Genomic DNA, 57671 nt, shown 5'->3' on the forward strand with positions numbered 1-57671 from the left:
AAGGAGAAGGCGCCTCAGGAACATGACCGATAGGAACTTGAGAAATACTAATAAATGGGAAGTCTATATCCGTATCCAGAGTTGGAACCACAACACCATTGAAGAACAACACTCCAATTCCATTAACTTCTTTAATATAAAGGGTGCTCACTTTACCTGAGTATTTGTCTAGAGCTAAATCTGCTCTCCAAACGTCTTCATCAATCACGCTTTGATTCGTTATTTTTGAGTTATTTATTTCCGAGAGTATCAAAGTGTTTTTATCGCCTTCAATATGTATTGAAAAAGACTTTCTTCTCAAATCATCTCTAACGATATTTGTTTGGGGCCCCACGAAGTTACGAGTAGACCTTACATCATCTGTCAACTTGACAGATTGATGAACTTTTGACTCAAGCGTCCAATTTTCTGCATACATTGGCCTAGGAACTTCAACACCATCCAATAAGGAGTCTATATCCTGCCTGAGAGATTTTTGATAAAGATAGTTAGTCTGAGATTGGTCTGCTCTAGTTTTGTACGTTGGTTTCATGATTACCTCCAGTGTTAAGCACGAATTTTAGTTGAACTACAAAAGACTTTTAATCTAGGTGAAATTTCCCAAATGGTTACGTGATGACTACTGAACACCTCGTAGCATATACAATATCGTGCCAGAACTAGTTCATACATTGAGCATGTATCAAGTAATCACCTAATAAACGGGAGCATACGCACATAGTGTAGTATAGAGCTGACTTTCTAGTTGAAAACACTGCAGGCACGCATTGCTTCCTATTCAAGGCGTTCTATCAATCAAAAATTTCTGTTGAGTTTTCGGTTATTCATTAGCTTAGAAATAGTTGAACAACAATTTGTGCGTAATCATGATTGAAAGTTAGTTTTTGCTCGCCTTCAACCAGTAAGTGAAATGCTTTGTCATTAGTTCAAGTATTGCAAAAACATCATTCTTAAATTTCATAAAGATTGGTGCTGACTTATTTAGGGGCAAAACTGAGTCATTGACTTGCTAATTTTGGCAAGTAATTTATTACCTAATGCATGGTGATTACTATTATGGGGTAAGGTTCTATTTAAAATTTTGGTAAGAAAAGAAGCAGGATACTTCCCTATATGGATTCGAACTATTTAAAGTAAGTGGTTAATGTATTTTCTTTAATACCAATAGCTTATTTATAAATGTAGTACAAGTTTTGTACCAGCTCTTTGCAACTGATCTTTAGAAACTCAAGGAACACTATTAGCAAGTGTGATACCGATTGAGAACACACCATATTAAGTGGAGTCCATTAACGTAGTTGTGCTGTAAAGCAACTGAGGGTAATATTGTGGTCAGGTATTCGTGCAGCCTGTTAGCCGCCCTTGGCGAAGCTCCCCTCTGAGTAGCATTAGTTATTTGATTTGTTTCTTCTGAATACAGACGTTGAAGGCGGCACGACTGACTGTTGATCAGGAGGTTACATATGTCCACTACAAAGCTATTCCCTTCAGGCCGCTCTATTGCACGCTGTAAAGATGATGCAAAGAAAATGGTTCGTGCCAGCAAACAAACTAATAAACCTATCACCCTTAATGTTGCTCTTGACATGGTAGCTAGAAATAATGGCACCCCTTTACCGTGGGCTAAAGCCATACATAGTTTAGAGTGCCCACAAGAACCAAAATCCATACGAAACGCGCAGGGACATTTGCTGGGTCACGCTCTCAACAAACTCTTAGATATGGGATTAGTTAACTTAGACCCATCAGCAAAGTTTGATGACGGCTTTTTAGAATGTGAACTGCTAGGAAGAAACTCTGTGATCTTATGGTGTGATGCTGGTTGCAAAGAGATTCGACTATCTGTGTGGTGGAACTATGATAAGCACAGCCACCCTCAACACTCTGAAGGAGGTTACAAAGGTAGAATTGTTCCTGAGAACATTTCTGATGATGACTACTTACAATTGGTCATGCAGAACAAAGATATTATACATCGCCATTCAAAGTGTATCGAGACGTACACTACATCTAAGCCTCTAGCTAAACCACAGCATTATAAAAAGTTCGTTGGAGCCTTCTGTAGTGTGTGGGTTGAACGAGAGCAAGGCCAATACCTACAACTTTCTGATTCTCATAAAACTCATGATACTTATGTGCGAAACAGTGATCGAAAAGCGTTGTCACTTATACCAGACTGTACGCCAAAAGGCTTTAACTTAACAGGACGCTTTCATTTTTAACTCGCTTTAGCTCTTAATGGAACCGATTTACCAGATATGGTATTTCGGTTCAATATCTTAGAATAACTATCTCTTCACTCAAATAGTCCTATATTTTCATAGTAAACCAAATCACTTTCTTTGAAGCGAGTCCCGATAAGGGTTAGAACATTCAATAGCTTGTCAAGGAAGCGTGGTCGTTAGATATACCTATATAAGTGTGCTCTAATGATGTTTGGACAATACCCAGTAGGGCTAATTTGTATTTATGGGCTCGATAACATTGAACATGTCTAAGAACCAAATGGGTACATTCAGTAGCGCATATCGCCTAACTACGCTAAATACCGCTTAATGTTTGATGGTAATCCATTGAGATACCATAGAGCCCTTCGCCACATCATACTACGAACACTCGCATAACTTTTTAGGGGAAAGTGCTATGAGCAGGTTGCGAATGAATAATTATACTAACTGAAAATGGGGCAAAAGTGGGCTAGATACGTTGCTCTAGCCCACTTAATTTGAATAGAAGAATAATAGTACATATCTACCTTTTGCCTTTTTAGCTAAGTTTTGAAATTAGTAAAAATTGACTAAAGCAGTGCTTGAAATATGCGATAAATCATTATTCGATCACGTTAAGTTGTCCAATTTAGATGATTTGAATGGAAAAGCTCTACACCGGTTCGACGTATGGAGTCAATCCACTGACTTGCGTCATGATCACTAACACCGAAGCTGTTAATCGCACATTCTTTGATCACTCTATGCTCATTTTCAAGAGTTGTAGGCATAAGCCCTGCATCGTCAGTGTTGATACAAACTCGAACAGGACCAGTACGAATTCCAAAACGATTTGATTTTCCTCCAGGCTGCAATTCATCTCTCTTTGGGGGAGACCATCTAAAGATCGGATGCTCATCATAAGTCTCTAATCTACCAATATAGAGATTTGAGGTTGGGCAAGCTTCTAATACCCATTGTGACTGACTGAAGCGTTCGAGCATAAGGTCTTGGATTCCATGTATGAGTTCTAGTTCAGCCGGGGACAACGAATCTTTGAGTTGGCCAGCTTGTAAGACACACGTATCAGTATTCCCCACTCTAGAGCAACTAATAGAAACCACTTGTTCTCGATCTTTATCATGCCTCTTACGTTCTAAATACTTTAGCCAAATGCGATAAAGATCAGTCATATCGCTTACATTCTCAGTGTCTTGACCTTTCCGAATTAAACTAGCATCAGGAACCCAAAGTAGCCACTCAGCATCTAGCTCTGCACCTTTCTTTTCTGCCATTAAAGGACAATTTCTGCGCAATAGCCATGCTTGATATAAAGTTCGTGGGGAGAACTCTTTCCCATATAGTTCGTAGCAAAAATGACTAATTTTCTCTTTAACAATCATCACTGCAGGTTGAAACTGAGGATAATTTGCAATCAACTCCATTCCATGTTGATAACACCATACCAAGTTATCAATATGTTCTTGTAGCGGTAGGTAAATATGCTGCTGCCGTTCAATCCACTTGTCTAAATCTACACCCAAAGCTAAACCGTGACCAACTCGATCACCCGGTTGATAGTCACAAAACGTAACCGCTTCATCAACAGCTCGTAAACCGCTAAGCACGTGGCCATAGTCTTCCCCTGCATGCAAAGTAATAAATGGCTGGCGTAAGCGTTTTTCTAATGGAAACTTATGGCGATGAGTTGCGCTTCTCAATGTTCGTAAGGCTGGCGCAAAGACCTCTATTGGTAATTCGTTTTCATTACCCGCAACATCAAACCCACGTAACATAGCCCTTAAGTCAACGCGCTGGCTGTTACTAAAATTTTCAAAAATAATAGGATAAGAATCAAAAGTCACTGAGCTAAAAAATTTTTGTAGTTTTCTTACTGACTTAGCACTACCCTGACGCGCTTTGGTGTAGCGCCTATTCTTATCTTTTGTCTCGAAACCTCTAGTGAAGTGATAAACAAAGTGAATTTGTGCATCGCTTTTTGCCTCAAGACATACTCGTGCTACATCAGCGAAATATTTATAAGTATTTTTGGCAACTCTGAACTCACGCAAATGGTTATCATAAAGATCATATAGTTGACTATGTCGACCGTAATCCATCCCCACTATCGGTTTTCGATAATTGAACCCAAAGTAGTCGACAAAATCCCCCAAACCAACGCCAGAGACAACCATATAATTGCGTAGAACAGAGGATGTTTGAATAAATGCTTGTACCAATGAGGTCTGATATACAGACTTTGACTGACGTAAGAGCAATAAAATAGCTGTTGTGAGAAGTAACCAACTTGCAGGTCCATTTTCATTAGTCGCTGCCACTAGAAGACGCTGAATTGGACCTGAAGACGTTAACTCTTGCAACTTTGTAGAATAAGGGCTGACTCTATGGTCATCCAATGACTCCCAACTATATGACTCGCATTCTGTACTACCATCGACTAACAAACTAAACAGCCTATGAAACATCACGGGTAGCTTTGTTATATCACATGATCCACTATTAAATAGGCTGTGCTCTTGTCTATAAGGCCAGCGGTCCTGTGTTTGTTCAGGTCGACTATTTAGGTGTAGCGCAAACGCTGCCATAGATAAACTGTAGTGCCCATGTCCACCAAGATGGACATGGTTATCTGCGATTGGTTCTCCGTCAAAACGTTTCGGTAGGGCATTGGGGCATTGAGCTCGTGTCAATTCAATTACCTGTTCCACCGATAGCACACCATTGTCCAACCATTCCGAATAGCCAGTTGAGATCACCCAAGCTGGATCAACCTGAGATAGTAAGGTGAGCCAAGGTTCTAATTGGCGATGTTTAACCTCAAAGCGATCACCTTGCCAGCGGATAAACTCTTGCCTCAGTTTGTCCAGTAATGACAAGAGATCAATTGGCCTAGAGATGTCTATCCATTGACCTAAAGCAAGATCTATATCTTCCTGTCGTAACCTTCCGGGCAAATAGCCTTGATAGTCACGCAGTGCCATACGATAAAGCTGTTCGCGATTGGCGACTTCCGTAACGTTTGAATCGGGAGTATTGAGCGTATGGTTTAATAAGCGATCAGAGTTAAGCAATACAGCCGGAATTAGCCATTGAAGCTGCATACTATACATCTAAGTTTCTTCCCAGCTTGTTAGCTAAAGCGTCAAAGACCTTTAAATGATTTTTTGCAAACTCGCTACGCTCACTTTTTTCCAGTTCTTCCTTAAGCTTATTCCAAAGTTCTTCCATACTTTCAAGCGGCATTTCTCCATCACTGATTTCCTTAGACAAGGCATCAGGGCTCAGATATTGCTTACCTTTGCCAGCTAGGGCTGTTATTGATGCAAATTTTTCACCCGCTTTTTTCCTTTTTTCTTTCGCTTGACTGTCGGTAAGAGACTGCTTTCTTGGAGATCCAGAACTGTTGGTAATCAGAGCTGACTGCTCACTAACACAGCTATTAATATCTACTCCTAGCTGAGTAAACACTGGATGATTCATCACAGCTTTTACAAAGCGAGCTTCAATCACTTCAGTACTCGAGAGTGTAGGGCCTATTTGTTCACTTCCTTCATCTTCACCCAAAGAGTCATCTACTTTTTCAGGCAAATCAACCCAACTGACATTTCTTTTATAAGTGCTAGACGAATTAGCGAAAGTCGCTTTTTCTCGAAGTGTAATATGTGAAGTGGTAAGAGCTAAGTTCGCTGGTACTACCCCTTTTGACTTTATAAAAAAGCCAAACGCATTCGCTACGATATAGCGAAAGCGAAGAATCCCATCAAGTAACTGCTCTTCAGGGTGTTCGCCCTTATGATACAGGTTTCTTAAAAGATTGAGCTGACTGAATGCCTTATTAAATACTGCCGAAAGTAACGCAACAAGTCGCGTTGAGTCTTTTATATAAGCTTGTACATCAAGTTGATTATCTTTAGTCCATTGAAGTAAATGACCCGAAAATTGATCAACAAGTGCACTATCACCTTCTTCGTGATCTGATTCCAAATTTTCTGCAATACTTCCTTCTTTTGAAAGATCTTCTTCAACTGTCTTCGTCGGATTTAGAGCATGAATTGAATAGAATGGAACCGTATTTAGAATCTCTCGAAACTTATTTCTTTTGTCTTTGTCAATAAGCTCTGCTTTTCCGTCTTCATCTACTTCTGATGTGTTTGAGGCTGCCGCCATAAACAACGATGTTGCAAGTAAATCAAAAGCTCGGCTAAAAAAGATTTTACGTTGTTGGTAGCCTTGAGTGCTGTAATACGCCCAATGAGTATAAATAGCTAACGCTATTGGGTTTTTAACATTCTTTGCGTTAGTCTCAGTGACTGACATATTGTCTGTATGCATTTCCAGAGGCGGCATGCTACGTAAAATTTTATCGTTGACGGTACAAGAAAGCAGGAAATTGTTGGTTTTTTTATCAAACGACTCTGCTGAGACTTTTTGTTCAGCAATAAAATCATACTGAGCCCAAGGTAAGCGTTCATTTGCTTGTTCTTGTACATTAAATGCCATCAACTGGTTCAACCGAAATGCTTTAGACTTGTGGACAAGTTGTATGGCTGACCGCGCCAACGCATATCCAGCGCCATGCTGCATTCCTTCTGACCAGATCAGCATACTCTCCCAGTCTTCTAGTGAAGTTTTACAATTAACGCCATCTTTGTGCATTGTCGATGGAGGAAGTAATCTAATTAACTGACCAACTTCACGAGCTGAGGTCGGTAACGGATAATCTGTGCTTTTTTCTTCACCATTGATTGGACCAAAAAAATATTTCTTTGAATCAACTTGATACTTTGTATACGACTTTTCGTTATTTGATGTCGATAGTTCAGGGTCGATGATCGTAAGATATGAGACAAGGTCCTCTATCGGCTTTAAAGCAATGCGGTAATGATTAGGCAACACCTTCGCTAAGTATGCTTCAGCCAATTTACCACTTTTCTGATCACCGTATAAATTCTTTTCTCCAAAGCTCCCACTTAAACTTTGAATTAAGTTCAGTTTTACCAAATGTTGATATAATTCCAAATCACCACTTACAAGCGGGATTATATCTGGACAAGAAAGTCGACGGCGAATCTCTTCTAGAACGGAATAAGCCTTATCTAACGCCATATCTACATCATCAATCGGTAGTACAATGGCATCGCATTTAAGAATGTTTTTTGCTGCTGCAACAAACTCATAGAATAGAGCATCAATTTTAATGCCTGAACTATACTGAATGATTTTATCTAAGCCGGTGTGGTCACTTCTTTCACCTGGTTGTTCTATGGCTTCCGCCAGATTGCGCAATGCCTTATAAAAATCTTGCTTATTCTTCTCCTGGTTCTCAGCTTCCTTTTGAAGAACACAAGAGCTAAGAGCATCAATCACTTGATTATAAATGTGGGCCACGAGGACATTGGTGAAACTGTCATGATCTTGCAGTAAGGTTGGGTCGATCAAAGGAGTAAAATACAATTTCGGTAGAGTTTTACCTTTTTCTGTTTTGACGTAATCCCCCCAGAGAGCTTCAGCGTTTTTCAGAAATACTGACTTACCAGTTCCTCGACCACCGCTGATTAGAATCGCATTATGGATATTCTGACTTCCATACCGACTTGAGTCCGACTTACTCTCGTATGAGAGCATCATAGAGGCTTGTTTACCAAAACATTCGAGGTGTTTAACCAAAGCCGTTGCCGCTTGCCTTTGCCACAGATCTTGAGAAGAAAATTGTTCATCGTATTCAGCTTTGTTGAGGTCCAGCTTGATCGATTTCATGAGTTAGCCTAGTGGTTGGGTGCTTATGTATTTACAGTGTGAAGTATCATATTTTCATCTGAATACTAAATCCATGAAAATCGCATAAACATAGGCCAAGATCATGATATTTGACGATTATCTCTCCAATTTGGATAGCTTCCAAAAACGGCTCTGAAGAAAAACGTATTTTCTAAATCGAGCATTGCTGGAAAGCCAACAACTATCTAAAAGCATACCTGTCATTATTAGTCTATAAAATAAGATTGATTACACCTATAGTTTGGCTTCATGGTGTCGAGAAGATTAAACTAATAAGCAACCATACATTATGCTTTGCTTTATGGTTTAACAAATTTCTAGAAAGAACGAAGGTGCAGGTTGTGAATGAGCAATAGTTTTTACAAACTTTGGGGCGAAAGAGATTCTGACGCGCCACTTAACACGCCATTGATTAACTAGACTACTTGGGGGTAACTTTACCCTCAGCTAAAAGCTCATTGCAACGTAACCTAGCTATAGCTTTTCTTTCCCCCTTTTCTTCTATAGCGGTGAATTGGGAATACAAGGCATCAAGACAACCGTCATATGTTCTCAAACTATCATCAATAAAGAACGACCATGCCATATATCCTATTATCGCGGTAACAATAATGTTCTTAACCATAATTCCAACCTTTAATTAGTTGTGTTTAAGCATTTTCTACTCTTGAAAGGTGCTCCTTCCACAGCCGGTACTAAAAGATTTACTGCTATGGGAAAAGTAATTCAAATAAGGCCCAACTAAACTGAGCGGGCTATCGACCCCAACATTAAAAGGGACGTTTTAAAGTTAAATAAGCACTGCCTTTCGATAGCAAACATTGATAATTTCGAACATGGAGCTCATTAGTTACAAGTGTAACGACATTTCGGATACGTAGAGCAACCATAAAAAGTCATTCCAGATTTAGCTCCTCTCTTAGCTACACGTATAACGAGTTAAGATTGGCAACTCGGGCAAATCTTGTTTTCACAGATCGCGGCTTGTGTAGGCGTAGGTATAGATGGTTTATTCTGAAAGCAGCGCCCATCTTCAATCATATGAACTAATTCACGGCCGTTGACCAACCACAAGCGTTTATCTAGGGAAAAGGCAATGGCTTCAGAAGTGAAGTCTCCCGACGTTACAATAATCATCTTACTGGTATTGTTCGCGATCATGAGACCGTACATTTCTCTTAGAACTTGCACTCCCACTTTGCGAGTCTTCCAATGCTTACATTGAACAAGGCTTAATTCATTATCCTTTGTAAGCCAAATATCAATACCACCGTCAGATTTCTGAGAGAAGGATTGTTTGACCAAATATCCTTGAGACTTAAAGTATTCACCAATATAACTTTCAAACTCTATGCAGTTTAGGTGATTTAGCTAGCGGTGAGGCATTTTTATGCGTTCTAATCTGAGAGCTCGTCGTAAGAAAGCTTCTATTCCTCTGGTACTGCTTGAAAAATGCTATCGGTGCAGGAAGTAAAAATAAGAACGTAAAGTATGGTGCCATCAAGGGTAAGTTTGGAGCTACAGCTTTAAAGATAAAATTATCACTTTCATGGCTAAGTTAGGAAATATATATGAAAGTCCAAAATAAATACATGCGGATAGTAATACGCTTAGCCACCATGGAGCATCCATTAAGGACCATATGATTCCATCACTTTTTCTTGTTATTTAAATTCACCCAGTAGCACATGGGTACATTAAAGCACAAGTCATAAACACTTGAAATAGTGAGGTTGTTGATAATTGCAGTGACACTTATTATGCCTCTTCATCTATCCAAAAGGTCAGAGAGCCACAGTTAATGAGTGATTGGTTGTATTGCTTCCAGTTGGTTTGTAACGAGGTTTAGGAATAGAGCTACGAGAGGTAGTGGACGTAGCTGAATCAGATCGTAGGTTCTTGATTTAGTTCCATTGAATTACGTAACAAAGCCGATGAGTGAATCAGTTAGGTATACCGCGCATAAACCGATATATAGTAAGCTTGTTCTTATGGTTAGGAGCTCTCAGGTTAGCGCCTAACCTGCGGCTTGGTTCTTCACGGTCATTTAAGCTCTATGATTTGGAAGTAAAAAACTGCTTGCGACCGTTTCAACGGCTTGCTTAGTTTGGTTGTTATAAGCCTAGTGATTTCCTCGCTATCAGTTTAACCTAACTTGTATCATCCAATTAATCTTTCTAGAGCAAGGTTTTTTAGAGCTCTAATATTTAAACGTGAGGGAAAACCGCCCGTAGGCGGTTAATTTTTCTGATTTTTCTGTTCGGTTGATTTATCCAAGTAAGTTTAGCTGCTTTGAGCTAGATGGAGAAATAATTGCGTCACTGAGGAAATAAGATGCTTTTTGGTTTTTTATTACCTTGGTGATTTTACCTGTGACATTTACTGTTTTTGTGGAATCGTTACTCATTTCAGCCATAAGTTCTTCAACAACTTTACGCTCTGCAATGACTTCACAGAGGCGCTCGCGTTTCTCAAGCCTAATTCTTAATTCTAAGCTTGAATTTCCTTCTCCTGGTGTTAAGTATCCATCAATATGTGCTTCAAGATTTACAATTGGAAAAGTTGTAGTGCCTGCAAACATTTTTTTGATTTTTTTAAAGGTTTCTCGGTGGCCACGATTGAAGCTTATTAAATTAGTTTCTAACCCCGGCTCTTTGTGTACAGGTGACCAATTGAAGTCATAATCGACGCTATCGACTTCATCTGTAAACGAATCAATTAAGCTTCGACTAATTTTTTCAGTAATACCTAGCTTTATTAAGCTAGTTAATTTTAGACTCTTTGGTTCGATTTTCTGTAAGGCAATTAACATCTCAGCAAGCTTAACATTGATCGAGCGGTTTGCTGGCTCTTGCTCTATTTGATTATTCTTTTCCGGTTTACTATCTTCCTCAGCAGTAAAAGGCGTAAGGTCAATTTCAACTTTATGTATAAATGAGCCGGCTTGAGGGACTAAGAGGTTCACCGATTCGAGATAGTGTTCTTCGAGTTTCTTCTTAAAGCCCTTTTTCGCAACTGAGTTTTTTTCTGCATTAGCTTTGATTAGCGAAGATATTGCACATAGAGCCGTTGTACCTGAAAAGAGACTTATTTTACCATGTGGTACGCCTTCACCACTGGTACGGATGCTGATGACATCAGTTTCTCTATTAGAAGCGTAGAGAGCCTCTATGACACTATCTATCGTTGAGTTTTCGCTGATAGCGATTACTTCGATAGCTTTGTCGTATAACTGAGGAGCAAGCTCATCGTTGATAAACTCTTCGCTAGGTAATTGAATTGATTTATTGTTTTGTTTTTTCCAAACCACCATAGCTCTACCACTTGAAACTTGTTCCCAATTATTTGCTTGGAGTAGAGCCGTAATGGAGTCATGATATTGTTGATTGTTCATCAGTAGACTCCTTTGCAGTTAAATAAAGGTATATCGAGGTTTGTTTGTTTCATCATCCACATCACGGCTTTAGGAGTCAACACTTGGCTGAATGGGATACGTACGGTTTTATTTCCTTTAGTCGTTTTGGGCTGCCCACCTAAATATAGCCAATAAGATGCATGATACATAGTGCAAGAAACCTTATTAAAATGAGCCCACTTTGATTGGTCGTTTGGAGCTACATGAAGAATTAATATTTTAGGGTGCATTCCCTTTGTAACAAGCTTGTTATAGTTCTTTGCTGGGAGTGGATACACTAACTCTTTATTCTTCATATCAAATTTGACAGCAGAACGTTGTACACATTTTAATTGTGTAGCGATATACGTTTCTTCATATAACCCCGGCAGATCCTTTGCTATCAGGGATATATCTATACCGAAATTATCTATTGCTGGTTCTGATGTATTTAAACCAGTTGCAGCAACAATCATTCGAATGACAGCTAAACTCATTTGTTCTTTTGATTGTGATTGTGCTGTTCCACCAGGGCCTTTTATAGAACTCATTTCTTACCTTATAACATCACTGAATACCAGGAGGCTCGACCTAAGTTCGGGAGCTGCTCATACTCGATATCTAATTTTTTGTACTATCTGGGTATTCGATTTAGTTGAAGCTTGAGACATGTAGTGCATCATCGGGTTACTGATAAAGTTTTTATTAATACTTCACAACAGCTATTCATGGTGTAAATTCTTAATCTACTAACTCGATACCATCATTGTTTATGCGGCAGTTGGGTCATCTGATAAAACTGGCGCCATACTGTTGTCAGTAATAGATATGCATCACATTGCGAACTTTAACTTAAACTAACACGATTTGGAAGTTTAAACTCTTAAAAAACAATGGATTACTTGTTTTTATTCTAATGTGTTTGGGTTCGTGCATATCAGCGCAACTAGATGCCAAGTTGTGTCCTAAAGCTACTGAGATAGTTTTTCCCATAGTTGAATTTAGTTAGAAATACGCCTAGTATTTTAATCAAGAAAAACTACTGTATAAGTCCACCTTTCGTCCACCCTTAATCCACCCAAGCAAGATTGGGATAAAGTGGGGGAGAGGAAAGTTTATTAGTTTCAGTGTATTGCGCGAGATTTACGACGTTTTTGAGGGCTCAAAAACGGTGAAACCCCGATGTTGGTAGCATCGGGGTTTCGAATTTCTAGATTTCTCGACTGGTAAGATCGATTATCTTTTCTATGCAGAAGGCTGGATTAATCCAATCTTATTCCTTGGTAGGGAATTAGATACGGATGAAGTCCATGTGCTCAACTTTAGGCTTGAACGCGTGACGTTGAACGTCTTGTGGCTTAACCTTAACTTCAGCGCCGTCAATCACTAGAGTGATTGCTTCGTAGAACTCAGGCTTGTCCATTTGGTTGATCACTTCAGCGTGAACAAGTTCGATAGATACAGCTGCTGCTTCACCACCGTAGATTACAGCTGGGAATTTACCAGCGTGACGTAGGCGGCGGCTCGCACCTTTACCTAGTTCAGTACGTACTACTGCTTCAAATTTCATAGTTTTACTCTCAAATTAGTAAAAATTAACTTCACACCTCAATGCGACCTTGAGTATGTGGTAATGCTTAGGCATAAACGAGTTCATGCTCAAGCGAGCGCGGATACTAACATCACATTCGAATATGAGCAAGTAAGAAGCCCATCACAAAGTGAATTTCCTTCGATAATTGGCTCGTTTGTAGATAAAACACTCGCTAGCCCCAGTTTATCCCTTTTTTGCTGTTCCTGTATCGCTATTTGAGTTCATTGATATTGGTGCGAAATCATTAAGTTAATGAACGGAAAATGAATGTTCACCTAAGGCTTGGTTAATGCTTGGTTGGGTAACCTTAGTGTTAATTAATCAGCAGAATGAACAGGTGAAAACATGGAACCAGTAAGTATTGTCGTTATTACATTGAACGAAGAGAAACGCATTAGCCGCTTGATGGAAGAGTTGAGCGTGCAAACCCATCAAGAGTTTGAAGTGATTGTTGTTGATTCAAACAGCGAAGACAACACAAGAGAAGTTGCTCAGGCTTACGAAAGTGCACTACCAAAACTCACCGTCCATCACATGCAAGAACGTGGCGTAAGCCTTGGTAGAAATACAGGTGCAGCTTTAGCTCAGTACAACAGAATCCTTTTCTTGGATGCAGACGTAAGCTTGCCTCGTAACTTCCTCGCTAAAGCGCTTTATGAGCTAGAAGAGAACAAGCTTGAAGTCGCTGGTGTGTACATGAGTTCAAAAGGGCTGCCATTGGTGCATAAGTTTGGCTACGGGCTATTCAACGCAGGTCTGTTTGCTACTCAGTTCTTTTTCCCTACCGCGATTGGTGCGTGTATTTTCTCTACCAAACGAGCGCATGATGAGATCGGCGGGTTCGATGAGGAAATCGTGTTGTGTGAAGATTGCGACTACGTAAAGCGAGCGAGCAAAACATGGCGATTTAGATTCTTGAACATGACGTTTGGCTTCGATCCACGTCGTTTAGACCAAGATGGTGTCGTGAAAACAGGCACAACTTATCTTAAAGCGAACGTAAGACGCTTCTTTAAAGGCGAAATGCGTAACAACGAGATGAACTACAAGTTTGGTCACTACAAAGAACAGTAAGGGCTGAGGTTGTTATGTTTGATGGACTAGGGCTGTTTTTGGGTGCATTAGGCGATGCACTCATTGGCCCGAACCTATTTGTACCGGGAGAGCCCTTTTTTATTGCTGCAGGCTTTCAACTGTATTCAGGTGCATGGATGGCGTTGGTGTTAGTTATGTTGGGTGGCTTTATTGGCGACCAACTCAGTTACTTCATCGGTTCAAAGTGGGGCGCAACCGCGCAAAAGAAGCTAATCAAATTTCGGCCAAAAACCAAAAGGCTGATCGCTCGGTGTCGTTATCTCATCGCGAAGAAGGGGATGTATATTATTGTCGCAGCGCGCCTGTTAGGGCCGATTGCTTGGGTGGTGCCTTTTATCGCTGGTTCTCACCGTGTTAAATGGAGCAGTTTTACGCTGTTCTCTTCGATAGGTTTGTTGCTTGGTGGCGGTCAATTTATCGCTTGGGGCATGTTGTTAGCACACGGCGTTGAACAGTTTCCGTTACTGGGCGCAGTTAAGGTTTTTCTCACTGAACATCAAAACTTATTGATTGGCTTAGTGGCAGTGTCGATTTTTATTGTTGTCGGCTACAAGCTTAAATGGCGAAAGCTAACGTTGAAAACCAGTGCCTTTTTAGTCGCTTGGTTGTGTTACGCAAACTACGCTCATTTCTTCTGGAAAGCTGATGACTTTCAAGCTCAACAAACATCGGCACAAGTGAGCACGGTCGATTTACAACAAGTGACTTATAAAGCATTTCCTGGGCTGTCGCCTATTTATGACGCGCAAGCAATCAATGTCGTGTATGTCGGGGAATCACCACGTGAGTTAATGAATCAACTGGGTTGGATAGAGAACCAAACTTTCTCTCGAAACGAGATTGAGTGGACTCATTACCTTGAGCTGCTTAAAGATAAGACGCCGCCCGTGTCTGACCTGTATTGGCGTAATCAACCACAAGACATGGCGTTTCAACTGCCGGGAAACTTGATGAAAAGAAGCCACATACGCTGGTGGAACGCTGGGCTAGACAGCAACAGCAATCAACCCAAGTGGTTAGGAGCAATCAGTTACGATGATGGTTTAAAAGTGACACCGTATTCTGGGATTGTGACCATACTTCATAAGATTGATCCGAATGTCGATGAAGAGCGTGATAGGTTGGCTCTGCAAATTAAAGCGGCTTACCCAAGCATCGAACTCGTCAATTTACCGCTCGCCAATGCTGAAGCAATAAATGATCAACATGACTACTATACCGACGGAAAGATTTTGGTCATTGGCGCAAGCTCGTACAGTAATGAGCAACAGACCCTAGATGTTGCGGTGAATGATATCTAGCCTTTAGGTTTTCTGAACTCTTTATAACACCCGTCAAATACGAACCCTGTTTGAATGCTAAATTCAACAGGGTTCGGTCGTTTCTACTTGTTCATCTCTGTTTATTTGTTCATACCGACTGAAGCCAACACTCTCTTTGAGTCATCCCCCAACTCTAACTTCGCCAACTTTGTCTATCCTAATTAAGGGTGAACAAGGGCGAAAGCTAAGGACAAAGTGATGCAAATGAATCCAGTTGGTTGGTTTGAAATCTACGTCGACGACATGGCGAGAGCTAAAACGTTTTACGAAGCTGTGTTTAAAGTGACGTTGGAGAAGCTTGATAACGAAACGGGCATCGATATTGAAATGTGGGTGTTCCCTTGCGAGATGGAAAAATACGGCGCGACAGGAGCCTTGTGTTCCATGTCCGACGTAAAGGCGGGAGGCAACAGCACTATGGTGTATTTCTCTTGTGAGGACTGTGCGACCGAGGCAAGTTTAGCGGCAGCGAACGGTGGTGTTTTGCAAGTACCTAAAATGGCGATTGGGCAGCATGGTTTTATCAGTGTGGTTATTGATACCGAAGGCAATGTCATTGGTCTACATTCGATGAGCTAACCCAGTTTGAGTTGTAACCATATAAAGATAAATCAGAAGTTTGCGTGTGATACGCAAACTTCTGATTTTTTACCAAAGGGCTAATGAGGATATGAGTTTCTTGGTTTAAGAAGCCTGAGATACTTTTAGAACAAGGGAGGCTTTCAAGCCGCCCATTGAGCTTTTACTGAGCGTTAAGCTGCCACGGTAACTGTGCGCCATCTCATTCACAATATTCAGTCCTAGACCGGTTCCGGGAGTGGTTTCATCGAGTCTTACGCCTCGCTTGGTCACTTGTTCGAGTTTCTCTTCGGGAATGCCTTGTCCGTCATCTTCAATGATCAACTCGACATTGCCGTCGGCCAGTTCATTAGCGTGAACGCGAATAATGCTGCCCGCCCACTTGTAACTGTTTTCGAGTAGGTTGCCGACCATTTCATCGAGGTCGGTTTTTTCGACAGCAACCTCAAGTTCAAAGTCCAGCTCATTGATCATTGTGACTTCATTGGCGGAATAAACTTTATCAAACGCCATTGAGATGGCTTCAACACGTTCACAAGGCGACGACTTCACAGAAAGGATGTTCATTGCACCCGCCATACGAGCACGACCAAGGTGATAATCTATCTGGCTTTGGATCTGCTGAATCGGTTGCTGTAATAGTTTCTTCTCGTTGTCAGGCAACGTCTCGATTTCATTTTTCATCACCGATAATGGTGTTTTCAATGCATGAGAGAGGTTACCCGCGTGGTTACGAGCACGTTCTAGTAATTCTTGGTAATGAAAGAGTAGGGCATTGAGGTCCGAAACTAACGGAGAGACCTCTTTTGGGTAGTTATCGCTTAGCCCTTGCTGTTCACCCTTTCTGAGCATCACCAACTCGCGCTGCATCTTACTAAGAGGTAATAGAGACCAGCTGACTTGAATACCAATTAGCATCAGCACGCCCACGAACAACAACATCAGAATCAACCATACTTGGCCCGTTAGTTCGGCAAGCGTCGACTCTAACGGATCTTCATCAATACCAATGGTGATGGTGATTGGGTCGCTCAGTGAAGGTAGGTAGATATCTTGTTCGATGTAAATCAACTTCTCTTTTTCAGGCCCTTTGATAGAGGTGTGAATAGGAGAACGCTTGATGGTGAGGTCTTTGTCCCACAGAGAGCGAGAACGAATGATTTGATCTTGGGTTGAGGCGCGCCAATAGATCCCACTGTAAGGTTGATTAAACCTTGGGTCAGACAAGCGCTCCGCCATGATAAGGTTGCCATTGTCGTTGGTTTCGATATTGGCGGTGAGCTCGTCCATAGTAAGGGAAAGCTGCTGCTTCATATCATCGACTAGGTAGTCGTTCACCAGTTTCGGTATTCCGACACCTGCCGCTAATATCATCGCACCAAGCCAAAAAGCCGCAGCGAGGAGCAAGCGGCTTTTTAGACTGATGTTTTTAAGAGTTCGTTTCTTTAGGTTCATGCATTTCCAGCCTGCCTTTGCCCACCGTTATTTAATTGCATTTCGATGATCAGAACAGGCTGTCCATTTAATTGGCTATTACACTGAGTCTCGTTGACGATTGCCTCTCGTGTAATTAGATAGGGCGCTACTCAGCATTCAGTTGGTAGCCAAGGCCACGCACCGTTTTGATGATCTTAGGTGCGATTTTCTTACGAATACGACCAATAAATACCTCAACCGTGTTCGAGTCGCGGTCAAAGTCTTGTTTGTAGATGTGCTCAACCAGTTCTGTGCGTGAGATAACCTTGTTTTGGTTATGCATGAAGTAAGCAACAACCTTATATTCCAGTGCGGTTAGGCTTACAGCTTGGCCTTGCCACAAAACTTTAGAACTGCGAGTGTCTAGGCTTAAATCACCAATTTGAAGAACTGGCGCCGCGCTGCCTGAAGCTCGGCGCAATTGAGCACGAATACGGGCAATCAACTCAACCATTTCGAATGGTTTAGTCAGGTAATCATCTGCGCCTGCATTCAAACCTTCAACACGCTGGGTTAAGGTGTCACGAGCACTCAAGATAATCACAGGCGTGTTAATGTTTTCGTCTCGAATGCCTTTTAAAACGGTTAAGCCATCAAGCTTAGGCAGTCCTAAATCGAGAACGATCGCGTCCCACTCTTCTGAGGTAGCACGGTAGAGTGCATCAATACCATCTTGAGAAAGTTCTGGAACCCAGTCGGCTCCCTCAAGTGTTTCAATAATTTGTTGGCCCAAACGAGGTTCGTCTTCAACGACTAAAATTTTCATAATTGTTCTTCTTAATTTTTGTAATGGTTGTTCGTCGTACTTAACTATTCGTCATGCTTAATTAGTCGCCGTGTTTAATTGCGTTTTTAAAGTTGCGGCCTTCAATTTTTAACATGTCCAACGTTTCGGCGTTGTATTCAACTTTGATGATGTTGTTTTGGAAGTTAATTTTTAGCTCATACACCCAAATATCATCATCTTCTTCTAGCTCGACTTTAATGATTCGGCCATGAAGATCGTTTTCTACTGCGGCATACATTTCAGAGAAAGGGCGAATATAGCCTTCTCGAACCGCTTCATAGACTTCGTCTTGATCTTCTTCGAATTCGATACGGGTTCCTGCTTTGTGAACGTCTTGTACTAGGTCGTGACCGTTATGATGTGAGTCAGCCCATGCGCCAGCAGAAACAAATAAGCCTAAGCTTATAGAAAACAAAGAAATCATAGCTTTACTAAACATAGCGAATCCTAGAGAAGGTTGATAGCGTTCAGTATAAAAAAGTAATTCTGAACAGAAAGTGAACCTGATTAATAATGAGAATTTGATACCGAAAAACTTAACGCTTAAATGGCGAATGCTTTAATACGCCAGACTAACGGCCAAGTGTTAAGAACGTAATACTTATTCTTAACGCTGCTGTAATTCGTCTTCGAATATCTTGTCTCTCATTTTCCAAAAGCGTCCAACTTTACGTGCAATCACGAATTGTGGTGGGCGGAATCTATGTTGGTGAGCAACCACTTTCGATGGCGACGCTTCCTCAAAGGGCCTGTGTCTATCCGCAAGGTGAGGGCGAACAAACTGGTCTTTGAAGTTTTGCTTCTGCTTCTTAGTAGTTAATGACCAAAACTCATGCACTTGCGCTTGGTTTTCACCACGGTAAGTGACTTTAAGCTGCGACTTGCCTTTATCGTCTTTAAGTACGTTGAGATCCATTTCTAAGCACTCAAACACCAAAGCATCTTTTAGGTTGAGTGCCTCTTTTAGCTTTTTGTCTGGGTCAACCAAGGTGGCGTCGCACTCATGACAAATACGTGCCGCAATGTCGTTGTCGGCGCCACACTCACCACAGTATTTGGCGCGGAAGCGATAGTTACAATGCTCGCGCTCTCCCGTGTCTTCATCGGTAAAGTAGCCTTGGCATTTACGGCCAAAGTGTTCAAGCAAGAAGCCGTTGCTGTCTAGCTTGCCCCAGAAGTTGTTATTGAAGCCGCAAGCCGGGCAAGGGATAGTGATGATTTCACTGTCTGAATCCGGTTTAGGATCACCGACTTCAGGTTGGTAAAGATCATAGCTGTTGCCTGCATAGTCGAGAACCAAACACTCCTTTTTACCTGGAGATAAACGTAAGCCACGGCCAACGATTTGTTGATACAAACTGATGGATTCTGTTGGGCGAAGAATCGCGATTAAATCAACGTGAGGTGCATCAAAGCCAGTGGTTAAAACCGATACGTTGACCAAGAATTTGATTTTACGTTCTTTGAAGTCGTTGATGATTTGGTCACGTTCGAGTGTTGCCGTATCACCAATCACAATCGCAGCTTCGCCTTCGGGTAGTAAGCCAAGGATTTCTTGAGCGTGTCGAACCGTGGCTGCAAACACCATGATGCCAAGCTTGTCTTGGGCGAGATGAATGATCTGGTCGACAATCTGCGGGGTCGCGCGTTTCGACTGCTCGATAACCATATCAAGCTCGGCTTCTTTGTATCGGCCTGTGCTTGCCGGTTTTAATTGTGAGAAGTCATAACTCAATACAGGCGCATCTATCATGCGGGCTGGAGTTAAGAAGCCTTCATCAAGCAAGTAGCGAATTGGTAGTTCAAAAATACAGTCGCGGAAGAAGCGTGGTTCGTCCGAACGAACCTGACCACGGGTGTGATATTGATAAATCCAACCCATGCCAAGACGATAAGGTGTTGCCGTTAAGCCGAGTACCTTGATGCCAGAATTATTCTCGCGTAAGTGAGTGATCACTTTCTGATAGCTACTGGTCTTTTCGTCAGGCACGCGGTGGCATTCGTCGATAACTAAGAGTGAAAATTGGTTAGAGAATGAATCAAGGTTACGAACCACAGATTGAACCGACGCGAATACCACTTGTTGGTCGGTCTCTTTACGGCCTAAGCCAGCCGAGAAAATCGAGCCTTTTAACCCATAACCTTCATATTTTTCATGGTTCTGTTCAACCAGCTCTTTTACGTGAGCAAGCACCAATACTCGACCTTTCGCAAGCCTTGCCAGTTCTGCGATCACAAGGCTTTTTCCTGCCCCTGTCGGTAGCACGAGAACAGCCGGAGTCTGGTGTTTTCTGAAGTAATGAATCACTGATTTTACGGAATCAGCTTGGTACGGGCGGAGTGTATACATATCGCGTCTTGTAAGAAGGAAAACAAATAGTGTGAAATAGCTCAACTAATTGAGCAAAGGTGACTATAATACCCGACTTAGATTAGTTGAGGTATTCATGCGTTTAGATAAATTTCTGTGCGATGCGTTAGGCGTCACTCGAAGAGAAGCAACACATTTATTAAAATCAAAAGCAGTGACAGTCAATGACGTCATTCAAAAAAGCGGTTCACTTAAGGTAACTGAAGAGTGTGTTGTTGAATGGCAGGGCAATGAACTGAATGTTCATGGTCCACGTTACATCATGCTTTATAAGCCAGAAGGCTTTGTTTGTTCGCATGAAGATGGCTCAAATCGCACTGCGTTTGAATTACTTGATGAAATCAAAATGGACAAGCTGCACTTTGCAGGTCGTCTAGATGTTGATACAACAGGTCTTGTTCTGATTACTGATGACGGCAAGTGGTCTCACCGCATCACAGCACCAAAACACAAGTGCGAAAAAATGTACCGTGTGTGGTTGGTTGATCCTGTAGAACCAGACTATGTTGAAAAATTCAAAGAGGGCATCCAGCTTAAGAGCGAAGATGGCCTAACACTTCCTGCACATCTTGAAGTACGTGCAGAACGCGAAGTACTACTAACGATTCACGAAGGCAAATACCACCAAGTAAAACGTATGTTTGCTGCGCTTGGTAACAAGGTAGAAGCACTGCATCGTGAACGTATTGGCGAAATCGAGATGGACGAATCTTTAGAATTAGGTGAATACCGTTACCTAACTCAGGAAGAAGTCGACTCTATCTGGAAGTAACCCTTAGTTAGAAGCTGTTTAAAATCAGCAAAACTGTTGATGGCAGAACATCGCTTTTAGCAGGAAATAGCCCTTTCGTTGTAAAGCCGACCATGGATAGCGTCGGCTGATGATGTTGACTGGTACTAGGAAAGTCTCAGCCAATCTTTTGACTTGCGTGCTCACGTAAGTCCCTAGCTCTATCAGTTGAACATTCGGAGAACCATGCAGACATCTACCACACAGAGCCCAAGCTCCCAACCTGAAACCCCTCAATTAGGCTTAATGCTGTTTTTGATTCTCGGTGCAATTGGCGCACTGACGCCGCTCGCGATCGATATGTACTTGCCTGCGATGCCGACCATTGCCAAAGATCTTGGTGTAACGGCGGGTGAAGTACAAATTACGCTAACAGCTTATACCGCAGGTTTCGCGTTGGGGCAGTTACTGCACGGTCCATTAGCCGACAGTTATGGTCGTAAGCCCGTGCTGTTGATTGGTGTGTTCCTGTTTGCTATTGCTTCTATGGTAAGTGCAACAACGCATGGCATTGAAGCGCTGACTTACATCCGTACCGCGCAAGGTTTTGCTGGTGCTGCCGCCGCCGTTATTATTCAAGCTGTGGTAAGAGACATGTTTGATCGTGAAGATTTCGCGAGAACCATGTCTTTCGTCACCTTGGTGATGACAGTCGCACCGTTAGTCGCTCCTATGATTGGTGGTTACTTGGCATTGTGGTTCGGCTGGCGTTCAATTTTCTGGGTATTGGCTATATTTGCGGTGATCGTAATCTTAGCGGTATCGATGAAGATTCCAGAAACGCTGCCAACGGAAAATCGTCAACCGCTGCGTTTCAAAACCACGATTCGTAACTATGCTCGTTTATGTAAAAACCCGACGGCAATGGGCCTGATTTTCTCAGGTGCATTCTCTTTCTCGGGAATGTTCGCATTCTTAACGGCAGGTTCTTTCGTTTACATCGACATCTATGGTGTTCGCCCTGATTTGTTTGGTTATCTGTTTGGCTTGAACATTGTCGCGATGATCTTGATGACGAGCATTAATGGTCGAATCGTGAAGAAGGTGGGCTCACACGCGATGCTAAAGTTGGGTTTATCCATTCAATTGTTCGCGGGTTTAGGTTTGTTGGTCGGCTGGTCATTAGACATCGGCCTATGGGGTATTGTGCCATTCGTGATGCTGTTTATCGGCACACTGTCTACCATTGGTAGTAACTCAATGGCACTGCTTTTAAGTGGATACCCGAACATGGCTGGTACAGCTTCTTCGCTGGCGGGCACATTAAGGTTTGGTACTGGTTCTGTGGTAGGCGCAATTGTCGCAATGCTACCAAGTGACACTGCAGGGCCAATGGCTATGGTGATGGCAGCATGTGCAATACTGTCAGCATTACTATATTGGACATTAGGAAAGAAGGCATAATGTCAAAATACTATATTGAAATTCAGAAGTTAGTGAACGATGCGCTAGGTGAGTTATACGCTCTGCATAAGTCAGGTAAAGCGATTGACGCACCTATTGCAAACAACCTTTACCTTGTACGTTGGGTAACCAAAGCGATCAAGGCTCAATCTTACGATCGCGTGATTGTGCCGGACTTAGTTCGCTGGCAAAAGCAGGGCCGCTCAAAGGGTAACAACTCTGATTTAACTTTTACCTTCAAACGTATCTCTGCGTTTTACGGTCAGTTTTTCCCTGAAGGCGAAGAGCCTAAAGCGCTAAAAGACAGCGATGTTGAAGCGTTTATGGACAAGATGTACGAGATGGGTTGGAGCGTATCAAGCGAAGACGAACTAACCACTGGCGGCAAAATTCAATTCTTTACCGATGGTGAACACTCATTTGCTTTATGTGGCAAGCAGTGTGACGACTCTTTCGATGGTGAGTTGATGGTTAAGCCAATGAACTGGTTTGTACGTGGTAACCACGCCGAGTTTATCCAAGCGGCGATGGAAGCGGGCTTTATGCTTCACAAAGTGACGGACTACAAGTCTGCAGTGAAGTATCACGGTGAATATATCGTATACCCAGCTAACCAAGGCAACCAACTGGCTGAGATTCCAATTAGCGTTATTGGCTAGTAGCGGATTCGGGATACGAGATGAGAGATACGAAGAGCGGAATTATCCGCTCTTTATCGCCTCTCACAGCGCATGTCGCCAATTTGCTGTTAAGTCTTTTCGTATCCCGTCACTCGAATCCCTCATCTGCTTTTATTTTCATCTCATCTCGTCACTCGAATCTCGCATCTGCTCTTGTGCCTGCTTCTCTATCGCTTTCACCATACCTTTAAAGATAAACAGGTGAGCTGGCATCATTGCGAACCAATACAGTAACCCTAGAAAGCCTTTCGGGTGCCACCAAGCTGATATGTTCAGTTCACGAGAATCTCCGTTGTCAGAAACAGTGATCTCCAGTCGTCCTAAGCCCGGCCCTTTCATGCCAAACAGTAGCGATAGAAATTGGTTCTCTTCACAGCGGATGACTTTCCATGAATCTATTTTGTCGCCCACTTTTAGTTTTGGTCCTTCCGGCATTTGTCGGACAGGTACACCGCCGCCAAATAGAAGATCTAACCATTCTCTTGTGCGCCATAAAGCGTTAGCGAAGAAATAACCTTGTTTCGGGCTACCTATCTGTTGGGCGACGTGCCAAAGCGACTCTAACGAGGCACTAGACGTGATACTTGCGCCAGTCTTCTTGGGGTAGTAACCGTATCCCGCTTGCCAGCGTTTAAAGGCTGTTTTATCAAAGCCCCAAACGTTACTTTTTACGAAGTTACCTTCGGCATGAATGGCTTGTTCTACCATGCTCTCGAACGACACGAGTTTTTGTGGGTACTTTTCTTGGATAGTGGTCGAGTTGGCAATAAAGTCATGCTTTAAGCCCGCAAGTAACGCTCTACCTATGTTGGAAGGGACAGAGGTCACCACGCCAAGCCAATAAGAAGCGATTTTAGGTGTGAGTAGGGAGGTTGCCCACAGCCTAAGTGGACGATCGGCGGTTTTAGCAATATGCGCGAATTGATTTCGATAAGAGACGATATCTGGCCCACCCACCTCAAAGGTTTGGCTTTCACTTGGGGTATCTTGCGCGAGCTTTAATAAGTAGTGGTTTAGGTTTTTCAATGCGATAGGGTTCGCTTTTGAGTCGACCCATTTCGGCGCAATCATGATTGGTAGGTTGTAAACGAAGTCTCGCATTATCTCAAACGCAGCAGAACCCGGGCCGATAATGACGCCAGCTCGAAGCTCAGTAACGGGAACCGAGCCTTTACGAAGCAGCTCACCCGTTTTCTTTCTGGCTTGAAGATGCTCAGAATCGCCGGTTTGAGGTTGAAGTGAACTCAGATAGATAACATGTTGGTTTTTAGGGCCAAGTGCAGAGACAAAGTTGCGGGCTAGGTTTAACTCGTAATCAATGAAGTCGTGGCCTTCAGCCATGCCGTGGACAAGGAAGAAGATAAGGTCAAAGTTGGGAACCAAAGCTTGTGTTGCCGCTTGGTCAGCCAGATCGAGGTATTCGAGTGACAAGTTTTCATGAGGTTCGGTTCGCGCTTTTAAGTAGTCGATATGCCTTGCTGCTGCGGTTACTTGATAACCTTGCTCTAGCAGAAGAGGAAGTAGCTGTGAACCAACATATCCAGAAGCGCCTAAAACCAGTACTTTCTTCATCGTTACTCCATGTATTGCGTATCAAACCATCCTTTGTTCATACTACGCTAACTTTTCTACAAAACCAATTGAGCCACGAGTAATGAAAAAGCCAATAGAAAGAATCTATTGGCTTAAGTCTATCGTCAGAATTTAATTGCTTCGTTTGATGCTACTTAGCTCTGCTGCTGCGCCTTAGGGCTAAGGTTATTTCCCTTGTATTCGCCGGTCAGAGTTTTTAGGAATGCTTTGATGGCATCCACTTCATCATCACTCATTTCGACACCCACTTGATATTTACCCATATCAAAGATCGCTTGTTCTAGTGTCTCTGCATGGCCGTCGTGGAAGTAGGGCGCAGTAAGTTCAATGTTTCTAAGCGTTGGCACTTTGAACTTGTGCTTGTCGGATTCAATCGCCGTGACGTTGTATCTTCCCAGGTCCTCAGGGGTGATGTCGGTTCCTCTGTCTGAGAAGTAGTCCGCTTTCATACCCATGGTTTCAAAGGTTTCACCGCCCATGGCTTCACCCGTGTGGCATGTATCACAGCTGTATTGTTTGAATAGTTTCAGTCCGTGTTTTTCATGAGCGTCCATTGCGTCGGTATCACCCGTCAGGTATTGGTCGAAACGGCTGTTTGGTGTCACTAAGGTTTTCTCAAATTCGGCTATAGCATGAGTGATGGTGTCGCCAGTGATTTCACCGTCATAAGTCTTATTGAACTTAGCGACTAACTCAGGATCATTGCTCAGCTTATCGATGATCTGTTGCCAACCCTCTGATCCCATTTCGATAGGGTTAAAAGGAGGGCCGCCCGCTTGGTCTTGCAAGTCATTTGCCCTGCCGTCCCAAAATTGCAGTTTGTTATACGCCGAGTTGAAAACTGTTGGAGCATTGATGCCGCCAACTTGACCATGAATGCCAACAGAGCCAACTAAGTTGTCGACACCGCCTGTATCCAGGCCATGGCAAGTGGCACAAGAAACCGTGTCATCACCTGATAGGCGCGTGTCATGGTAGAGCGCTTTGCCCAGCTTTACTCTGTCTTCGTCTACTTCAAACTGAGTGTAGATTGGCTGAAGCGTACCTTCTCTGCGGCTGTCATCTACTGGAGAGTCTTGGTGAATGTCTGCTCTTGTTTGGCGTATCCATTTTAATAAGGTGTGCTTTTCTTCATTTGAAATGCCTGCAGACCAGTGCATGGATTTATAGATCTTAGGTGGCATAGAATCGTCGTAGAGCACTTTTTCGATGCGCGCGAGCGCTACTTCGGATACTGGTTCATTATTCTGAATACCGTTGAAGAGTTGCGTAATTTCAAAGTGCTTCATACCTGTTTGTATGTCGGCATTCATGAGGGTTTTCGCGATTGGCCATTCAGAGTAGAAGGGCATTTCACTTTCGTTGGTGTGGCAGTAAGCACACCCTTTATCACTGAGTACTTTCATTGCTTGGTAGTCTAAAGAGGACTTATCCAAAGATGAAAATTGCGCGAGGCTTTCAGCAGCAATGCGTTGATCGTTTTTATCAACCGTATACACCGTACCTAAATAAGCCAAGATACCGACACCTGCCAAACTCATTATTAATTTTTTATTATTCATTTTAACTCCCTATTGAAACTGGGGTGGAAGTTATTGAATTAAAGGTGATTTATGAAATGACAAAAAGGAATGAATATTAATCGAATAATTAGATGGATTAAAATTTAACACAATAAAACCACTCAAATCATATGGTTAAGCCGATGTGTGAAAATTGATAACAAATTCAATGGAATAAGTATCGGGACTAACTTTGATTTCCGTCAATTTAGGCTGATTGGAGATTGAGTTGAGTTTTTTATGTATGGACGATGTTTAATATCTACTTTTTATGGCTAATTTGAGAATTGATTATATTTACCAAACTTATTCTTACCTAGGCTTGGGAGTCTCACCTTATTGCCATCCAATGAATGAAACGTGAAAAGACGTTATACGGAAATTGCTGTCCTCAGTATGATTTATGTATGGTTGAAATTCGAACATTGATATACTGAAAGAATAATCCTTTTGTCATCAACACGTTCCGTTCAGGTATTCCTATGTTGCTCTCTTCAATTATTCATCACACACGCGGCGATTTTGTTCGCAGGTTGATTGCCATTGCTTTGCCAATCACCTTACAGAGCATCATGTTTTCAAGCCGAGGTTTGGTGGATGTATTGATGTTAGGACAACTTGGGGAAGCCGATATTGCCGCAGTCGGCGTTGCAAGCCGTGCGATGTTTGTGACCACTATTATGCTAGTGGGCGTGACCACGGGCGGAGCGTTGCTTACCGCTCAATATTGGGGCGCGGGTAATAAGCAAGGTGTGAGAGAAAGCACAGCACTAACTTGGTTGGTTTCGACGCTGTTTGCGCTATTGACCATCGTGTTCTTTGTCTCTTTCCCGGCACAAATTATGGGTGTGACTACCGACTCTCAAGAAGTCATCAGTTTGGGCGTTCAATACATCGTTATCACCTCATTTAGCATGTTAGCCGTATCGTGTGTCAGCAGCATGGCTGTTGGCTTAAGAGCGATGCATAAGCCAGGGCTGAGTACCTTTTTCAGTGGTATCGGTATCCTGTCTAATGTGTTCTTAAACTGGGTGCTGATCTTCGGTAACTTAGGGTTTCCTGCTCTTGGCATCAAAGGCGCGGCAATTGCGACAGTTCTGAGTGGCGCAATTGAAGTCGCGACCTTGTTTGGCTACCTCTATTTCTCTAAACATTTATTAGCCTTCAAACTTTGTGATATTAAAGCCGCAGCAACGGTGGAGAAAGTTGTTCGCTTCTTGAAATTGTCTCTGCCGACAACCTTCAACTTCTTGGCTTGGGCGGGGGGCTTATTCGCTTATCACGCCATTATGGGGCAATCAGGTGTGCAAGGTTTAGCAGCGCTTTCGGTAATGACGCCAGTTGAATCTATCTCATTGAGTTTATTGATAGGGATGTCGAATGCAGCCGCGGTTTTGGTGGGCAATCAGCTTGGTGCGAAGAACAATGAAGCGGTCTACTATCAAGCGCTAGGCTTAACGATTTTGTGTTTCTTGACCAGTATTGTGGTCGCGATTTTCCTCTACTTCATACAAACGCCAATATTGAATGCCTTTAGTGCTTTGACAGAAGAAACTAGAGCACTTTCAGAGAAGTTTATTTTGATTCTTAGCGTGGGTATTGTCATCCGCTCTATTCCAATGACGGTGATCGTAGGTGTACTCCGAGCGGGTGGTGACGTTAAGTTCTGTCTATACCAAGATCTGATTGCTCAATGGGTGATCGGTATTCCGTTGGCAGCCATCGCCGCTATTTACTTTAAGTTTCCACCTGAGTGGGTTTACCTACTGTTCCTCACTGAAGAAGTGATTAAGTGGGGTGGGTCGCTCTATCGCATGAAAACAAGAAAATGGATTAAAAACTTGATAGGAAGTTGAAGTCGGGCGCACCAATCGCATCACTTTATCGTTGGTGTGTGATCTATCTTTCAAAATACTTCCTCCTAACAGGGAATTAGTGTAGATTCTCCTTCCAAATTCTAACTAATGCGAGCTGTTTAATGTTAAAGCTGTCAGACCTATGTAAAGGCTATGTCGATGGGGGGGAGTTTCACCCTGTTTTGCAAGGTGCTGAACTGACATTAAACCAAGGTGACCAGCTGGCATTAATGGGGGAAAGCGGTTCAGGTAAAAGTACTTTACTGAATCTTATCGCGGGTTTAGACCTAGCCGATTCAGGTGAAATCGCTTTCCCTCACTTCAACATGCACGACTCTACCGAGCGTGACCGCACCGCTTATCGCAGAAACAACATTGGCCATATCTTTCAGCAGTTCAATTTACTGCCGACATTGAATATTGCTGATAACATTCGTTTTTGCCGCCAATTAAAAGGCTTACCGGAAGACAAGGGGCTCTGGAGACAGATTCTTTCTGCTTTAGATCTTATGCCACTGCTTGGTCGTTACCCTGAAGAAGCGTCTGGTGGACAGCAACAACGTGCAGCGATTGCTCGTGCGTTATATATGGAACCAAAAATCTTATTGGCCGATGAACCAACGGGTAGTCTAGATGAGCGTAATGCCGAAGCGGTAATGCGTTTGCTTACGTCTTTGGCTCGCCAATTAGAATGCACTTTGTTGCTCGTGACACACAGTGAAAAAGTAGCGTTACACATGGATGGCCGGATCCGTCTACAAGGAGGGCAACTGCATGTTATGGCCCGTAGTTAAGGCACTACTCGGTCATTATCGACGTTACCCACTTCAGATTATCTTGGTATGGCTTGGTTTAACCCTCGGCGTATCACTTTTGGTTGGTGTTACTGCCATTAACCAACACGCCAAGCAAAGCTATGCTCATGGCGAAAAACTCTTTTCGAATCCTCTTCCTTACCGTATTCGACCAAAACACAACGCCAATAAAATCCCACAAGGCTTTTATATCCACCTTCGCCGTGAAGGCTTTCAGCAGTGTTCTCCTTTTGATCACCATCGTATCACTGATGAAAACGGTTCAAACTTCATGCTGATTGGTATAGACCCAGTTTCTATGCTTCAACTGCAACCGGGCGTTGCGTTAAAAGATCTTAATACTTTAAATCTTATGAAGCCGCCGTATCCGATTCTTGTGAGCGATGATCTCGCTGAACACATGAAATGGAACAATGGTGATTACATTCCTCTTCTGGATGGCTCTGAGCTTGGCCCGGTAATGGTTGACGAGAACAACATTATCAATGGTACAAGGCTGATTGCGGATATTTCGTTACTGAGAATGCTCAAGCGAAGTGCCGGTTTATCTGTGATTGCTTGCTCAGAGATGTCTACCGAGAAATTTGAACGTCTCAAAAACATGCTGCCAAACGGCTTAACGATTTCGCGCAGCTCTAAAGCCGAACTTGAGTCGCTAACCAGTGCGTTCCACTTAAACCTAAAAGCGATGGGTATGCTGTCGTTTGTGGTTGGCTTGTTCATTTTCTATCAAGCAATGTCGCTTTCTTTTATTCAACGTCAACCGTTAGTCGGAATTTTAAGACAAACGGGTGTGTCTGGTTGGCAGCTGACTAAAGCGCTCTGTTTAGAATTATTGCTACTAGTTTTGCTGAGCTGGATCTGCGGTAATGTGTTTGGTGTGATGCTGGCGAACCAACTTTTACCTGCCGTATCTTCAAGTTTGGGCGATTTATACGATGCCAACGTCGGCTTAACGATTGACTGGAACTGGCGTTGGAGCGGTTACAGCTTACTGATGGCATTGATTGGAGCTTTCTTAGCGTGCGCATGGCCATTGGTTCGTTTACTTAAGTCTCAACCGATTCGTTTGTCTTCTCGTTTGTCTTTGATGCGTTTTGCGGGTACTGAGTTCACTTGGCAAGCGTTGATTGGCTGTGGCTTCTTGGTTGCTGCTGTTGCTGTGTATCAAGCTCCACAAACACAAGAGTCTGGCTTTGCGATTATCGCACTAATGCTGGTGAGTGTAGCTCTGTTTACGCCATTCTTAATGTGGAAACTGTTTAACAGCCTGTCTTATTCATTACGTTGGGTTCGTGCTCGCTGGTTCTTCGCAGACGCAGCTTCAAGCATGAGCTATCGTGGTGTAGCGACTATGGCCTTTATGCTAGCGCTAACGGCGAACATTGGCGTAGAAACCATGGTAGGTAGTTTTAGGGACACTACCGACAAGTGGTTAACGCAGCGCTTGGCAGCTGACCTCTATATTTACCCAACTAACAATGCAGCTGCTCGCATGAGTAGTTGGCTATCAGAACAACCTGAAGTTGATTCTGTTTGGTGGCGCTGGGAGAAAGATGTTGCTTCTCCAGTAGGCAGTATTCAAGTAGTGAGTACTGGGCCTTCTGAAGGTGAACTAGAAGCGCTAACCATCAAACTCGGCATTCCAAATTACTGGTATCACTTACACCACTCTAAAGGTGTGTTGATCAGCGAATCGATGTCTCTCAAGTTGGGTATCCGTCCGGGAGACTACATTGATCTCTATGACAACTTAGGCTCCGGTTGGCAAGTTGTGGGTGTTTATTATGATTATGGCAACCCTTACCATCAAGTGATGATGTCACATCGAAACTGGCTGTATGGCTTTGCAGGACGGGGCAATGTTGGCCTTGGCGTGATACTCAAAGATGATGTCAATTCAATCGGTCTTAGAAGCCGATTGGAAAGCGTGTTCAGGCTCGGCTCTGAACGTATCTTTGACAACAACAATATTCACAGCCAAGCGATGCGGGTGTTTGATAGAACCTTCGCGATAGCAGATACGCTAGGCAATATTACTTTAGTTATTGCGGTGTTCGGCATCTTCTTTGCGACTGTTGCGGGTGAAGTATCGCGGCAAAGGCATATCTCGCTGCAGCGCTGCTTGGGTGTTTCTGCGAAAGAGCTGATTCTGACAGGCAGTTTGCAGCTGTTTGTGTTTGGACTTATTTCCTCGTTAATCGCGATTCCGCTTGGCTTAGCGTTAGCGAGCTTGATCGTTGATATCGTTATCAAGCAGTCTTTTGGGTGGTCACTCGAGTTACAAGTGCTCCCTTGGGACTATTTAGAGACATTTGCTTGGGCAATGGCAGCATTGATGCTAGCTGGTGCTTTACCAGTGATGAGAATGATTCGGAACACGCCGATGAAGTCACTGAGGGATGCCCTTTAATATGTTTCTACGGAATAGCTCAGCCAAGTTAAGGCAACGGATTTTGTCTTCTTTACTGTTAATAAGTTTCTTCGGCATCTTTTTGAGTGTTTGGGGTTACTACTCCTATTTCATTGACCCTGGCGAAAAAGGGGTCAATGAGGTGAACTCTGTTTTGGTAAGCGAACACTTCAACGTGTTCGAACCTGTGTTACCAGACCGTAACGTTTCGCTACCACAAGATTTCAAGTTTCATCCCGAGTTTCAGCACGAATGGTGGCACTACTTCGCGTCTTTGAAAGGGGATGATGGCAAAGACTATTCGGTTCAGTGGAGCTTTTTCCGTATCGCGACAGACGAACGTGAAACGCCCGGATGGCAGAGTCCACAAGTCTATATCTCAAACGTGGTGGTCTCTTCCAAATCTAAAGTATGGAAAGAGCAGCGCATGGCTCGTGGTGGCATTGGCCAAGCGGGAATGACCAGTCGTCCGTTTAGAATTTGGATTGATAATTGGAATTGGCGTTCGCTGGGTAACACGCCGTTTCCTGGTCGCTTGCAAGTACAAACGGATACGTTCGGTCTCCAATTAGATACAGTGGCGAAAGGGCCATATGTACTTAATGGAGAGAACGGCTATCAGAAAAAACACGATTTACTACCTGTTGCGTCTTATAACTTCAGTGCGCCGTTCTTATCACTGAGTGGTGTGTTGAATCTCGACGGTGTCGCCAAGGAAGTTGAAGGCACAGCCTGGGTACATAAAGAGTGGGGCAGTGGTTTATTAGGAGTGGGTCAACAAGGTTGGGATTGGTTTGTATTCAATCTCGATGATGGTACAGCGCTGAGCATTAATCGCTATCGTCATAACCAACAGTTGCCTTATGTGTTCGGCACTTTAGCGACTCGTTCCGGTAAGGTATACCAGCTGACCGAAGCTGATGTTTCGATTCAGCCTTTGCAAAACACAACCTTGATGAATGGTCGACGAATGCCACTTCAGTGGATCATTAACGTGCCCAAGCATGATATCAACCTGACTACGCGTATTATACGTAGGGATATGTGGCTTCCATTTGTCATACCATATTGGGAAGGGCCGATTAAGGCGAGCGGGAGCCATGAAGCGACCGGCTTTATGCAGTTAACCGGCTACTAAAAAACACCTAAGGCTATCATTTGATAGCCTTTTTTTGTGCTATTCACTTTACTCTGCATGTAATGAATTCTGCATACAGGTTCGCTGATCTCATCTATACTTAATTTATGGTGCATAACAACTTTATGGAATATACGACGTATTGTTTAGTATTTGTAGGAAAAACCGAAGTTAAACATCCAAAGAAGTGATTATCTATCGATAAAGCTTGGATATAAACTCGTGGTTATTCTTTGTTATTCGTTTATTTAAATAATAAATATAAGGGCGAAATCATGACCGACGTCATCCGTGACTTCTTTAAAATGGAATCTGCTGGCGGCATCATCCTAGTAATCGCTGCGGCGATCGCAATGTTTGTAGCAAACTCACCACTGAACGAAATGTACCAAGGTGTACTTCATAGTTACGTTCTTGGTATGTCTGTGTCTCACTGGATTAACGATGGCTTAATGGCTGTCTTCTTCCTTCTAATCGGCTTAGAAGTTAAGCGTGAGCTTTTAGAAGGCGCATTAAAGTCTAAAGAGACTGCAATCTTCCCAGCTATCGCAGCTGTGGGTGGTATGCTAGCTCCTGCACTAATTTACGTGCTATTTAACTCAAGTAACCCTGAAGCGCTTCAAGGTTGGGCTATCCCGGCAGCAACAGATATCGCATTCGCATTGGGTATCATGGCACTTCTAGGCAACCGTGTACCAGTAAGCTTGAAAGTGTTCCTACTGGCTCTAGCAATTATCGATGACCTAGGTGTTGTTGTTATCATTGCATTGTTCTACTCAGGTGACCTATCTACGCTTGCACTAACGGTTGGCTTTATCGCGACTGGTGTATTGTTCATGCTAAACAACAAGCATGTTACCAAGCTAAGTGTTTACCTCATTGTTGGTGCCATTCTGTGGTTCGCAGTATTGAAGTCTGGTGTTCACGCAACGCTAGCAGGTGTAGTAATTGGTTTTGCTATCCCACTGAAAGGTAATAAAGGGGAACATTCTCCGCTGAAACACCTAGAACATGCTCTGCACCCATACGTCGCTTTTGCAATCTTGCCTATCTTTGCATTTGCAAACGCTGGTATCTCGCTAGAAGGTATCTCAATTTCAAACCTAACAGGCATGCTACCGCTTGGTATTGCAATGGGTCTATTGGTTGGTAAGCCACTGGGTATCTTCCTATTCAGCTGGGGTGCTGTGAAAACAGGTGTAGCTAAACTTCCTGAAGGTGTGAACTTCATGAACATCTTCGCAGTGTCTGTGCTGTGTGGTATTGGCTTTACAATGTCTATCTTCATCTCTTCATTGGCATTTGGTCCAACGAACGCAGATTTTGATACGCTTGCTCGACTAGGTATCCTGATGGGATCAACGACAGCAGCAATCCTGGGTTACTTCCTGCTAAGTATTTCTTTACCGAAAACTAAGCACCAAGAAGTAAAACTATAATCGGTAGTAGGCTCGCTAAATTAAATAGGGAGCCTACTGACTGAGTAACAAGCTAGTTCCCGAGTAGCAAGAAACGTCACAGAGTCATCCCCTCGATTCATGTGACGACAAAGAACAAAAAAGCCGTGATGGGCAACCCTATCACGGCTTTATTGATCTTACGGTTTGCTAGTTAGCAACCTAGTAGGTCATTTTCAATACCAACCTCATCAGCATGGTGACGATGTCACGCTACTTTTTAAGCGTGGTAAATATGGTCCACTCTTCGACGATTTGTTCGCTCAGTCCGACAACCGTTGCTGTTACTCGACGGTTTAAAGCATGAGAAGTCGCATCATCGCCCTCGCTCTCTAATCGTTCTTCACCGTAACCGACAACTCTTACTCGACTTGGGTCGATACCATTCGATAATAGTTCATCTTCGACGTGGTGAGCGCGTTTCTTGGATAGCTCCAAGTTGTATTCACTCGCACCGACTTTACTGGCATAGCCCTGAATCTCAATCGACGCGCTTTGGTAGGTTTCTAAAAACTCAGCCATAGTGGTGATTTGATCAGAGAAGATCGGGTTAACTTCAAACGAGTCATTGGCAAATAGGATGTTCAACTGTCTGACTTCTTGCGAGCTAACCGTCTCGCCACAACCTTCATTATCAACCAGAGACGATTCAGGTGTGCCAGGACAGGTGTCTCGCGCATTGACCACGCCATCGTTATCATCGTCTTGCAGATCTGAAATCTGCGACGCTTCAGGTGTCTCAATATATTCCTCTTCCTGTTGGCTAGAGCAGGCTAGCAAGGTCATTGTTAACGCAGGAAGTAGTAAGTAAGTTATCTTCATGATTAATACTCCACGGCCGTTGTCCACTCGTCAGGGATGTCGACTAGCAGAGCATTCAATAGAGAACCTGTCGCGTTCATTACACGGTATTTCGCGTACTGTTCAGCGTAATGCGCATCTAAGTAATCTTTACGGGCTTCAAACAGTTCGTTTTCGGTGTTGAGCAAATCTAGAAGCGTACGTTTACCGATTCGATATTGTTTTTCATAAGCGATAACGGTTTCTGATGCAGAATCTACGTGATCAGATAAAAAGTTCTTTTGTTGTAACGTAAGATCCAATGCACTCCAAGAGAGGCGTAGTCCTTCTTCAACTTGTCTATAAGCACGATCTCTCAGATCCTTTGCTTTATTGAGTTGATAAGCCGCAGCTTCTGAGTTTGCACTGTCAGTGCCACCGTTGTAGAGGTTGTATCTCATTCGTAGCATTGCCAGTGTTTCTTGGCTCGAACCTTCATCGCCACCCGCATCATCACGCCATGACTGAGAGGCTTCAATAGAGAAGGTCGGGTAATTAACACCTTTTGATTGTTTGTATTGGAAGTGCGCGGAATCAACATCTGCAGTAGCAATCTTGATGACAGGGTGTTGGTCTAGTGCATCAACAAGGGCATCAGATAATGATAGGGGAATCATAGAAATATCGGCTCTTGGGTAAACTAAACCTAGTGGTTCTTGACCTACTATTCGTCTAAATTGGGTATGGGTATCGATTAAATTGTTCTGTGCGGCTAATAAGTTGCCGTGCGCTTTTGCAATCCTAGCTTCTACTTGAGACACATCTGCGGTTGAGCCTATTCCTGAGACAGCACGCTTTTTGATGTCTTTATAGATTTTCTTGTGGATAGCAAGGTTACTTTCCGAAAGGGCTAAAACTTCAGTTGCTTTGACTGCGTCTAAGTAGATCTGTGTGACCTCTAGCGCTTTATCTTCAGCATCCGCTAACAGTTGTAAGCGAACCGATTCTGCTTCTGCGGCAGTACGATCAATGTCGTTGAGAGTCGACGAACCATCCCACAGCAACTGAGTGAGGGATATCGTTGCTTCCTTTCGTGTTAAGTCTGTATCTGGGCCATTGTTTGGTGCAGGGTTAATACCTTCGTAGCCAATACCGGCATCAAGGTCAATGCTTGGTCTATACGCACCGCCTGCGGCGTCATTACGGCTTCGGACACTCACAAACTCATTGAAGATACTTTTGATTTCAGGGTTTGTTGCCAAGGTAATGGCGACGGCCTGTTCCAAAGTTTGAGCAGAGAGTGGAGTTGCAACAACTAAGCAACACATGATGGATAATTTAAACAGTCTCAAAGTAGGTCTCCTTCTACTTTTAATGTCCCGCCTTTCCCTAACTTGCGTTTAACTTCCTAATTGAGAAAGGCTATTAAACGAAGCTTAGGACATATGGACAAAAATGCTAAGTTTGTGGGCTTTATTTCGAAGGTAAGTCGCTATTGCTATTGATTAATTTGCTAATAATCGAGGTCGGCAACTTTTGCGTGGGTGATTTACGAACTGGATTAAGGCCATTATTAAGCAAGTGTTCGAATAAGTGAGGATAGGACGTGAGCTTGTTTGAAATGTCGATATCAACACTAAGAATGTGCCAAAGGTTTCAGCTCTATTTGGAGACAACATGTGAGATGCAACTTAGTGATACTCTGAATGGTATAGAGACTAGTTAACTCTAGGTAGAGTAAGAGGGAGCACTTCTTCTATAGGCTTTGAGCCTTATCATTGTTAGGCAATTTGACAACTCTAGCGTCGTGCTATTTATAAACTACCTTTAGCCTTAGCGTGTACCTGTGAGTATATCGAGATGCGTTCTTAGTGAATGATTAATATTGGATATAATCGTACTTGAGCATAAAAAAACGAAAAAAAAGCCCAAACCAAAGCGGTTTGGGCGGATACAAGTATAGGAGTTAATAAGGAAAATGCAGTAATTAAGAAAGCAGGGAGAAAAACAAGTTTGACGGCCTGTTAAACTTCTAAATACTCTGTTTTCTACATAATTTATGACCCTCCTTTTCAATTTCAGTTCCCAGAAAATTCATTAATTTTTCCTTTTTTTGCAAACACACGTCGATTCAATCGGTTAGTGCAGACTTTTATTAACTGGTACGACCAATTTGTGAAAATGTGATGTTGCTTGCTTGTTAAATAAATGTACTAAGCGTATATTTCAAACAGTTGTTTAATACGAGTGATTGAAATGGCACCAAGAAGTACAACCAAAGACAAAATCTTAGATGTGGCTGAAGGCTTATTTGCTGAGCACGGTTTTAATGACACCTCTTTACGCACTATTACGGGTAAAGCCAATGTCAATCTTGCTTCAGTGAACTACCACTTTGGCGATAAGAAGACTCTGGTTCGTGCCGTATTAAATCGATACTTAGAAGCATTTATGCCTGCACTGCAAGACGCTTTAGTGAACTTAAACTTGAACGAAACGTATTCTATGAGTGACGTGTTTGAGTCTTTAAGACAGCCACTAAGAGCACTTAACGATGTAAGGCCAAATGGTACGAGCCGATTTATGTTACTCATCGGTCGAGGTTATACGGATGTGCAAGGTCACTTGCGTTGGTTCATTACAACTCGCTACAGCGAAGTACTGACTCTGTTTACCAGTTCAGTAATGAAAGCCAACCCTAACCTCACTCAAGAACAGTTATTTTGGCGATTGCACTTTACCCTAGGGACTTGTGTTTTCACCATGGCTTCCAGTCAAGCTCTCGTTGAAATTGCAGAGAATGATTACGGCAAGCGAATAGATGCCAAAGCAGTGGTTGATATTCTTATTCCATACTTGGCCGCTGGCATGTCAGCAGAAGAATAAAACAATAAAAAGCGAAACATTCACAACCAAAATAGTGAACAAAAGGATCTGAACTATGAGCTCTCTAAGACAAAAATGGGTAAGTGACCCAGCTTTTAAACTCTTTAAAAAAGTACTGCCACCACTATCTAGCACTGAGAAAGAAGCGATGGAAGCAGGTAGTGTTTGGTGGGACGGAGAGCTGTTTTCTGGTAAACCAGATTTCACTAAGCTGCACCAATATCCAAAACCTCAGCTGACAGCAGAAGAGCAATCGTTCATGGATAATGAGCTTGAAACTCTGCTCGCTATGCTTGATGACCACCAAATCGTAAAAGAAGACCGAGACCTTCCTGAAGAGGTTTGGAACTTCTTACGTAAGGAACGTTTCTTCTCGCTCATTATTGCGAAAGAGTACGGTGGTCGTGAATTTTCAGCTCACGCAAACTCGACTATCGTAACTAAGATTGCGACTCGCAGTATCAGTACTGCGGTTTCGGTCATGGTTCCAAACTCTCTTGGCCCTGGTGAGCTACTGTCTCACTACGGTACTCAAGACCAAAAAGACTACTGGCTGCCGCGTCTTGCTGACGGTACAGATATCCCATGTTTCGCGTTAACAGGCCCTGAAGCGGGTTCTGATGCGGGTGGTATCCCCGATGTCGGCACTGTGTGTATGGGCATGCACGAAGGCAAAGAGACACTAGGCATCAAGCTTAACTGGAACAAGCGTTACATTACGCTAGCACCAGTGGCAACGGTACTTGGTTTGGCTTTCAAACTGCACGATCCAGAGAAGTTGCTTGGTGACAAAGAAGACATCGGTATCACTTGTGCGCTAATCCCTGCTGACCACGAAGGTGTTGTGATTGGTGAGCGTCATGATCCACTTGGCCTTGCGTTTATGAATGGTCCGACACGCGGTCATGATGTATTCATCCCTATGGAATGGCTAATTGGCGGTGCAGATTACGCAGGTAAAGGCTGGCGTATGCTGGTGGAGTGCCTATCTGCAGGTCGTGGTATTTCACTACCAGCACTAGGTACAGCAATGGGCCACCTAACTGCGAGAACAACTGGCGCATACGCTTATGTTCGTAAGCAGTTCGGTATGTCGATTGGTAAGTTCGAAGGTGTTGCTGAGAGCCTAGGTCGTATTGGTGGCTTAACGTATCTACTAGAAGCAACTCGTACGCTGACAACTACTTCACTCGATATGAAAGAGAAGCCGGGTATCGTAACGGCTATCGCGAAGTACCACATGACAGAGATGGCGCGTACGATTCTGAACGATTCAATGGATATCCACTCAGGTCGAGCAATTCAAGATGGCCCGATGAACTACTTGGCTGCCCCTTACCTAGGTATTCCCGTTGCTATCACAGTAGAAGGTGCGAACATTCTGACTCGTAACCTGATGATCTTTGGTCAAGGTGCGACACGTTGTCACCCATACGTGCTAAGCGAAATGGAAGCCGCGGCAAACCCAGATGAGAAGCAAGGTGCGAAGGACTTCGATAATTTGTTGTTCAAGCATATTGGTCACGCGACTAAGAACACGTTTGGCGCGTTCGGTGCGGCATTAACAGGCTCTAAATTCATTAAAGCGGATATGAGCGGCCCAACGAAGCCTTACTACCAAGACTTGACTCGCTTGAGTCGTGCGCTTGCGGTAAGTGCGGATTTCGCAATGTTGACACTAGGTGGCGAACTGAAACGTAAAGAGCTTATCTCTGCACGTCTAGGTGATGGTCTAAGTTACCTATACATGGCATCTGCAGCGCTTAAGAAGTATGAAGACGAAGGTCGTCAACAAGCTGACCTAGACTACGTACATTACGCGGTTCAACACTGTTTCCATAACGCGGCGAAATCGCTACAAGAAGCGTACAGAAACTTCCCGAACAAGATGGTTGGGAAAGTACTTAAAGGTCTCGTTTTCCCGGTAGGTAACCACTTTGAAAAACCAAGTGATAACCTAACAGTACAACTAGCAGAAAGCTTGATGACTCCGGGAGCACACCGTGAACGCCTGACTCACCTTTGCTACATCGGTCAGGAAGAAGACGATAGCGTTGGCTTGATGGAGAATGCGTTCAATGCGATGTACAGCATCAAACCACTTGAGCGTAAGATTTTCAAAGCAGTGAAAGAGGGCAAAGTAGCTCGCAAAGGCTTACTACAAGACAAACTTGCTCAAGCACTGGCGGCAGATGTTCTTACTCAAGATGAAGTTGACCAAATCATTGCAGCAGACAAACTACGCTACGCAGCGATTCAAGTTGACCACTTCAGTCATGACTATAGTGAAACTTTGACGCGAAAAGAGTTAAAACCTAAGCTAAATAGCGTTGCTTAGATAAAGAAATGACAAAAGGCACCTAATAAGGTGCCTTTTTTTGTTTTTGTCGTAGAAGTCGCAATAGACGCGTTAACAAATGGTGACTTAGTCAGCAAATATTCGCTGAGTGCTCCAACCACTTGCATTTTCACCACATTTTTACAGAAATTAGATGCCATTTGCGTACGAAACTTTTATCCTTAACCTGATTTTTTAAGGAAGTTGAATATGATCATCAAACCTCGAATTCGCGGATTCATCTGTACTACAACACATCCAGTCGGTTGTGAAGCTAATGTAAAAGAACAAATTGCTTACACAAAAGCTCAAGGCCCAATCGCAAACGCACCTAAACGTGTACTAGTTGTTGGCTCTTCAAGTGGCTACGGCTTGTCTTCACGTATTGCGGCTGCATTTGGTGGCGGCGCTTCAACTATCGGTGTTTTCTTCGAGAAAGCCGGTACTGAGAAAAAGCCGGGCACAGCTGGTTTCTACAACTCAGCAGCGTTCGACAAGCTAGCTAAAGAAGAAGGCCTGTATTCAAAAAGCCTGAACGGCGATGCTTTCTCTAACGAAGCGAAACAGAAAACAATTGATCTGATCAAAGAAGATCTAGGTCAAATCGATATGGTTGTGTACTCACTGGCGTCTCCAGTGCGTAAAATGCCAGAGACAGGCGAAGTGATTCGTTCAGCTCTAAAACCTATCGGCGAAACGTACACATCAACAGCGGTTGATACCAACAAAGACACTATCATCGAAGCTAGTGTTGAGCCTGCATCTGAAGAAGAAATCAAAGACACTGTTACAGTAATGGGCGGTGAAGATTGGGAACTTTGGATCAACGCTCTTTCTGAAGCGGGTGTTCTAGCTGACGGTTGTAAAACTGTTGCTTACAGCTACATCGGTACTGAACTAACGTGGCCAATCTACTGGGATGGTGCGCTAGGTAAAGCTAAGATGGATCTAGACCGTGCAGCATCAGCGCTGAACGAGAAACTAGGCCAAACTGGCGGTACTGCAAACGTTGCTGTTCTTAAGTCTGTTGTGACTCAAGCAAGCTCTGCAATCCCTGTTATGCCTCTTTACATCGCTATGGTGTTCAAGAAGATGCGTGAAGAAGGTATTCACGAAGGTTGTATGGAACAGATCTTCCGTATGTTCAGCCAACGTCTATACAAAGAAGACGGCAGCGCGCCAGAAGTAGATGAAGTGAACCGTCTACGTCTAGATGATCTTGAGCTTCGTGAAGACATCCAAGACCACTGTCGTAACCTATGGCCTCAAATCACAACTGAAAACCTGAAAGAACTGACTGACTACGTAGAGTACAAAGAAGAGTTCTTGAAGCTATTCGGTTTCGGTGTTGAAGGTGTTGATTACGAAGCTGACGTTAACCCAGCTGTTGAATTTGATGTTGCTGACATCTAATTCAAGTTATCGAATCTAAACGAAATAGGCGCTCATTGAGCGCCTATTTTTTACCTGCTATTTGACTAAAGAGATTAAGAGCAGATAAGGGATACGAGTGGCGAGATGCGAAGAGAGTTAAGAGCAAGAGTGGGGAAGGAGGCTGAACCGCTTAAAACAGGCTATAAAAAATGCACTAACTCAAAGTGAATTAGTGCATTCGAAATATCTAAGTTTGGCTGCATTTAATGCAGTAGGCTCTAGCTAATGATGATGATAAAAGTACCTGCCAAGGTCATCAATATATTGGCTATCGCATAAGTGCCCGCATAACCCAAAGCCGGAATGGTTGAGCGAGCGTGGTCGTTTACGATGTCCATTGCCGGAGCACAGGTTCGCGCACCAATGATCGCACCAAACAGCAGCGCTCGGTTCATCTTCAACACATAAGCACCAACCAAGTAAGCGAAGAATACCGGCAGCACACTCACCACCAGAGCAATACCAATGACCTGTGGCCCAACTTGGGTTAAGTGCTCAAATATCTTACCACCGGCGCTTAAGCCGATACCGACCATAAAGAACATCAAACCGAGGTCTTTGACCATGTTTAACGCCCCCTGAGGTACGTAACCGAAAGTAGGGTGGTTCGCTCGTAAGAAGCCCAGCATGATGCCTGATAGAAGAAGGCCAACCGCGTTACCTAGTCCAAACGACACCTGACCGAATGTCATAGTGATCAAACCAAACAAAATACCCAGAATGAAGAAGCTACAGAAAGCCATCAAATCCGCCATTTGGCTATGGATTGAGATGAAACCAATTTTCTCTGCTAGGCCGTGAACACGACTCTTTTCGCCACTTACCTGTAGGACATCACCCTTTGAAAGCACGATGTTTAAGTCCATCGGCATTTCAATCTGAGCTCTTACTACGCGGTTCAGGAAACAACCATATTCAGACAGGTTTAAGTCTGATAGGCGCTTACCTGCGATGCTGTCACTTTTAACGACGATCTCTTCTTCCACGATACGTAGATCGAGAAGGTTACGGTCGAAAACCTCTTTACCGTTACGGAAGCTCGGGTCAAGACGTGCGTGGCTGTCAGGGAAACCTACCAATGCGATTTCGTCACCTTCTTGCAGAATTGCATCACCATCTGGGTGGGCAAGAATGCCATTACGACGAATACGCTCGATGTAACACCCCGTTTGGCGATAGATACCTAGTTCACGCAGGTTCTTACCGTCAGTCCAAGAGATAAGCTCTGGTCCCACACGGTAAGCACGAATGATAGGAAGGTAAACCTTACGCTGACCAGAAGCACCTAAACCACGTTCTTGAGCTATCTGCTCTGCCGAGTCGTGTAGGTTTACTTTCTGTAGTTTTGGAATCAGGCGGGCAAACATGATCATGCTGATTAAGCCTACCAAGTAAGCCATAGCGTAACCGACCGAAAGGTTTTCAATAATCAGGCTCAAGTCCATGTTTCTTGGCACTTCAGCAAGCCCAGAATTAAGAGCGTCTTGCGCACCTACCAAGATAGGTGTTGCTGTCAGCGCACCTGCCATCATGCCGGCAGATAACCCGAAGCCTAGGCCAAGGTAGTGACTGCTGAAATAGGTTAGGGCAATCGCGGTAGAAAGTACTACAAGGCTCAGAATGAGGTAGTGCTTACCGTCTCTGAAAAAGATACCGAAGAAGTTTGGACCCGCTTCAATGCCAACACAGTAGATAAACAGCATGAAGCCAATGGTGAGTGCATCTGCGTTAAAAGAAAAGCCAAGATGTCCCATAACGAGGGAAGTAATCAGAACACCGATTGAATTGCCGAGTTGGAGACTACCGAAACGAATTTTACCAATGGCTAATCCAATCGATAAAACAACAAAGATGAGGAGAATGGGGTTTTGTTCTAACAGAAAAACAACGTCGATATTCACAGTGGTCGCTCAATAATTGGCGTGAAACACAGGGTAAGTTTGAGAGGTGAATTGTATCTAAATATAAATAAATTATAAGCGATATTTTGCTATTTTACTTGATTTTGACCTTATTCTTATTCCGTACGAAAACTGGTCATAAAAAATGTATGGTCCGCCCCGTTATTGCAACTACAATTAAGTAATAACGGAGTTGGTTTGCGCTAATGTATTCGGAGTCCTTGTTGGGAGCACTAGCTTCCCAGCTCCACGATGATATCCGCGCCAGATTATCCTTAAAAAGCCCAAAGCATTGATTGCTATTTTTTGTGTCAGGTTCTTAATCTGGCCGATTGACCGTTTTTGTCATCACGTTCATTGACGTTGCAAACTTGGTTATAGCTAAACAGCCTTAAAAGCTTGGCGGTGGTATAACACCGCCCAAGCTATCCTCACTAGCTTGTTGGCTAATGCGACTACCACTACATTAAATGGTTTGGTGGCTCGTAGATTCACAAGCCACTCTCCAAACACTTTCCCTGTCGTCTCTAGTCTAGAGAGTACAGCCCTTGCCCCATGGACAAACAGAGTTCTGAGGTGTTTATTCCCTCGTTTACTCATACCAAGTAGCTTGGTCTTTCCTCCCGTTGAGAATTGCCTTGGCACAAGCCCCAACCAAGCCGCCATCTCACGGCCATTGGTAAAGTTACTCGGAGAGCTTACATCGGCAATACACAATGTGGAGGTAAGATCACCAATTCCAGGGATAGTTTTTAATAATTGAGCACTTTCGTTGTTATTAACAATAGTTTGAAGCTTGTTATCTTGAGTTTTGATTTGTTCATTAAGGTACTTGTAATGCTCGTGGATAGATATCAATTCACATAGCAAGCTTTTTGGTAATGAGACGGTTTGTTCTGCTAACCATTGAAACAAAGACTTCATCTTTGCATGCCCTTTGGGAAAGCTAAGGCCGAACTCAAGTAAGATCGCTCCGATCCGCGACATAGTGGCAGTTCTCTCCTTGATATAACTATCTCTGACTCGATGAATCGCTGCGATGACTTGAGCCTCTTCACTTTTTACAGCTACAAACCTCATGGTCGGTCGACCCGCAGCCTCTGCGATCGCTGAAGCATCGATGAAATCGTTTTTATTGCCTTTGACATAAGGCTTAACATACTGAGGGGGAATAAGTCGGGGTTGATGCCCAAACTCACTACATTTTCGAGCAAGCCAATGAGCACCGCCACAGGCTTCGAAAGCAATAGTTGTTGGTTCTATTTTACTAAGAAAGATTAAGAGTTGGTTACGATTAAATTTACGACGAAGCACCTCCACACCACAACGGTTATGTGCGATAGCATGGAAGCAATGTTTACCTAGGTCGATACCTAAAATATGAATAGAAGACATATGGTTCACCTCATTCTGAGAGCCTACTCTAAGCTTAAGGGCTTGAGAGTGAGGCGGACCATATAATTAAGCCCGCTACAGTGAGCGGGCTTCATATAAATCGTACAGTCTAACGCTAAAATTGGTCAGCTGTTTAAGGCTATAGCCTTAGATCTCTTAAGAGAAATCTTCGTTTAGTCGAAAAGACCTAGGTTCTCTTTTGCGTATGCTTCAAATTCTGTGCAGCCGCCGATGTGGTCTTGATCGATGAAGATTTGTGGAACTGTGTCTACTGGCTTACCTACTGTCTTCTCTAGGTCAGCTTTGCTGATGCCTTCAGCGTGAATGTCAACGTAACGGTAGTTGAAGTCATCACGTTTAGCTTTAAGAGTTTCAGCATGCTCTTTTGCACGAACACAGAATGGGCAAGCAGGGCGACCAAAAATAACTACAAACATTTAATTTCTCCTAAATACGGGATGAGGCTCGTTAACTCATTTATGTTAACTATTCTTTTATGAATGCCACTCAAAATTTCTTAAAACCAACTATGCCTCAATGCCATGGGGAAATAAAGATGGAATTGCCTCTTAATACAATAGGTTTTGCCTATCAGAGCAAATAATGGTCACAAAAAGGATCCGTGATGATTTCTGATGGGTATCTAAGTTGAGTACACATAATTTAAGAGTGTGAATTACCCCTAAGAATGGGACTTTAATCAATCTTTAATGCGACAAGTTGCACCTCGTCAAAAAACGTACTCATAGAACGAGGCATCTTAATACTGATGCGCGGGAAAGAAGCGAAAGTGAAAAGAGGTGGCATAGTGTAAAGGTATGGACAGCCACCATGTTCGATATTCTATATTAGCCATATGCCGTTTTCAGCATACTCTTACCCCCGCTATGAAATCTGCAGTTACAAAGGCAAGAAAAAACGAGCTAAAAAGTCTACATTCCAAAAACCAAGAGTTCGCAGTTTTGTTTGGTCATAGGCGCAGGAGGCACCATGTTTCAATTTATGACATCTACAAAGATCATCTTTGGTGATGGAGCACTTTCCGCTTCATTGTCTCTCTTTAACCAATACGGCTACAGCGTGCTATTGGTGACTGGCAATACATTAGAACGCACGTCAATTGTCACTGATTACCTCGATGCCCAGGGTATGCGCTATCAACACATCGCAGTTTCCGGCGAACCCAATATTAAAATGGTCGAAGAGGCGGCGATATCTGCCCGAAGATTCAAGCCGGATATGGTTGTCTCCATGGGAGGAGGTAGTGCGATCGATATGGGGAAAGCGCTAGCTGCTGTTTTACCTAACCAAGGCAACTTATACGACTATGTCGAAGTTGTCGGACGTAATGTTCCTCTTAAAACCAAACCGCTTCCATTCATCGCGATTCCTACCACGGCCAGCACAGGCGCAGAGGTGACTAAAAACGCGGTGCTTAAATCAGGGCAAGACCAAGTTAAGATCAGCCTTAGAAGTCCAGATATGTTGGCTGACGTTGCGATTGTCGATCCAACCTTAACTCATGGCACCAATCTATATTTGTCGGGACGTGGTGCGATGGATGCTTTTACTCATCTGATGGAGGCTTATGTTTGCGGTGAACCCAACCCGCTCACTGATATGATTTGTGAAGAGGGGCTGCGTAAGTTGAGTGGTTCTGCAGTTCAAGCGTGCGTTTATGATGAACCTCAAGCGCGCTCTGACTTGGCTTTCGCATCTATGCTGGGCGGGATGGCGATAACCAATGCCAAGCTTGGAGCAGCACATGGTTTAGCCTCTGCATTGGGTGGCAAAATCTCAGCGCCACACAGTGTGATTACTGCGCGCTTAGCACCGTTCGTGATGTTGGAAAACATTGCTGTTGCGAAAGAAGAGCAAAGAGCCGACATCTTAGCGCGCTACCAACGGATTGCTCAGATAGTGACAAATAACTCCGAGGCGAAAGAAGAGGAGGCGATAACTTGGCTATCTGAAGTGTTGGATACGTTAAAGCTTCCAAGCTTATTGGAATTTGGTGTCTGTGAAGCTCAATTTGATGAAGTGTCTACCGATGCGCTCAAATCTGTCGCGATAAAAGGAAATCCTTTGCCACTGAACCAAGACCGTTTAATTCATATTCTGCAGAAGGTTTGCGAGAAGTGTAATTGTGTTGAGAGCAGAGATGCTGGGGCTTTGAAGCACCAAGATGAAGAGTCAGCAATGGTCGAATCAAGCTTCACGATCATTAACTCTTACGCGTCCGAAAACAGCGTGGTAGAGAAAGGCAACAGTTGGACTATTTAACGGCTTTAGACCTGTTCGCTGCATAAAGTATTTAAAACAGATAAACAAAAACGGAGCACTAGGCTCCGTTTTTTAATCGCTATCTTTTGGTTCGTATCCTAAGGGCTCTTTGTATGAACCCTAGAAGGTTAGAACTGAGAGTATTTCTCGTAACGTGAATCACGAAGAGACTCTTTAACGCGCTTCAGGTTCTCTCTGAAACCTGAACCACGACGCAGCGTAAAGCCAGTCGCTAGCACATCAATAACCGTCATTTGAACAACGCGACTTGCCATTGGCATATAAACGTCTGTGTCTTCCGGTACATCCAATGAGATAGAAAGCGAGCTTGCTTTGTCTAGTGGAGAGTCTTTTGCTGTGATAGCGATAACTGTTGCACCGTTTTCACGGGCTAGGTTCGCAATCTCAACTTGGCTCTTAGTGCGACCCGTATGAGAGATAAGAACGATCACGTCGTTATCACTGCAGTTAATGCAGCTCATTCGTTGCATCACGATGTCTTCGAAACAAGTGATTGGGATATTAAAACGAATAAACTTGTTTTGAGCGTCTTTCGCTACGGCAGAAGAGGCTCCCAGTCCGAAGAATGAAATGCGTTTTGCTTGAGTCAGCAAGTCAACCGCACGGTTTACTTGCATCGCATCTAGACTGTTTTTAGCAACGTCTAGACATGCCATAGTCGATTCGAAGATCTTATGCGTATAAGCATCTGGACCATCGTCTTCTTCAACATTACGGTTCACGTAAGGTGTACCGTTCGCCAAGCTTTGAGCTAGGTGAAGTTTGAAGTCAGGGAAGCCCTTTGTGTCTAAACGACGACAGAAGCGGTTAACTGTAGGCTCACTTACGTCAGCCATCTTAGCTAAGGTAGCAATGCTAGAATGGATTGCAGTTTGAGGGGAAGCCATGATTACTTCGGCTACCTTACGCTCAGACTTGCTGAAATTTTCCAGGTTTTTTTGTATTTTTTCTAATGTATTCATAGTGTTCACAAGGGTATAGAGAACAACTTGCCAGTTAATATCTTTTACCAGGGGGTATGGCTGAAACAAATATCAATAATCACAAAACCAAACTTAAATTTAGTATCGTAAATACTGCTGCTTCAAATAGATATCAAGCTAACTAGCACCATAGAGTCAGTATAAACCCAACATACTATTTACTAATACAAAAACACGGCATGAATGCTTAAGAATATGACAAACCTCAACAAAATTTTAGAAAACTACAGAATTGGAAGAGGGTTTGAGCAAAAAGAATGCAAATTGAGTATGAACTGACAGCTTAGTTACATCAAAAAGAAAGAAATTTTCAATTTGATGCAACTAAAATTGAATGGCTATGCGTTGATTTGCGTAATCAACTTGGTAATTTTACCCATCAAGTTAGGCGCTAGTTTAGAGATTTCGCGTTGTTCTTCAAGCACTGAAGAAAGAATCTCATTACCCGTTAGTGGGTTAGCTAACACGACGCGGAAAACAATGATTGGCTGGTGTGCCCAAGCTTCAGGATTTAAACGAGTACGTGACACAAAAGACTTGCCGGTTTCACGCTGCTTCTTCTGAATAAACTTAGTCAGTTCGTTAAGTAACTCGTTCAGCTGTACGCGTTGTTCAGGCTCCGCTTTAAGCAGCGCAGCTTTAACTGATTCAGGAACATAGCGGTAAGTCAGCAGGCAAAGCTCTGGCTCTGATACCAGCTCAAAATCGCTTTGTTCTTTAATCAGGTCGGCGAAGTAACGTGCCTTGTTGATGCTTTGGTCGATCAACAGCTCATAACCTGGGCGGCTAATGATGTGCATAGCTGCATAAACCAACATCGCCATGCCTGAACGTGAACCTTCTAATGTATGGCTACCTAAGTCTTTAGAACCTTTACGCAGGATATATTGAGCATGATGTTCAATCGCTGTCATCGCATCTGGCTTCTTAAACAGAACCATGCCTGCACCCATAGGGATGTAAAGCTGTTTGTGCGCATCGATGGTGACAGAGTCAGCCAATTCGATACCATCAAGCAGATGACGATGATTGTTAGACATCAAGGTCGCACCGCCCCAAGCGGCATCCACATGGAAGTGACAATCTGATTCTGCGCACACTTCAGCAATATCTTTAAGTGGGTCGATATTGCCAGTTTCGGTTGTACCAGCCACACCGATCACGGCAAAAGGCTTAATCTTTTTCTGCTTAAGTTGTTCAATCTTAAGTCTTAGGTCGTCAGTGCAAATGCGGTTGTCGTTATCTGTTTTAACCGATACCAAACCTTCTTGACCAATGCCAAGCACATCAGCAGCTTTCTTAAGAGAGTAGTGACCACGTTCAGAAACTAAGATAGCGAGGCCTTCATAGTCGTAGTGCTTCATGGCTTTGAATAAGCCTTCTTTCTCTACACCTTTGAACGAACCTTGTGCTTTTAGTGCATTGTTACGTGCAACCCAAAGCGCCGTAATGTTCGCGATGGTACCGCCAGAACAAAACGCACCCAAAGAGTGGTTTGCACTGTGCATCCAACGAGAATAGAACTGGTCGTTATCTTGATAGATCAAGCGATGTAGCATGCCCAGAACTTGGCGTTCTAGGGGAGTGAAAGCTTTGGATGTCTCAATTTTTACTAGGTTCTGATTCAGCGCAATCATGATTTTAGAAAGCGGCATCAGGAAGTACGGCAACGCAGACGTCATGTGGCCAATAAAACTTGGCGAGGACGTATGTACCGAATGAGACACGAGCGAATCGAGGAGATGCTCAGTATGTTCAGAAACAAACTCAGGCTGCTCTGGAATATGAGCATTTGAAAAATCTTTCTCAATTTCACGCAGCGGCTTTTCTTCAGCCACAATATGTTCACGTAAGAATTGATTCAGGTTTCGTGAAAGTTTGTCTTCAATTTGAGTGAGTGTTGAATCTGGGCCTTCCGGTACCGTGAAGATACGTAGGAGACTGTCGAAGCTAACATCTGCTGTTTTTTGTTCCGTAACCATAGCAAGCGAGTTATTTTTCTAATATTGACGCGAGCGGGACAATCTAAACGAAAACGGGAACAATGTCCCGTCTTAATTATGAAATCCAACTTCTCAAAAAAGCATATTAAATGAGTGGTTATTTACACTTAATCGCTTCAAGTTTAGCAATCGACTGGTTGTAGCGTTGAAGCGCTGTGTCGATTTGCTTAGGGTGGCTAAGCAGTTCTGCAAACGCTGAGCGTAGCTCGTAGTTTTGAGCATGAGGCTTTGATTGACGGTCGTCAAACGTCGTTTTTGCTACTTTACCTAGTTCGTCATCGCGCTGTGAGAGCGTCTTAATATCGTGTTGCTCCAGCTGTAGCCAACCTTCAACAGGCTGCTCTGTAGCCACTTTGCTTGAGTCGTTTACTAGGTAGTAGTGAACGGCTGCACGATTTAGCTCAAAGTGGTGCTTACGACCTTCTAGGAACCACTCACTTACTTCTGTTAGCTCTGGGTATTGCTCAGAAGTTAATGCAGCAAGGTCAGTATACCAACCTAAAGAAGCGTCGATGTACGCATCATATTTTTTTGCTTGGCACTGGTTTGTCTCAGACATTGAATCTGCTGCAAAAGAGAAAGTAGAAGTTGTAGCTAGCAGTAATGCGACGCAAAGGCGTTTCATAGTGGTTCCTTTTGTAAGTTTATTCTTTTTATAACTTTGTCGTTACAGGTTACCGTGATCATTATTTGTTGAGCAATGACACTTAGTGTCTTTTTATTTCGGTAACTGTATCGGTGTCTTGGGCATTGGTATTCGAGATGCATTCTAATCTAAAACAAACGCTATTCCTGCGATCTAGTTAGCAAGAGATACAAAGAACAACATCAAAATAGGCACGAGCAGACTCAATATAAAGCCACTGACAATCGCGATAGGGACACATCGAACGCCACCTGTTGTTTGAATCACCGGTAAAGTGAAGTCCATTGCTGTCGCACCTGCATAGCCAATAGAGGTGCATGGATAGCTGCGGATAAGTACTGGGATCAGCACTAATGCTACTAACTCTCTCAAAAGCTCTAACATGAATGAAGCACCGCCATAAACAGGGCCGAACGCGTCACCCATTAAGATACCGGCGAGAGAATACCAGCCAAAACCAGAAGACATAGCTAAAGCTTTGAACAGTGGAATATCCAGTAGGTAAGCCGCGATAACGCCGCCTAACATTGAGGTGATGATGATTGTCACCGCGATGACCATGCCGTGTTTATTGAGCAAGATCTGTCGAAGTGTTAACCCGCTATTACGCAGTTGAATGCCAATAAAGAACAGCAGCACAAACAGAATCCATTCACTTGCCGTATCCACCCAGTCAAGGCCGATAGGCAGCACTAAACCAGCAATAAGACCAGAACCCACCACTAAAATCAGCTTGGCCGATTCCATCGCCATAGAAGAGAGGGGCAGTTTCTTTTTGCTGCTGTCTGTTTTGAGTGGCAGTAACTTATCAATCGCAGGAAGCGCCATTAGATTACAGACGCTTAAGCAGACAAAGAAAGTGACGGTATAAAGAAGGATTGTCTGCAGGTTGCTGCCGAGGTTATCGAGCGCTGCTAGGCTAAGGCCCATTAAGGCTAGAATCACGTAGATTAAACGCGATGTTGAGCGGTTGATAAATTCGAGCGTTTGAGCGTTTGAAATAGAAAACAGATACCCCACGACCAGTGGAGCAAATATAAAGATCATCCCTGTAAACATGCTTTCCCCATTGCATTTACTTCATATATAACGGTGACTTAGAAGCCGCTAGCGTTGATAACGTCGTTTAGCTTTGCATTAAAATCATGTTTACTCAAGTTGCTTAACTTATAAAGCACTTCTGCACCCGTCACGTTCAGTTCAACTTCGTGATCATCGATGTTCTCGTCCTTGTTTCTGAACATCAATAGGTGGTTAGCGATTCGTGCAATATCTAAGTAAGACACTTCACGTTCTTCTTGTTTGTTGATGGTGTTGCTGCACACGTCTATGAAGTCGCTGTCGAAGCCCCAACGATCAAGTACCAGCTTACTGGTTGCAGAACATTGGCCTTGGAAGATTTGCAGGGCAATGTCGTGATCTAGGTAGTTGCCGTTTTCAAGATAGAGGTGATATTCACTAACCAAACAGAACAAGCCGATGTCCGCGAGTAACCCTACAAGTAAAGACTTTTCATGTTCAAGGTAGCGGTATTCAATAGGGGAGAGCTCTTTAAAGCCGTTGGTCACCAAGACCATAGTGGCGCCCAGCTCTTTGGATACAGAAGCACTCTGAACCAACAGTTGATTACACTCTTTGCTCAGATTAACGGAATGTTTGAGCTGTTCAATCGCTTGAGCCGTCACGATGTCACGCACGCGCAATATGCCAAGACGTGATACCGCCGTCATAATATCGACACACGTAATGTTGCGTCGGTTAAAGACCACGGAATTCGCAACACGAATCACGATAGCGGTTAGGCCTGGGTCTTCGAGTAAGCACTCGGCAACTTCGGCAATCCCTGTGGATTCAAGGGTACACAGTTTTTGAATTTTAAGTACAACGTTGGGGATAGGAGGAAGTGTTATTTTTCCCGCTGAGATAGAATGTCCAACCAGTTGGGCAAACTCTGATTCTAGACCCTTTAAGAGAAGAGCCTTATTTTGTGGTAGCCAGAAAAACGATAAATGATTCATATAAAAAGTAAAAACATGTATGTCCTGCCATTTTACAAGCCGCGATGCTGCGAGGCAATACTCATCGGGCCACGTAAGCTTTAATAATTTGAACCGGTGTATCACCAAGCGTCAAAATTCAATCATAGTTTGATACTTTACTGTGATGTAAATCATGAAAAACCGGAATACACAATTGATTGATGTGAACTAAGTCCAGACTTATTTTTCTTTTCGAAGTATCATTTATTTAAAGGTGAAAAACGCAATCATAATATTCACCTAAAGAATAAAAAAATAGATTTAAAATTTTTCGCATAAAAAGCTGCTTGTCTGGTGATCAACCTAATCGGGGTAATTTGATTAAGGATCAACGGATATGACCGAGACAGCATTTATTAATTACGTGAATCAATTTGGTGAGCATCAAAAACGTTCTATGTTCGGAGGTATTGGCCTCTTTCAAAATGACGCTATGTTCGCTTTATTGAGTGAAGGTTGTTTATTCATTAGAGGTGGAAAGTCATTAGATAAAAAACTGACCGATCTTGATTGTGAAAAGTATCGTCATGTGAAAAAACAGACAACAGCAACCGTAAATTACTACGATATTACTGACCTGTTTACATGCGAACATCCTGAATTGGATAGTATTATTCGTACTTCAATCGATAATTCAATTCAGCAACGCAGCTTCAAGAAATCATCAGCAAGCCGTAGATTAAGAGATCTGCCAAACATGCAGCTTACACTAGAGCGCATGGTTAAGAAGGCTGGTGTGGATGATGTTTCAATGTTTATGCAGTTGGGCGCGCCTGAAGTGTTTAATAAGGTTCGCAAAGCGTACGGAAACGATGTTGACCTAAAACTACTTTGGAAATTTGCGGGCGCAATTGATGGTATTCACTGGAAACTATTACAAGAGCCACGCAAGCAGCAATTATTAAAGAGTTGCCACTAAAGAAGTCTTCCTTATATGCTTAAGATTACTGTTAATAAATAAAAACCGAGGAATGTTCCTCGGTTTTTTTGTTTCTGTCTTAGTCGTATTACTTAAAAGATTAAGTACTAAAAGACTAAGTGCTCATGGGAGCTGGCTCGTTAAGTCTTAGAACTTGAAACGAGTAGTGAACATTAGCTGGTCACCGTAGAAGTCGTTGATACGAGCTTCAGCACCGATAGAGAAAAGCTCTGTAGAGTGGAAACGTGCGTAAACAGAACCTGTCCAGTCATCGTTATCATCGATAGAAACGTAACCACCTTTACCACCAACTTCTAGTTGTGGACCAAGCCATTGGCGAACACCAACGTTGATTTCCATACCGATATCAGTAGAGCTTGAGTTTTCAGGCTGAACGATGCGCGCTAGCATTTCACCTGTTAGATCAGCCCAGTTGTTGATTGGAGCGTGGAAACCAAGACCTACAGCAGAGTCGTAATCGCCTTCAAATTCAGAATCGATACGCGCTACAGCGTGAGCATTCGGGTGGATTGACTTACTGAACGCACCACCAAATGTAACTGGGCTAGCACCGATACGTGCTTCGAAGTAATCGTAGCTGAAGTTGCTCATTACTTGTGGTTGTTCATCGACAGCTAGCGCTTGACTAGAAGCCAATAGCATAGCGGTAGTAAGTAGTATTTTGCGCATAACGACCGTAAACCTTTATTAGTGTTAATTCCTTTGGTTTGAGAAAAATCAGGCAAACCATAAACATTGAGACAGTTTAATCTAACTCACGGAAAAGTAATCCATTAAAATGTAAATCCTTACTCATTTAGTTAAAAAACAAGCAAATTAAGGATCAGTCTGTAACGGAGATCTCATGTTTTAGGCCGAACAAGAAAAATAGACGAACGAATTATCCAAAATTTATATGTATTTGATCGATTCTTATATCGGATAGCGCTTTTCTCACTGCCTATTAAACACCTCTCATCGTTAGCGCTATTCACCAAAGCTTGTTCGTTTGTCTGCCATCGAAGTAAGAATACGTTCGGTGTCTAAAATGGCCGTCCAGTTAAGTAGTTGTTTGTCGTTGGCAATAACATAGTCAGTCAACTGTTGAGTAATGGTGTCTCTGAGTTGATCGCCTTGCCAAGGTTTTGAGATATAAAAGTCGAGAGCCGCGTTGTTAATGGCGGTGACCGTATCTTCCAAGCCAGCCTGTCCGGTAAGCAGCAGCTTGCGTGTTGGCTTAGTCGAATCTTGCTGATTCAGTTCGATAAGAAAATCGATGCCGGTTTTTTCTGGCATGATGTGGTCACACAAGATCAAAGCGAGCTTGATACCATCTTGTCCCATTTCTTTAATGACTTGATTGGCTTCATCGACCGATTCAGCCCCTTCAACGATAAAGTTTTCTTCAAATATCGCTAAATCTTGAAGCACACTGTTGAGAACTTCAGGTTCATCATCGACACATAAAATTAGGTACTTATTCATGAGGTGCTCCTTCTTGTTTGAATGGAAGCCATACTTGCATGTGAGTATGGCTGCCTACCTCAGACTCCACCAAAATAAACCCTTGATGAGCCGAAACGATTTGTTGAGAAATGGACAACCCAATTCCTAAACCAAAGTTGCCTTCTTTTTTGGTGGTGAAGTTTGGATTGAAAATAGTGTTGATGTTTTCTTTGGCGATACCATGGCCGGTGTCCGATATTTGTACCACCAGAAAAGTGTCATCACCTTTAGTTTCTTGAGACGTGGTGATAGAGACTTTGCCTCGCACCGAAAGAGCATCAAGTGCATTAGAGAGAAGATTGGTCCACACCTGTTGCAGCGCAAGCGACTGGCACAACAAAGGCGGTAAATCGGTGTCGTAGTGCTTTTCGAGTCGGTGATGCTTCAGTCTGTTTTCAAAGATCACTAAGGTATCTTCAAGCCCTTCATGGATATCCGCGTAGTGACGCACTTCTTCATCTTCTCGGGCATAGCTTTTTAGGCTTTTGACCATATCGGCAATACGTTTGCTACACACTTTAATTGACCGGATAGAGTTCCCGACATAATGATAATGCTCTAAGTCGTTGAGTAGCTCTTTGCCTGCGACAGGGGAGTCTTTTAAGGTATCTAAAACCGCAGCGTCTTGGCTTAAGTTGAGCCTCACTGCTTTTTTGGCTAGAGCACGATCATCGATGGTCGATGTAAGGTGTTTTACCAACTGTCTCTCTTGTGCGGTGGATAGTGGTTTCGCTAGTTTTGAATGTGCTAATACGTCAGTCCCTTTGTTAGATTCAGGGAGTGACGAGTTCTCAAGTATCTGGTCTAGATGTTCAGATAGAGTTTCAATACTACGCAATATAGCTGCAATCGGGTTGTTCAGTTCGTGAGCAACGCCTGCGACCAGTTGGCCTAACATCGCCATCTTCTCTTTTTCTATCAATTGCTGATGGGCTGATTCCAGTGACTCGAGTGTTTGCTGCAGCTTGATCTTATTGGTGATGCTTCGCTGTAAGCGTCGATTGAAGTGACGCAGCAATAGATTAGTAAATAGAGGAAGTAGGGTATTGTTGGAATGCATTACCTGGGCAAAGCTGTCTTTATCAAGCTTAATCACTCGCGTTTGGGTAAGAGTGATTCCAGTAGAGAACGAAGGTTCGCCTGTCACGAATGACATCCCACCAACAATGTTCCCTTTAGAGTGGCGTACTACCTCTCTCTGTTGCCCCAACTCATCCTTTTTGTAGAGTGCCACTTCGCCTTCAATGATTAACCATAGAAAGCGGTTGTCTTCACCTTCAACTGTTAACAAATGTTCTGGTGAGTAATCACGAATCGCTTTGGACTTATCGTCTTTAGAGAATACCTCCTGCAATGCACTGACGACTCGCTCGGCAAGGGCATTATCAGAAAGCTGGTGGTAGTCATGAATGAATCCAGATTGGAACGATTGAATCTTTTGTTCGATGTGTGCTCTGAGTAAACGCTGCTGGTCGAGCGCGTCGCTGTAAGACAACAGGTTTTCAGAGTCGTATTGAATAACAAAAGACGTCAGCTCTTTTTGTGCTGACTTGAAGAGCACCTGATCTTGAACCGGTTTGGTTAGGCAGTGGTTGAGCCTACCTTCGTTTACGGCCGTCAGGATCGATTGAATGTCTGACGAGGCGCTGACTAAGATGGTTCTTGCAGTATTACTATGAGGAAGCTGCTCTAGTTCAATCAGAAATTGGACGCCATTAAACTCAGAATGATGATGAGTGATTACCAAGGCAACGGTCTGGTTATGATCATGGATATCTTCTAATGCGTGGTGCGCATCTTCTATGTTCTCGGCAGTATAAATGTCGAATACGCAAGATAACGGAGCGAGCTCCGATCGTATTCTTTCAATGCTAACCGGATTATTGTCCAAACAAATAACAGCGTATTGATTCACGGCTTTACCTTAGTAGTAGCGACGCTTCTAGCCTATCAAGAAGTCTTCAATAAGGATGAGAGCTAGCCGTTAATTTGTTGAGGGAATTGAAGTATCGAGCAATAGACTGATTTAACTCAATGTTTCTTGTTTGCGACTGATGGGTTAGACTAAAAAAAACAGACACGTGTAGAAAGAGAACTCATGGAACAGTTAAGAAAAATTGGCGCAATCGGCGGAGCAATCTCATTGGCACTTTGTTGGCCACTAGCGGTTGGGCAAATTGGACAAAACGCGATTACTGATGGCGT

Annotated in this window: 44 protein-coding genes and 2 pseudogenes (2 of these 46 only partly in view); 18 read left to right on the plus strand and 28 right to left on the minus strand. The window is 43.3% G+C overall.

The window, feature by feature from the left end:
• Positions 1-532: the 5' portion of a hypothetical protein gene (locus FLM53_RS14195; RefSeq protein WP_102541405.1), read on the minus strand. 1070 nt of this gene lie to the left of the window's left edge; 532 of the gene's 1602 nt are visible here — the first part of the coding sequence; it begins with the start codon at positions 530-532; the stop codon falls past the left edge of the window.
• 931 nt (positions 533-1463) lie between these two features.
• Between FLM53_RS14195 and FLM53_RS14200 the strand changes: the two genes are divergently transcribed.
• Positions 1464-2222: a hypothetical protein gene (locus tag FLM53_RS14200; RefSeq protein ID WP_176681545.1), complete on the plus strand. Its 759-nt coding sequence runs from the start codon at positions 1464-1466 to the stop codon at positions 2220-2222.
• A 620-nt stretch (positions 2223-2842) separates the two neighbouring features.
• Here the strand turns inward: FLM53_RS14200 and rdrB are convergent.
• The 8 genes and pseudogenes from rdrB to rplY all read right to left on the minus strand — a co-directional run bounded on the left by rdrB (position 2843) and on the right by rplY (position 12970).
• Complete coding sequence (gene rdrB, locus FLM53_RS24025) at positions 2843-5329, minus strand: antiviral RADAR system adenosine deaminase RdrB (protein WP_176681544.1); 2487 nt, start codon at positions 5327-5329, stop codon at positions 2843-2845.
• Position 5330: 1 nt separating this feature from the next.
• Positions 5331-7985: a hypothetical protein gene (locus FLM53_RS14210; RefSeq protein ID WP_176681543.1), complete on the minus strand. Its 2655-nt coding sequence runs from the start codon at positions 7983-7985 to the stop codon at positions 5331-5333.
• A 442-nt stretch (positions 7986-8427) separates the two neighbouring features.
• Positions 8428-8631 (minus strand): hypothetical protein, encoded by a 204-nt coding sequence (locus tag FLM53_RS14215; protein WP_102541401.1) that lies wholly within the window; start codon positions 8629-8631, stop codon positions 8428-8430.
• Between the two features lie 221 nt (positions 8632-8852).
• Positions 8853-9674: pseudogene (locus FLM53_RS14220) on the minus strand (restriction endonuclease).
• A 93-nt stretch (positions 9675-9767) separates the two neighbouring features.
• A pseudogene (locus FLM53_RS14225) lies at positions 9768-9859 on the minus strand (IS5/IS1182 family transposase); the annotation flags it as partial.
• A gap of 416 nt (positions 9860-10275) precedes the next feature.
• Complete coding sequence (locus FLM53_RS14230; RefSeq protein WP_176681542.1) at positions 10276-11400, minus strand: hypothetical protein; 1125 nt, start codon at positions 11398-11400, stop codon at positions 10276-10278.
• The gene (locus FLM53_RS14235) at positions 11400-11951 is read right to left on the minus strand and encodes a DUF4365 domain-containing protein (protein ID WP_102541399.1); all 552 of its coding nucleotides are present in this window, start codon (positions 11949-11951) and stop codon (positions 11400-11402) included. The genes FLM53_RS14230 and FLM53_RS14235 overlap by 1 nt, the downstream gene beginning before the upstream one ends.
• A 740-nt stretch (positions 11952-12691) precedes the next feature.
• Positions 12692-12970 carry a 50S ribosomal protein L25 gene (rplY, locus tag FLM53_RS14240; RefSeq protein WP_132763680.1) on the minus strand — a complete coding sequence of 93 codons (279 nt, stop codon included), beginning with the start codon at positions 12968-12970 and terminating at the stop codon, positions 12692-12694.
• Positions 12971-13339: 369 nt separating this feature from the next.
• On the opposite strand from rplY, the gene FLM53_RS14245 reads away from it, so the two are divergent.
• From FLM53_RS14245 to FLM53_RS14255, 3 genes are all read left to right on the plus strand, one after another.
• On the plus strand, positions 13340-14068 hold the full coding sequence (locus tag FLM53_RS14245) for a glycosyltransferase (protein ID WP_176681541.1): 729 nt from the start codon (positions 13340-13342) through the stop codon (positions 14066-14068).
• A gap of 14 nt (positions 14069-14082) precedes the next feature.
• Positions 14083-15390, plus strand: a complete 1308-nt coding sequence (locus tag FLM53_RS14250; protein ID WP_176681540.1) for an LssY C-terminal domain-containing protein — start codon at positions 14083-14085, stop codon at positions 15388-15390.
• A gap of 219 nt (positions 15391-15609) precedes the next feature.
• Positions 15610-15990, plus strand: coding sequence for a VOC family protein (locus tag FLM53_RS14255; RefSeq protein ID WP_176681539.1), 381 nt, complete (start codon positions 15610-15612; stop codon positions 15988-15990).
• A gap of 105 nt (positions 15991-16095) precedes the next feature.
• Here FLM53_RS14255 and FLM53_RS14260 read toward each other — a convergent pair whose 3' ends face one another.
• From FLM53_RS14260 to FLM53_RS14275, 4 genes are all read right to left on the minus strand, one after another.
• Entirely contained in the window at positions 16096-17445 is a 1350-nt protein-coding gene (locus tag FLM53_RS14260; RefSeq protein ID WP_176681538.1) for an ATP-binding protein, read from the minus strand.
• 127 nt (positions 17446-17572) lie between these two features.
• On the minus strand, positions 17573-18232 hold the full coding sequence (locus FLM53_RS14265) for a response regulator transcription factor (RefSeq protein ID WP_004741316.1): 660 nt from the start codon (positions 18230-18232) through the stop codon (positions 17573-17575).
• A 61-nt stretch (positions 18233-18293) separates the two neighbouring features.
• Positions 18294-18692: a PepSY domain-containing protein gene (locus FLM53_RS14270; RefSeq protein WP_132763695.1), complete on the minus strand. Its 399-nt coding sequence runs from the start codon at positions 18690-18692 to the stop codon at positions 18294-18296.
• Between the two features lie 168 nt (positions 18693-18860).
• Entirely contained in the window at positions 18861-20603 is a 1743-nt protein-coding gene (locus tag FLM53_RS14275) for a DEAD/DEAH box helicase (protein ID WP_176681537.1), read from the minus strand.
• Between the two features lie 97 nt (positions 20604-20700).
• Here FLM53_RS14275 and rsuA point away from each other — a divergent pair, with 97 nt between their 5' ends.
• The 3 genes from rsuA to FLM53_RS14290 all read left to right on the plus strand — a co-directional run bounded on the left by rsuA (position 20701) and on the right by FLM53_RS14290 (position 23477).
• Positions 20701-21396 (plus strand): 16S rRNA pseudouridine(516) synthase RsuA, encoded by a 696-nt coding sequence (gene rsuA, locus FLM53_RS14280; protein ID WP_017633289.1) that lies wholly within the window; start codon positions 20701-20703, stop codon positions 21394-21396.
• Positions 21397-21600: 204 nt separating this feature from the next.
• A complete protein-coding gene (locus FLM53_RS14285; protein WP_176681536.1) occupies positions 21601-22818 on the plus strand; it encodes a Bcr/CflA family multidrug efflux MFS transporter in 1218 nt (405 codons plus the stop codon).
• Entirely contained in the window at positions 22818-23477 is a 660-nt protein-coding gene (locus FLM53_RS14290) for a DUF2913 family protein (RefSeq protein WP_176681535.1), read from the plus strand. Before FLM53_RS14285 ends, FLM53_RS14290 begins: the two co-directional genes overlap by 1 nt.
• 138 nt (positions 23478-23615) lie before the next feature.
• Here FLM53_RS14290 and FLM53_RS14295 read toward each other — a convergent pair whose 3' ends face one another.
• Positions 23616-25070, minus strand: coding sequence for a DUF2867 domain-containing protein (locus FLM53_RS14295; RefSeq protein ID WP_176681534.1), 1455 nt, complete (start codon positions 25068-25070; stop codon positions 23616-23618).
• 155 nt (positions 25071-25225) lie between these two features.
• The gene (locus FLM53_RS14300; RefSeq protein WP_176681533.1) at positions 25226-26653 is read right to left on the minus strand and encodes a cytochrome-c peroxidase; all 1428 of its coding nucleotides are present in this window, start codon (positions 26651-26653) and stop codon (positions 25226-25228) included.
• Positions 26654-27135: 482 nt separating this feature from the next.
• On the opposite strand from FLM53_RS14300, the gene FLM53_RS14305 reads away from it, so the two are divergent.
• The 5 genes from FLM53_RS14305 to nhaA all read left to right on the plus strand — a co-directional run bounded on the left by FLM53_RS14305 (position 27136) and on the right by nhaA (position 34314).
• The gene (locus FLM53_RS14305) at positions 27136-28509 is read left to right on the plus strand and encodes an MATE family efflux transporter (protein WP_176681532.1); all 1374 of its coding nucleotides are present in this window, start codon (positions 27136-27138) and stop codon (positions 28507-28509) included.
• A 122-nt stretch (positions 28510-28631) separates the two neighbouring features.
• Positions 28632-29303 (plus strand): ABC transporter ATP-binding protein, encoded by a 672-nt coding sequence (locus FLM53_RS14310; protein ID WP_017060385.1) that lies wholly within the window; start codon positions 28632-28634, stop codon positions 29301-29303.
• Positions 29284-31737, plus strand: a complete 2454-nt coding sequence (locus FLM53_RS14315) for an ABC transporter permease (protein WP_176681531.1) — start codon at positions 29284-29286, stop codon at positions 31735-31737. The genes FLM53_RS14310 and FLM53_RS14315 overlap by 20 nt, the downstream gene beginning before the upstream one ends.
• A complete protein-coding gene (locus FLM53_RS14320) occupies positions 31727-32875 on the plus strand; it encodes a lipocalin-like domain-containing protein (protein WP_176681530.1) in 1149 nt (382 codons plus the stop codon). Before FLM53_RS14315 ends, FLM53_RS14320 begins: the two co-directional genes overlap by 11 nt.
• 275 nt (positions 32876-33150) lie before the next feature.
• Positions 33151-34314 carry a Na+/H+ antiporter NhaA gene (gene nhaA, locus FLM53_RS14325; protein WP_048664785.1) on the plus strand — a complete coding sequence of 388 codons (1164 nt, stop codon included), beginning with the start codon at positions 33151-33153 and terminating at the stop codon, positions 34312-34314.
• A 231-nt stretch (positions 34315-34545) separates the two neighbouring features.
• Here the strand turns inward: nhaA and FLM53_RS14330 are convergent, their stop codons facing one another.
• The gene (locus FLM53_RS14330) at positions 34546-35157 is read right to left on the minus strand and encodes an OmpA family protein (RefSeq protein ID WP_026084313.1); all 612 of its coding nucleotides are present in this window, start codon (positions 35155-35157) and stop codon (positions 34546-34548) included.
• Entirely contained in the window at positions 35157-36464 is a 1308-nt protein-coding gene (locus FLM53_RS14335) for a TolC family outer membrane protein (protein WP_176681529.1), read from the minus strand. The genes FLM53_RS14330 and FLM53_RS14335 overlap by 1 nt, the downstream gene beginning before the upstream one ends.
• Positions 36465-37368: 904 nt before the next feature.
• On the opposite strand from FLM53_RS14335, the gene FLM53_RS14340 reads away from it, so the two are divergent.
• The 3 genes from FLM53_RS14340 to fabV all read left to right on the plus strand — a co-directional run bounded on the left by FLM53_RS14340 (position 37369) and on the right by fabV (position 41749).
• Positions 37369-37998, plus strand: a complete 630-nt coding sequence (locus tag FLM53_RS14340; RefSeq protein WP_017631427.1) for a TetR/AcrR family transcriptional regulator — start codon at positions 37369-37371, stop codon at positions 37996-37998.
• Between the two features lie 55 nt (positions 37999-38053).
• The gene (locus FLM53_RS14345) at positions 38054-40336 is read left to right on the plus strand and encodes an acyl-CoA dehydrogenase (protein WP_176681528.1); all 2283 of its coding nucleotides are present in this window, start codon (positions 38054-38056) and stop codon (positions 40334-40336) included.
• Between the two features lie 210 nt (positions 40337-40546).
• Complete coding sequence (gene fabV / locus FLM53_RS14350; RefSeq protein ID WP_048664789.1) at positions 40547-41749, plus strand: enoyl-ACP reductase FabV; 1203 nt, start codon at positions 40547-40549, stop codon at positions 41747-41749.
• Positions 41750-41988: 239 nt separating this feature from the next.
• On the opposite strand, the gene FLM53_RS14355 is transcribed toward fabV, so the two are convergent.
• The 3 genes from FLM53_RS14355 to FLM53_RS14365 form a co-directional block, all read right to left on the minus strand.
• Positions 41989-43671 (minus strand): aspartate:alanine antiporter, encoded by a 1683-nt coding sequence (locus FLM53_RS14355; protein ID WP_017630384.1) that lies wholly within the window; start codon positions 43669-43671, stop codon positions 41989-41991.
• Positions 43672-44052: 381 nt separating this feature from the next.
• Positions 44053-45066 carry an IS110 family transposase gene (locus FLM53_RS14360; protein ID WP_176679512.1) on the minus strand — a complete coding sequence of 338 codons (1014 nt, stop codon included), beginning with the start codon at positions 45064-45066 and terminating at the stop codon, positions 44053-44055.
• Positions 45067-45239: 173 nt separating this feature from the next.
• Positions 45240-45503, minus strand: a complete 264-nt coding sequence (locus FLM53_RS14365) for a GrxA family glutaredoxin (RefSeq protein WP_009847069.1) — start codon at positions 45501-45503, stop codon at positions 45240-45242.
• 553 nt (positions 45504-46056) lie between these two features.
• Between FLM53_RS14365 and FLM53_RS14370 the strand changes: the two genes are divergently transcribed.
• Positions 46057-47349, plus strand: coding sequence for an iron-containing alcohol dehydrogenase (locus FLM53_RS14370; RefSeq protein WP_176681527.1), 1293 nt, complete (start codon positions 46057-46059; stop codon positions 47347-47349).
• A 128-nt stretch (positions 47350-47477) separates the two neighbouring features.
• On the opposite strand, the gene FLM53_RS14375 is transcribed toward FLM53_RS14370, so the two are convergent.
• From FLM53_RS14375 to FLM53_RS14395, 5 genes are all read right to left on the minus strand, one after another.
• On the minus strand, positions 47478-48332 hold the full coding sequence (locus FLM53_RS14375; protein ID WP_004734686.1) for a MurR/RpiR family transcriptional regulator: 855 nt from the start codon (positions 48330-48332) through the stop codon (positions 47478-47480).
• Between the two features lie 359 nt (positions 48333-48691).
• Positions 48692-50335, minus strand: a complete 1644-nt coding sequence (panP, locus tag FLM53_RS14380) for a pyridoxal-dependent aspartate 1-decarboxylase PanP (RefSeq protein WP_176681526.1) — start codon at positions 50333-50335, stop codon at positions 48692-48694.
• A gap of 118 nt (positions 50336-50453) precedes the next feature.
• A complete protein-coding gene (locus FLM53_RS14385; protein WP_146492362.1) occupies positions 50454-50981 on the minus strand; it encodes a hypothetical protein in 528 nt (175 codons plus the stop codon).
• Positions 50982-51155: 174 nt separating this feature from the next.
• Positions 51156-52061, minus strand: coding sequence for a lysine exporter LysO family protein (locus tag FLM53_RS14390; RefSeq protein WP_176681525.1), 906 nt, complete (start codon positions 52059-52061; stop codon positions 51156-51158).
• 38 nt (positions 52062-52099) lie between these two features.
• Positions 52100-53020, minus strand: coding sequence for an HDOD domain-containing protein (locus FLM53_RS14395; RefSeq protein ID WP_176681524.1), 921 nt, complete (start codon positions 53018-53020; stop codon positions 52100-52102).
• Between the two features lie 358 nt (positions 53021-53378).
• Between FLM53_RS14395 and FLM53_RS14400 the strand changes: the two genes are divergently transcribed.
• The gene (locus FLM53_RS14400; RefSeq protein WP_019822603.1) at positions 53379-53960 is read left to right on the plus strand and encodes a TfoX/Sxy family DNA transformation protein; all 582 of its coding nucleotides are present in this window, start codon (positions 53379-53381) and stop codon (positions 53958-53960) included.
• A gap of 147 nt (positions 53961-54107) precedes the next feature.
• Here FLM53_RS14400 and FLM53_RS14405 read toward each other — a convergent pair whose 3' ends face one another.
• From FLM53_RS14405 to FLM53_RS14415, 3 genes are all read right to left on the minus strand, one after another.
• Positions 54108-54650, minus strand: a complete 543-nt coding sequence (locus FLM53_RS14405) for a hypothetical protein (protein ID WP_060467931.1) — start codon at positions 54648-54650, stop codon at positions 54108-54110.
• Positions 54651-54947: 297 nt separating this feature from the next.
• Entirely contained in the window at positions 54948-55445 is a 498-nt protein-coding gene (locus FLM53_RS14410) for a response regulator (RefSeq protein WP_176681523.1), read from the minus strand.
• The gene (locus tag FLM53_RS14415; RefSeq protein ID WP_176681522.1) at positions 55438-57381 is read right to left on the minus strand and encodes an ATP-binding protein; all 1944 of its coding nucleotides are present in this window, start codon (positions 57379-57381) and stop codon (positions 55438-55440) included. Before FLM53_RS14415 ends, FLM53_RS14410 begins: the two co-directional genes overlap by 8 nt.
• A 183-nt stretch (positions 57382-57564) precedes the next feature.
• Between FLM53_RS14415 and FLM53_RS14420 the strand changes: the two genes are divergently transcribed.
• Positions 57565-57671: the 5' end (the start) of a DUF945 family protein gene (locus FLM53_RS14420; RefSeq protein WP_017630373.1), read on the plus strand. The gene runs 1156 nt beyond the window's last position; only the first 107 of its 1263 coding nucleotides appear in the window; its start codon is at positions 57565-57567; its stop codon lies off the right edge, out of view.

It is taken from the genome of Vibrio sp. Scap24 (assembly GCF_013394185.1).
Classification (GTDB): Bacteria; Pseudomonadota; Gammaproteobacteria; order Enterobacterales; family Vibrionaceae; genus Vibrio; species Vibrio pomeroyi.

Coding starts and splice junctions, on each gene's coding strand:
- FLM53_RS14200 (WP_176681545.1), top strand. CDS start 1,464: ATGTCCACTACAAAGCTATTCCCTTCAGGCCGCTCTATTGCACGCTGT.
- rdrB (WP_176681544.1), bottom strand. CDS start 5,329: ATGCAGCTTCAATGGCTAATTCCGGCTGTATTGCTTAACTCTGATCGC.
- FLM53_RS14210 (WP_176681543.1), bottom strand. CDS start 7,985: ATGAAATCGATCAAGCTGGACCTCAACAAAGCTGAATACGATGAACAA.
- FLM53_RS14215 (WP_102541401.1), bottom strand. CDS start 8,631: ATGGTTAAGAACATTATTGTTACCGCGATAATAGGATATATGGCATGG.
- FLM53_RS14230 (WP_176681542.1), bottom strand. CDS start 11,400: ATGAACAATCAACAATATCATGACTCCATTACGGCTCTACTCCAAGCA.
- FLM53_RS14235 (WP_102541399.1), bottom strand. CDS start 11,951: ATGAGTTCTATAAAAGGCCCTGGTGGAACAGCACAATCACAATCAAAA.
- rplY (WP_132763680.1), bottom strand. CDS start 12,970: ATGAAATTTGAAGCAGTAGTACGTACTGAACTAGGTAAAGGTGCGAGC.
- FLM53_RS14245 (WP_176681541.1), top strand. CDS start 13,340: ATGGAACCAGTAAGTATTGTCGTTATTACATTGAACGAAGAGAAACGC.
- FLM53_RS14250 (WP_176681540.1), top strand. CDS start 14,083: ATGTTTGATGGACTAGGGCTGTTTTTGGGTGCATTAGGCGATGCACTC.
- FLM53_RS14255 (WP_176681539.1), top strand. CDS start 15,610: ATGCAAATGAATCCAGTTGGTTGGTTTGAAATCTACGTCGACGACATG.
- FLM53_RS14260 (WP_176681538.1), bottom strand. CDS start 17,445: ATGAACCTAAAGAAACGAACTCTTAAAAACATCAGTCTAAAAAGCCGC.
- FLM53_RS14265 (WP_004741316.1), bottom strand. CDS start 18,232: ATGAAAATTTTAGTCGTTGAAGACGAACCTCGTTTGGGCCAACAAATT.
- FLM53_RS14270 (WP_132763695.1), bottom strand. CDS start 18,692: ATGTTTAGTAAAGCTATGATTTCTTTGTTTTCTATAAGCTTAGGCTTA.
- FLM53_RS14275 (WP_176681537.1), bottom strand. CDS start 20,603: ATGTATACACTCCGCCCGTACCAAGCTGATTCCGTAAAATCAGTGATT.
- rsuA (WP_017633289.1), top strand. CDS start 20,701: ATGCGTTTAGATAAATTTCTGTGCGATGCGTTAGGCGTCACTCGAAGA.
- FLM53_RS14285 (WP_176681536.1), top strand. CDS start 21,601: ATGCAGACATCTACCACACAGAGCCCAAGCTCCCAACCTGAAACCCCT.
- FLM53_RS14290 (WP_176681535.1), top strand. CDS start 22,818: ATGTCAAAATACTATATTGAAATTCAGAAGTTAGTGAACGATGCGCTA.
- FLM53_RS14295 (WP_176681534.1), bottom strand. CDS start 25,070: ATGAAGAAAGTACTGGTTTTAGGCGCTTCTGGATATGTTGGTTCACAG.
- FLM53_RS14300 (WP_176681533.1), bottom strand. CDS start 26,653: ATGAATAATAAAAAATTAATAATGAGTTTGGCAGGTGTCGGTATCTTG.
- FLM53_RS14305 (WP_176681532.1), top strand. CDS start 27,136: ATGTTGCTCTCTTCAATTATTCATCACACACGCGGCGATTTTGTTCGC.
- FLM53_RS14310 (WP_017060385.1), top strand. CDS start 28,632: ATGTTAAAGCTGTCAGACCTATGTAAAGGCTATGTCGATGGGGGGGAG.
- FLM53_RS14315 (WP_176681531.1), top strand. CDS start 29,284: ATGTTATGGCCCGTAGTTAAGGCACTACTCGGTCATTATCGACGTTAC.
- FLM53_RS14320 (WP_176681530.1), top strand. CDS start 31,727: ATGCCCTTTAATATGTTTCTACGGAATAGCTCAGCCAAGTTAAGGCAA.
- nhaA (WP_048664785.1), top strand. CDS start 33,151: ATGACCGACGTCATCCGTGACTTCTTTAAAATGGAATCTGCTGGCGGC.
- FLM53_RS14340 (WP_017631427.1), top strand. CDS start 37,369: ATGGCACCAAGAAGTACAACCAAAGACAAAATCTTAGATGTGGCTGAA.
- FLM53_RS14345 (WP_176681528.1), top strand. CDS start 38,054: ATGAGCTCTCTAAGACAAAAATGGGTAAGTGACCCAGCTTTTAAACTC.
- fabV (WP_048664789.1), top strand. CDS start 40,547: ATGATCATCAAACCTCGAATTCGCGGATTCATCTGTACTACAACACAT.
- FLM53_RS14360 (WP_176679512.1), bottom strand. CDS start 45,066: ATGTCTTCTATTCATATTTTAGGTATCGACCTAGGTAAACATTGCTTC.
- FLM53_RS14365 (WP_009847069.1), bottom strand. CDS start 45,503: ATGTTTGTAGTTATTTTTGGTCGCCCTGCTTGCCCATTCTGTGTTCGT.
- FLM53_RS14370 (WP_176681527.1), top strand. CDS start 46,057: ATGTTTCAATTTATGACATCTACAAAGATCATCTTTGGTGATGGAGCA.
- FLM53_RS14375 (WP_004734686.1), bottom strand. CDS start 48,332: ATGAATACATTAGAAAAAATACAAAAAAACCTGGAAAATTTCAGCAAG.
- panP (WP_176681526.1), bottom strand. CDS start 50,335: ATGGTTACGGAACAAAAAACAGCAGATGTTAGCTTCGACAGTCTCCTA.
- FLM53_RS14385 (WP_146492362.1), bottom strand. CDS start 50,981: ATGAAACGCCTTTGCGTCGCATTACTGCTAGCTACAACTTCTACTTTC.
- FLM53_RS14390 (WP_176681525.1), bottom strand. CDS start 52,061: ATGTTTACAGGGATGATCTTTATATTTGCTCCACTGGTCGTGGGGTAT.
- FLM53_RS14395 (WP_176681524.1), bottom strand. CDS start 53,020: ATGAATCATTTATCGTTTTTCTGGCTACCACAAAATAAGGCTCTTCTC.
- FLM53_RS14400 (WP_019822603.1), top strand. CDS start 53,379: ATGACCGAGACAGCATTTATTAATTACGTGAATCAATTTGGTGAGCAT.
- FLM53_RS14405 (WP_060467931.1), bottom strand. CDS start 54,650: ATGCGCAAAATACTACTTACTACCGCTATGCTATTGGCTTCTAGTCAA.
- FLM53_RS14410 (WP_176681523.1), bottom strand. CDS start 55,445: ATGAATAAGTACCTAATTTTATGTGTCGATGATGAACCTGAAGTTCTC.